Source organism: Geosporobacter subterraneus DSM 17957 (assembly GCF_900142145.1).
In the GTDB taxonomy this organism is placed as follows: domain Bacteria; phylum Bacillota; class Clostridia; order Peptostreptococcales; family Thermotaleaceae; genus Geosporobacter; species Geosporobacter subterraneus.
In genome coordinates this window covers 1-57,671 of record NZ_FQZV01000012.1, presented here as the reverse complement: position 1 = coordinate 57,671, position 57,671 = coordinate 1, and the positions used below count along the sequence as shown (strand labels likewise).

At 41.5% G+C, this 57,671-nt stretch carries 55 protein-coding genes, 1 tRNA gene, 2 pseudogenes, 1 riboswitch and 1 other annotated feature (1 of these 60 running past the window's edge); of the genes and pseudogenes, 48 read left to right on the top strand and 10 right to left on the bottom strand.

Annotated features, from left to right (window positions below):
• From BUB56_RS05410 to BUB56_RS05400, 3 genes are all read left to right on the top strand, one after another.
• Window positions 1-330 carry the end of a sensor histidine kinase gene (locus BUB56_RS05410; protein ID WP_110940351.1) on the top strand. Its footprint begins 942 nt before the window's first position, so only the last 330 of its 1,272 coding nucleotides appear in the window; its start codon lies off the left edge, out of view; the stop codon is at window positions 328-330.
• 1 nt (window position 331) lies between these two features.
• The gene (locus BUB56_RS05405) at window positions 332-1,228 is read left to right on the top strand and encodes a response regulator (RefSeq protein WP_110940350.1); all 897 of its coding nucleotides are present in this window, start codon (window positions 332-334) and stop codon (window positions 1,226-1,228) included.
• 136 nt (window positions 1,229-1,364) lie between these two features.
• The gene (locus BUB56_RS05400) at window positions 1,365-2,642 is read left to right on the top strand and encodes a dicarboxylate/amino acid:cation symporter (RefSeq protein ID WP_110940349.1); all 1,278 of its coding nucleotides are present in this window, start codon (window positions 1,365-1,367) and stop codon (window positions 2,640-2,642) included.
• A 46-nt stretch (window positions 2,643-2,688) separates the two neighbouring features.
• On the opposite strand, the gene BUB56_RS05395 is transcribed toward BUB56_RS05400, so the two are convergent.
• A complete protein-coding gene (locus BUB56_RS05395) occupies window positions 2,689-3,498 on the bottom strand; it encodes an NAD(+)/NADH kinase (protein WP_110940384.1) in 810 nt (269 codons plus the stop codon).
• A 174-nt stretch (window positions 3,499-3,672) separates the two neighbouring features.
• On the opposite strand from BUB56_RS05395, the gene BUB56_RS05390 reads away from it, so the two are divergent.
• The 3 genes from BUB56_RS05390 to BUB56_RS05380 all read left to right on the top strand — a co-directional run bounded on the left by BUB56_RS05390 (window position 3,673) and on the right by BUB56_RS05380 (window position 5,187).
• On the top strand, window positions 3,673-4,137 hold the full coding sequence (locus BUB56_RS05390; protein ID WP_110940383.1) for a (deoxy)nucleoside triphosphate pyrophosphohydrolase: 465 nt from the start codon (window positions 3,673-3,675) through the stop codon (window positions 4,135-4,137).
• Window positions 4,138-4,142: 5 nt separating this feature from the next.
• Complete coding sequence (locus BUB56_RS05385; RefSeq protein WP_242946226.1) at window positions 4,143-5,057, top strand: RluA family pseudouridine synthase; 915 nt, start codon at window positions 4,143-4,145, stop codon at window positions 5,055-5,057.
• Window positions 5,058-5,111: 54 nt separating this feature from the next.
• Window positions 5,112-5,187: transfer RNA gene (locus tag BUB56_RS05380), tRNA-Ala, on the top strand.
• A 255-nt stretch (window positions 5,188-5,442) separates the two neighbouring features.
• Here BUB56_RS05380 and BUB56_RS05375 read toward each other — a convergent pair.
• Window positions 5,443-5,811, bottom strand: a complete 369-nt coding sequence (locus BUB56_RS05375; RefSeq protein ID WP_110940348.1) for a hypothetical protein — start codon at window positions 5,809-5,811, stop codon at window positions 5,443-5,445.
• 138 nt (window positions 5,812-5,949) lie between these two features.
• Here BUB56_RS05375 and BUB56_RS05370 point away from each other — a divergent pair, with 138 nt between their 5' ends.
• The 10 genes from BUB56_RS05370 (at window position 5,950) to BUB56_RS05325 (ending at window position 14,898) form a co-directional block, all read left to right on the top strand.
• Complete coding sequence (locus BUB56_RS05370; protein ID WP_110940347.1) at window positions 5,950-6,567, top strand: hypothetical protein; 618 nt, start codon at window positions 5,950-5,952, stop codon at window positions 6,565-6,567.
• A 110-nt stretch (window positions 6,568-6,677) separates the two neighbouring features.
• Entirely contained in the window at window positions 6,678-6,980 is a 303-nt protein-coding gene (locus BUB56_RS05365) for a hypothetical protein (RefSeq protein WP_110940346.1), read from the top strand.
• Between the two features lie 190 nt (window positions 6,981-7,170).
• Window positions 7,171-7,494, top strand: coding sequence for a hypothetical protein (locus BUB56_RS19335; RefSeq protein ID WP_190014226.1), 324 nt, complete (start codon window positions 7,171-7,173; stop codon window positions 7,492-7,494).
• Between the two features lie 288 nt (window positions 7,495-7,782).
• Window positions 7,783-8,088 (top strand): DUF5658 family protein, encoded by a 306-nt coding sequence (locus BUB56_RS05355; RefSeq protein WP_110940345.1) that lies wholly within the window; start codon window positions 7,783-7,785, stop codon window positions 8,086-8,088.
• Between the two features lie 25 nt (window positions 8,089-8,113).
• Window positions 8,114-8,845 (top strand): N-acetylmuramoyl-L-alanine amidase family protein, encoded by a 732-nt coding sequence (locus BUB56_RS05350; RefSeq protein WP_110940344.1) that lies wholly within the window; start codon window positions 8,114-8,116, stop codon window positions 8,843-8,845.
• A gap of 111 nt (window positions 8,846-8,956) precedes the next feature.
• Window positions 8,957-9,231 (top strand) — a binding site (T-box leader).
• Window positions 9,232-9,298: 67 nt separating this feature from the next.
• A complete protein-coding gene (locus BUB56_RS05345; protein WP_110940343.1) occupies window positions 9,299-9,565 on the top strand; it encodes an ACT domain-containing protein in 267 nt (88 codons plus the stop codon).
• A 57-nt stretch (window positions 9,566-9,622) separates the two neighbouring features.
• Window positions 9,623-10,615 (top strand): ketol-acid reductoisomerase, encoded by a 993-nt coding sequence (gene ilvC / locus BUB56_RS05340; RefSeq protein ID WP_110940342.1) that lies wholly within the window; start codon window positions 9,623-9,625, stop codon window positions 10,613-10,615.
• An 11-nt stretch (window positions 10,616-10,626) separates the two neighbouring features.
• A complete protein-coding gene (gene ilvD, locus BUB56_RS05335; RefSeq protein WP_110940341.1) occupies window positions 10,627-12,285 on the top strand; it encodes a dihydroxy-acid dehydratase in 1,659 nt (552 codons plus the stop codon).
• Window positions 12,286-12,321: 36 nt separating this feature from the next.
• A complete protein-coding gene (ilvB, locus tag BUB56_RS05330) occupies window positions 12,322-13,974 on the top strand; it encodes a biosynthetic-type acetolactate synthase large subunit (RefSeq protein ID WP_110940340.1) in 1,653 nt (550 codons plus the stop codon).
• A gap of 12 nt (window positions 13,975-13,986) precedes the next feature.
• Window positions 13,987-14,898, top strand: a complete 912-nt coding sequence (locus BUB56_RS05325; protein WP_110940339.1) for a branched-chain amino acid transaminase — start codon at window positions 13,987-13,989, stop codon at window positions 14,896-14,898.
• Window positions 14,899-14,977: 79 nt separating this feature from the next.
• On the opposite strand, the gene BUB56_RS05320 is transcribed toward BUB56_RS05325, so the two are convergent.
• Window positions 14,978-15,727 carry a TSUP family transporter gene (locus tag BUB56_RS05320; protein ID WP_110940338.1) on the bottom strand — a complete coding sequence of 250 codons (750 nt, stop codon included), beginning with the start codon at window positions 15,725-15,727 and terminating at the stop codon, window positions 14,978-14,980.
• 284 nt (window positions 15,728-16,011) lie between these two features.
• The gene (locus BUB56_RS05315; protein WP_110940337.1) at window positions 16,012-16,602 is read right to left on the bottom strand and encodes a radical SAM protein; all 591 of its coding nucleotides are present in this window, start codon (window positions 16,600-16,602) and stop codon (window positions 16,012-16,014) included.
• A 140-nt stretch (window positions 16,603-16,742) separates the two neighbouring features.
• Here BUB56_RS05315 and BUB56_RS05310 point away from each other — a divergent pair, with 140 nt between their 5' ends.
• From BUB56_RS05310 to BUB56_RS05255, 12 genes are all read left to right on the top strand, one after another.
• Window positions 16,743-17,567: a motility protein A gene (locus tag BUB56_RS05310; protein ID WP_110940336.1), complete on the top strand. Its 825-nt coding sequence runs from the start codon at window positions 16,743-16,745 to the stop codon at window positions 17,565-17,567.
• Window positions 17,551-18,255 carry an OmpA/MotB family protein gene (locus tag BUB56_RS05305; RefSeq protein WP_110940335.1) on the top strand — a complete coding sequence of 235 codons (705 nt, stop codon included), beginning with the start codon at window positions 17,551-17,553 and terminating at the stop codon, window positions 18,253-18,255. Before BUB56_RS05310 ends, BUB56_RS05305 begins: the two co-directional genes overlap by 17 nt.
• 20 nt (window positions 18,256-18,275) lie before the next feature.
• Window positions 18,276-18,737: an NUDIX hydrolase gene (locus BUB56_RS05300; RefSeq protein ID WP_110940334.1), complete on the top strand. Its 462-nt coding sequence runs from the start codon at window positions 18,276-18,278 to the stop codon at window positions 18,735-18,737.
• Window positions 18,738-18,812: 75 nt separating this feature from the next.
• Window positions 18,813-20,858 (top strand): PAS domain-containing sensor histidine kinase, encoded by a 2,046-nt coding sequence (locus tag BUB56_RS05295; protein WP_110940333.1) that lies wholly within the window; start codon window positions 18,813-18,815, stop codon window positions 20,856-20,858.
• A 75-nt stretch (window positions 20,859-20,933) separates the two neighbouring features.
• A complete protein-coding gene (locus BUB56_RS05290; protein WP_110940332.1) occupies window positions 20,934-22,142 on the top strand; it encodes a PP2C family protein-serine/threonine phosphatase in 1,209 nt (402 codons plus the stop codon).
• Window positions 22,143-22,167: 25 nt separating this feature from the next.
• Window positions 22,168-22,713, top strand: a complete 546-nt coding sequence (locus BUB56_RS05285; RefSeq protein WP_110940331.1) for a gamma carbonic anhydrase family protein — start codon at window positions 22,168-22,170, stop codon at window positions 22,711-22,713.
• Window positions 22,714-23,075: 362 nt separating this feature from the next.
• On the top strand, window positions 23,076-24,911 hold the full coding sequence (locus BUB56_RS05280; protein ID WP_110940330.1) for an ABC transporter ATP-binding protein: 1,836 nt from the start codon (window positions 23,076-23,078) through the stop codon (window positions 24,909-24,911).
• A gap of 424 nt (window positions 24,912-25,335) precedes the next feature.
• Window positions 25,336-27,162 carry an ABC transporter ATP-binding protein gene (locus BUB56_RS05275; protein WP_110940329.1) on the top strand — a complete coding sequence of 609 codons (1,827 nt, stop codon included), beginning with the start codon at window positions 25,336-25,338 and terminating at the stop codon, window positions 27,160-27,162.
• A gap of 119 nt (window positions 27,163-27,281) precedes the next feature.
• Window positions 27,282-28,835: a spore germination protein gene (locus tag BUB56_RS05270; protein WP_110940328.1), complete on the top strand. Its 1,554-nt coding sequence runs from the start codon at window positions 27,282-27,284 to the stop codon at window positions 28,833-28,835.
• 5 nt (window positions 28,836-28,840) lie between these two features.
• Window positions 28,841-29,992 carry a Ger(x)C family spore germination protein gene (locus tag BUB56_RS05265; RefSeq protein ID WP_110940327.1) on the top strand — a complete coding sequence of 384 codons (1,152 nt, stop codon included), beginning with the start codon at window positions 28,841-28,843 and terminating at the stop codon, window positions 29,990-29,992.
• 3 nt (window positions 29,993-29,995) lie between these two features.
• Window positions 29,996-30,205 carry a hypothetical protein gene (locus tag BUB56_RS05260; protein ID WP_110940326.1) on the top strand — a complete coding sequence of 70 codons (210 nt, stop codon included), beginning with the start codon at window positions 29,996-29,998 and terminating at the stop codon, window positions 30,203-30,205.
• Window positions 30,206-30,221: 16 nt separating this feature from the next.
• Window positions 30,222-31,322: a GerAB/ArcD/ProY family transporter gene (locus tag BUB56_RS05255; protein WP_110940325.1), complete on the top strand. Its 1,101-nt coding sequence runs from the start codon at window positions 30,222-30,224 to the stop codon at window positions 31,320-31,322.
• 36 nt (window positions 31,323-31,358) lie between these two features.
• Here BUB56_RS05255 and trhA read toward each other — a convergent pair whose 3' ends face one another.
• On the bottom strand, window positions 31,359-32,012 hold the full coding sequence (trhA, locus tag BUB56_RS05250; RefSeq protein ID WP_110940324.1) for a PAQR family membrane homeostasis protein TrhA: 654 nt from the start codon (window positions 32,010-32,012) through the stop codon (window positions 31,359-31,361).
• 220 nt (window positions 32,013-32,232) lie between these two features.
• Here trhA and BUB56_RS05245 point away from each other — a divergent pair, with 220 nt between their 5' ends.
• Window positions 32,233-33,852, top strand: a complete 1,620-nt coding sequence (locus tag BUB56_RS05245; protein ID WP_110940323.1) for an S-layer homology domain-containing protein — start codon at window positions 32,233-32,235, stop codon at window positions 33,850-33,852.
• Between the two features lie 73 nt (window positions 33,853-33,925).
• On the opposite strand, the gene BUB56_RS05240 is transcribed toward BUB56_RS05245, so the two are convergent.
• Entirely contained in the window at window positions 33,926-34,465 is a 540-nt protein-coding gene (locus BUB56_RS05240) for an MATE family efflux transporter (RefSeq protein ID WP_190014224.1), read from the bottom strand.
• Between the two features lie 67 nt (window positions 34,466-34,532).
• Between BUB56_RS05240 and BUB56_RS05235 the strand changes: the two genes are divergently transcribed.
• From BUB56_RS05235 to ltrA, 11 genes and pseudogenes are all read left to right on the top strand, one after another.
• Window positions 34,533-36,410: a sigma 54-interacting transcriptional regulator gene (locus BUB56_RS05235; protein WP_110940321.1), complete on the top strand. Its 1,878-nt coding sequence runs from the start codon at window positions 34,533-34,535 to the stop codon at window positions 36,408-36,410.
• A gap of 199 nt (window positions 36,411-36,609) precedes the next feature.
• Window positions 36,610-37,988: pseudogene (lysA, locus tag BUB56_RS05230) on the top strand (diaminopimelate decarboxylase).
• Between the two features lie 197 nt (window positions 37,989-38,185).
• A complete protein-coding gene (locus tag BUB56_RS05225) occupies window positions 38,186-38,401 on the top strand; it encodes a hypothetical protein (protein WP_190014222.1) in 216 nt (71 codons plus the stop codon).
• Window positions 38,335-38,763 (top strand): spore maturation protein, encoded by a 429-nt coding sequence (locus BUB56_RS05220; protein ID WP_110940320.1) that lies wholly within the window; start codon window positions 38,335-38,337, stop codon window positions 38,761-38,763. The genes BUB56_RS05225 and BUB56_RS05220 overlap by 67 nt, the downstream gene beginning before the upstream one ends.
• 76 nt (window positions 38,764-38,839) lie before the next feature.
• Window positions 38,840-39,769 carry a S66 peptidase family protein gene (locus BUB56_RS05215; RefSeq protein ID WP_110940319.1) on the top strand — a complete coding sequence of 310 codons (930 nt, stop codon included), beginning with the start codon at window positions 38,840-38,842 and terminating at the stop codon, window positions 39,767-39,769.
• 166 nt (window positions 39,770-39,935) lie between these two features.
• Window positions 39,936-41,699, top strand: coding sequence for a M3 family oligoendopeptidase (locus tag BUB56_RS05210; protein WP_110940318.1), 1,764 nt, complete (start codon window positions 39,936-39,938; stop codon window positions 41,697-41,699).
• Between the two features lie 106 nt (window positions 41,700-41,805).
• A riboswitch (Fluoride riboswitch) is annotated at window positions 41,806-41,869 on the top strand.
• 318 nt (window positions 41,870-42,187) lie between these two features.
• Window positions 42,188-43,945, top strand: coding sequence for a dynamin family protein (locus BUB56_RS05205; protein ID WP_110940317.1), 1,758 nt, complete (start codon window positions 42,188-42,190; stop codon window positions 43,943-43,945).
• A gap of 16 nt (window positions 43,946-43,961) precedes the next feature.
• Window positions 43,962-44,351, top strand: coding sequence for a hypothetical protein (locus BUB56_RS05200; RefSeq protein WP_110940316.1), 390 nt, complete (start codon window positions 43,962-43,964; stop codon window positions 44,349-44,351).
• Window positions 44,352-44,395: 44 nt separating this feature from the next.
• Window positions 44,396-44,542: a hypothetical protein gene (locus BUB56_RS20355; protein ID WP_110940315.1), complete on the top strand. Its 147-nt coding sequence runs from the start codon at window positions 44,396-44,398 to the stop codon at window positions 44,540-44,542.
• A pseudogene (gene eno / locus BUB56_RS05190) lies at window positions 44,520-45,155 on the top strand (phosphopyruvate hydratase); the annotation flags it as partial. The gene BUB56_RS20355 and the pseudogene eno, both read left to right, overlap by 23 nt.
• Before the next feature lie 497 nt (window positions 45,156-45,652).
• The gene (gene ltrA / locus BUB56_RS05185) at window positions 45,653-47,071 is read left to right on the top strand and encodes a group II intron reverse transcriptase/maturase (protein WP_110940313.1); all 1,419 of its coding nucleotides are present in this window, start codon (window positions 45,653-45,655) and stop codon (window positions 47,069-47,071) included.
• Window positions 47,072-47,177: 106 nt separating this feature from the next.
• Here the strand turns inward: ltrA and BUB56_RS05180 are convergent, their stop codons facing one another.
• The gene (locus BUB56_RS05180) at window positions 47,178-47,942 is read right to left on the bottom strand and encodes a protein-glutamine gamma-glutamyltransferase (RefSeq protein ID WP_110940312.1); all 765 of its coding nucleotides are present in this window, start codon (window positions 47,940-47,942) and stop codon (window positions 47,178-47,180) included.
• Window positions 47,939-48,823, bottom strand: coding sequence for a hypothetical protein (locus tag BUB56_RS05175; protein WP_190014220.1), 885 nt, complete (start codon window positions 48,821-48,823; stop codon window positions 47,939-47,941). The genes BUB56_RS05180 and BUB56_RS05175 overlap by 4 nt, the downstream gene beginning before the upstream one ends.
• A gap of 484 nt (window positions 48,824-49,307) precedes the next feature.
• On the opposite strand from BUB56_RS05175, the gene BUB56_RS05170 reads away from it, so the two are divergent.
• A complete protein-coding gene (locus BUB56_RS05170; RefSeq protein WP_110940310.1) occupies window positions 49,308-50,222 on the top strand; it encodes a CAP domain-containing protein in 915 nt (304 codons plus the stop codon).
• Between the two features lie 336 nt (window positions 50,223-50,558).
• On the opposite strand, the gene BUB56_RS05165 is transcribed toward BUB56_RS05170, so the two are convergent.
• Window positions 50,559-50,726 carry a Spo0E family sporulation regulatory protein-aspartic acid phosphatase gene (locus BUB56_RS05165; RefSeq protein ID WP_190014217.1) on the bottom strand — a complete coding sequence of 56 codons (168 nt, stop codon included), beginning with the start codon at window positions 50,724-50,726 and terminating at the stop codon, window positions 50,559-50,561.
• A 114-nt stretch (window positions 50,727-50,840) separates the two neighbouring features.
• Between BUB56_RS05165 and BUB56_RS05160 the strand changes: the two genes are divergently transcribed.
• Both BUB56_RS05160 and BUB56_RS05155 read left to right on the top strand, forming a co-directional pair.
• On the top strand, window positions 50,841-51,449 hold the full coding sequence (locus tag BUB56_RS05160; RefSeq protein WP_110940308.1) for a DNA-3-methyladenine glycosylase family protein: 609 nt from the start codon (window positions 50,841-50,843) through the stop codon (window positions 51,447-51,449).
• 233 nt (window positions 51,450-51,682) lie between these two features.
• Window positions 51,683-53,029, top strand: a complete 1,347-nt coding sequence (locus BUB56_RS05155) for a B12-binding domain-containing radical SAM protein (protein WP_110940307.1) — start codon at window positions 51,683-51,685, stop codon at window positions 53,027-53,029.
• 103 nt (window positions 53,030-53,132) lie between these two features.
• On the opposite strand, the gene BUB56_RS05150 is transcribed toward BUB56_RS05155, so the two are convergent.
• Entirely contained in the window at window positions 53,133-53,345 is a 213-nt protein-coding gene (locus tag BUB56_RS05150; protein ID WP_110940306.1) for a hypothetical protein, read from the bottom strand.
• 215 nt (window positions 53,346-53,560) lie between these two features.
• On the opposite strand from BUB56_RS05150, the gene BUB56_RS05145 reads away from it, so the two are divergent.
• From BUB56_RS05145 to BUB56_RS05125, 5 genes are all read left to right on the top strand, one after another.
• Window positions 53,561-54,166, top strand: coding sequence for a flavodoxin domain-containing protein (locus BUB56_RS05145; RefSeq protein WP_110940381.1), 606 nt, complete (start codon window positions 53,561-53,563; stop codon window positions 54,164-54,166).
• Window positions 54,167-54,200: 34 nt separating this feature from the next.
• A complete protein-coding gene (locus BUB56_RS05140) occupies window positions 54,201-54,902 on the top strand; it encodes a Crp/Fnr family transcriptional regulator (RefSeq protein WP_110940305.1) in 702 nt (233 codons plus the stop codon).
• 440 nt (window positions 54,903-55,342) lie between these two features.
• Entirely contained in the window at window positions 55,343-55,549 is a 207-nt protein-coding gene (locus tag BUB56_RS05135) for a DUF1657 domain-containing protein (RefSeq protein WP_110940304.1), read from the top strand.
• 167 nt (window positions 55,550-55,716) lie between these two features.
• On the top strand, window positions 55,717-55,854 hold the full coding sequence (locus BUB56_RS20350) for an acyl-CoA dehydratase activase-related protein (protein ID WP_110940303.1): 138 nt from the start codon (window positions 55,717-55,719) through the stop codon (window positions 55,852-55,854).
• A gap of 474 nt (window positions 55,855-56,328) precedes the next feature.
• A complete protein-coding gene (locus tag BUB56_RS05125; protein ID WP_110940302.1) occupies window positions 56,329-57,126 on the top strand; it encodes a lipid II flippase Amj family protein in 798 nt (265 codons plus the stop codon).
• Window positions 57,127-57,671: the final 545 nt, after the last annotated feature.

Here is a 57,671-nt window from a genome sequence, read left to right as displayed (position 1 = left end):
AATTTAATCATCAATGCCATTGAGGCCATTGATGAAGTAGGCATTATTACGATTACAGAGGAAATAGATAAAACAGATTGTGTATTTCGGGTAATAGATAATGGAGGCGGTATCAACAAGGAGGAATTGGAGTACATTTTTGAGCCGGGTTTTTCTACTAAATTTAACCCTATGACAGGGGAAATGTCCACAGGAATTGGATTAACCCATGTAAGGCATATCGTAGAAAACCATTTTCAGGGAGAAATATCCGTGACCTCAAAAAAAGATGCTAAGACGGTTTTTATGGTTAGAATTCCTACAAGGAAAATTATGAACAGGAAGTGGTAAGATGCAGTATAATTTCTACATTGTAGATGATGACAGAAGTATCCGTCAAATACTTAAGAACATCATTTGCCAATATGATTTAGGGGACGTAGTTGGGGAGGCTGATCATGGGGTGAAGGCGGTTCAGGAGATCCCCATATTAAATCCTCATATCGTACTAGTGGATCTATTGCTGCCTGTAATGGATGGGATTTCTATCGTTGCTGAACTAAGAGCGAACAATAGCAAGGCCCATTTTATTATGATTTCTCAGGTGACAGCCAAGGAAATGATTTCAAAGGCCTATACCCATGGTATTGAATTTTTTATTAATAAGCCTATTAATGTGATTGAGGTTTTATCTGTCATTAATAAGGTGAAGGAAAAGATAAAGATGCAGGAAGTGATCCAATCCTTTGAAAAGGCCATGCAGGGAATCAACATGCTAAAGGGACTGACAGCTCATGGCGATGTGGCCTATAGTGATAAGGATAAAATCAAAAAAATACTGTCTCAGTTGGGTATTATTGGAGAGGCAGGAAGCAATGACATTGTAGAAATCCTGCTGATGTTAATGGAGACCGATGAGAAGGATAGGAACCGCATGCTCAACCAGAAAATGTCAGAACTGTATAACCGCCTCAATCTCCGTTATGTCCATCAATATGAGATTTCTTCAAATACAGCAGCCATCGAACAGCGGATCAGAAGAGCTATCAATAAGGCATTGAGCAACATTGCCAATCTGGGAATTGAAGATTATGGAAGTGAATTGTTCATTCGTTATAGCAATACGCTTTTTGACTTTGGAGAAGTAAGAAAACAGATGGATTTTATACGGGGAAAATCAACTTATGGCGGGAAAATCAGTGTGAAGAAGTTTTTGGAAGGTATTTTTGTGATTCTCAAAAATGAATAAAATTCTTGCATCACTTTCAAATTTTGAAATTTTAAAACTAAAACCTGTATGTTTTAGTTTTTTTTTGTAGTTTTCAGTAGGATACCGTTTACTGTTACATTATCTTAATAAAATAATAAATAAAAGGAGGATGACTATGAGCAACAAAAAAATGGGTTTAACCACCAAAATTTTCATCGGTCTCATCATCGGTCTTATTGTAGGTCTTATTCTTAATAAGATGGGCCCATCCTATTTCAGAGATACGATCTTAGTTAATGGTATCTTTGAACTAGTAGGAAGAATATTCTTAAATGGTATCAGGATGATGGTAGTGCCATTGGTATTTATTTCATTAGCAAATGGCGCGGCTTCTATGTCTGATATTAAGAAGCTTGGTAGAGTAGGTTCAAAAACGATGGCCTTCTACCTCATTACTACAGCAGTGGCAATCACAATCGCAATCATTCTAGCTTCTGTTGTAAATCCTGGTGTTGGATTAGATATGTCTTCATTGGTTAAGACTGAACCAACAATCGCTGAATCTAAGCCACTTGTAAAGGTTATCACAGATATGGTGCCTACAAACCCAGTTGCGGCTATGGCAGCAGGTGAAATGCTTCAAATCATCGTATTTGCATTATTGTTTGGTACAGGATTGGCTGCTATTGGAAAGAAAGTACAGCCAGTTATTGATATCCTAGACCAGTTAAACGATCTTATGATGAAAATGGTCAGTATCGTAATGTTACTTGCTCCATATGGGGTATTCTGCTTAATTGCTAAGACCTTCTCAGGATTAGGATTTGCAGCAATGGCGCCATTAGCAAAATACATGCTTTGCGTATTAGGCGCATTGGCAATCCACGCAGGGCTCACTTATACAGGAATGCTGGTAGCATTTACAAAGCTAAATCCAATTACTTTCTTCAAAAAATTCTCTCCAGCAATGAGCGTTGCATTCTCAACTGCCAGCTCTGGAGCGACACTTCCTGTAACATTAGAAGTAGTTGAAGAAAAACTAGGGGTAAACAAAGCGATTTCATCCTTTACAATCCCTCTTGGCGCTACCATCAACATGGACGGTACTGCCATCATGCAAGGTGCTGCAACGATCTTTATTGCTCAAGTTTATGGTATTGATTTAGGTTTGAACGCCATCCTTACAGTTATTTTAACAGCAACTTTAGCTTCAGTAGGTACAGCAGGGGTGCCAGGCGTTGGCCTAATCATGCTTTCCATGGTACTTCAAGCAGTAGGTTTACCAATCGAAGGTATTGCACTGATCATCGGTATCGATAGAATCCTTGACATGGCAAGAACAGCGATCAACATCACAGGTGATGCTGTATGTACACTGATCATTGCGAAGTCTGAAGGCGAATTAAACGAAGCTATCTACAATGCTGAGGTAGAAGAAAAATCAATCGCATAATTAATAAAATAAAAAAGGAGATGAGCAATCATCTCCTTTTTTACATTTATAAGAACTTCTCTTTAACCTTATTCCAGAAGTCATAATTTCTTAAGCGAAGTAATTTGGTCTTCATCTTTGACATTTTTAGGTAAATTTCTACAATCTCATTATATTTATGCTCCATGCCGTCGGTCACGATCAAAATGGAGTTTTCAAAGGTATACTCGGGATGAATCTTAATCGCCGTTTCCTTCGGCACGATAACACTGGAGGTAAAGGAGCGATAAGCAATGGTATTGATCGGCGCAATGGGTGTGATTTGCAGGAGATTTAACCTTGGGTCTACGATGCTGCCACCAAGGGAGTAGTTGTAGGCGGTACTGCCCGTGGGGGTAGCCACCAAAATGCCGTCTCCGCTGAATTTTTCCACAAAGCTTTCATCCAAGCTAATATTCAGATGGATGGTTCTGGATTTGTCACCCTTTATAGTAATTTCATTAATACCCATAATCTCAATACAGCTGGTGCGGGTACAAACAAGAGCCTCAACAGGATGCAGCTCTTGAATGACGTAGTCCCCCTTTTGATAGCGGAAGATAAACTCATCCAGCTGATAAGGGGAAAGCTCTTGAAAGAAGCCCAAATGACCGGTATTTATTCCTATAATCGGAATATCGGGAAATCTATATTCATGAAGGGTTCTTAAGAAGGAGCCGTCGCCGCCAATGCAAATCACTAAATCGGCTTTATAATCAAAGGTTTCTGCAATAGTAAAACCGTTTTTTTCCAGCTTTTCTCTTAAAATTCTACCGGTTTCTTTAGAAATTGGCCTGTCGTTTGATACAATATTGATAAGACAATTATTATTGTTCATCATGAATTACCCCATTTTCATATTCGGAAATTTTTAGTATATTGTAACATATTTAGTATGAATCTTAAAGAATTTTATATTCTTATTATCTTATTTATGCATTAATCATGTGAAAGGTTGTAAAGCAGTTATAAAATGGATATGCTAAAGTATATCAGTGAAGGAGAGGACAAGATGGACCCAATAATCGTCACCGCCGCAATTATAAGAAATAAGGAGAAAATATTGATCGCCCAGAGGCAGGAACTTGGAGAACATCATCTGCAGTGGGAATTCCCGGGGGGAAAGCTTGAGATCGGTGAAACGCCTGAAGAGTGCCTTAGAAGAGAAATCTTGGAGGAGCTAAATCTCAAAATCAAGGTGCTGGATATTTTTAAAGTCGTTTATCATGCATATCAGAATAAAACCATATTGCTTCTTTCCTATATCTGCGATTTGTTGGGAGGAGAAGGAGAGGCCTTGGCCTGTAATGACTTTCAGTGGATTGGACTGGAGGACTTCAAAAACTATACTTATGTAGAAGCAGATTTGCCGATCGTGGAGAAAATATTAAAATACGGTGACCAAATCTTTGAAATTGACGAATTGGGACGAACATCCTATAATAGGATAGGGCACAAAACTATAGACGGCAGGTGAAGGGCTTGAAAAATAATCAAGAGCAGCAGATTGCAGGCAGACTTGTTTTTCAAATAGATAAAGAACATGAGGGACTGGAACTGAAAGAAATATTGTATGACCAAATGAAACTCTCCAGTCGTCTGGTTAGAAAGCTAAAACGTACGAAGAATATTTTGGTTAATGGCAATAAGATCGCCTTCCATGCCAAGATGCGAAAAGGTGATCGGGTGGAAGTGATTATGGAGGAAGAGAGCAATCAGTTTGAACCCCAGGACATCCCTATCGATGTAGTTTACGAGGATATGGATCTGCTGATATTGAATAAACAGCCAGGTCTGGTAGTTCACCCGACGAAGGGACATCCGATCGGCACCTTGGCCAACGCGATTGTCTACTATATGCAGACACGAAAGGAATCCTTTAAAATACGCTTTGTCAACCGCCTGGACCGGGATACCTCCGGACTAATCATGATTGCTAAAAATCCATATATCCAACAGGAGCTTTCCAAGCAGATGATTGACCATCAAGTGGAAAAAAGATATCTGGCTGTGGTAAAAGGAGCTTTAGCAACAGAAAAAGGAACCATTGATGCGCCTATTGGAAGACCTGATCCTGAGGATATTACAAGGATGGTATTCGAGGGGGGACAGCCTTCGGTAACCCATTATGAGGTTGTTGAACAATTAAGGGATGCTGCTGTGGTAAGGCTGCTCTTAGAAACCGGGCGTACCCATCAGATCAGGGTACATATGAGCCATATCGGTCATCCCATTATTGGAGATGAATTATACGGAGGAAAAGTGGATACACTCATTGACAGACAGGCACTCCATGCAGAGATTCTACGCTTTACCCATCCTAGAACCGGTGTGCCTATGGAGGTAAAAGCCAACATCCCACAGGATATGCTGGATTTAATTTCTAAGCTGTCTTAGGAATTGTCTATTGACATTTTGTCTTGCAGTGATTAAAATAGTATTATCGGTATTGGGGCATTGGCGCAGTTGGGAGCGCGCTTGACTGGCAGTCAAGAGGTCAGGGGTTCGAATCCCCTATGCTCCACCATTTATTTTGAAAGCAAGGATCTGCTGTTTAAGGGCAGATTTTTTTATTGTCTAGGAAAGTATAAATTTGCTGGAGCCTCAATAAAAGTAATTTCAAAGTTTAAGGCATTTTATAACATTTTAAGACAATAAAAAAGCAGGGGTTGTAGGGGATGAAATCCCCTGCCGCAGTAAGAGGGGTGCTCAGACTGCCTTGCAGTCGTCGAAGGGGAACTAGGTTCCCTAGCGAAGCACATGCAGTGGCCTTTTTATTTTATTAGAAACTTGCAAGATACATCATAATTCCTACAACCGCAAGAATGAACATCATGATTAAAGAAAAGCTATACCGGTCGCTCTTTCTTTTATGGCGGAGTACATTGGCTATAAGTCCCAAAACGCAAAGAATGCTCAAGAGGATCATCAGGTAGAAGGCCCATTGAACAAGGCTATAATTCCAGGTTTCCCGAACCTGTACTTTAAAAAAGCGGTCAAAGAAAGTTACTGTCTGGGGCTTAGCCCGATCAGTAATGCCTAATATAAAAAACATAATAATCCAAGCGATGATTCCCAACCAATGAACCAAACGAACCAGGAGATCAGGTCCCTTTCTTCTCTCTACAAACTCCCTTTCCTTTTGTTCCATTCACAACATCCTCTCTTATGAAGAATCTTTGAAACATTTTACCATATTTATCGGTCAAATCGTATAGGGAATACAGTAAAATAGTAGATATGTGAAAGAAATTTAAGGTACAAAGCAGCTTGCAGGGGGGACTAGGGCTTGGATATCAATGTTATTTACGGAGGATTCATGTTAGCTATACTGATAGGGAATTTGATGGTTGACGGTATAAAAAAAATGAACGGGGAAGTATTCTTTCCAGATTCAACTTTCTTCACTTTTGTACTGGGGGCTTCAAGTATTTTATTTCAAATACGATTGATGAAGTTTGATTTTGATGATAGAATTTCCTGGGGTTTCGTGGTGATATTTTTACTGATTTCATTACCCTTCTTTTTTCTCTCTATTCGAAAGAGAACTATCAGCATCTATGATATAGATGACAGCAAACTTGAAAAAATAGTGGTGGATGTCTTTCAGCAATATAAGCTGCCATTGAAAAAGAAAAAGGATTCCTGGGAGTTTATACTGGTATTAGGCGAGAAGGAGCGATCTGTTAAATTGGAAAGAGGAGCTTTGCAGTCGAGCAAGTGCAGCTTAATCATTGAAGGGTATCGGGGCATACCCAATTTAGATTTGGTGCTAGAAGATATTCAGAGGGCTGTAACGAAAGAAAGTATTCCTAAGATAGGTTATAGAGGACTGCTAGATTTTGCAATTGCCATAGGAATTTGCATCGCTTCTCTATGGTTTTATAGATTTATATATTTGCCATGATCTGTAAAGCAGACCATGGCAATTTTTAAAGGGAACAATCCTATAATCTTTTCGTCAGATAAATAGGGGAGGGCTATTTAAGCTATACTATTGAGTAGGGAGATGATTGGATGAATAGATTGATACCCATATTATTAATGATTTTTATGGTTTTTGGCGTCGTAACCTATTTACTTCATCGATTTTTTCAAAAAAGGCTATGGATAAAATATACTCCTGCTTTGGCCGCCATTATTGCATGTTTCTATCAGGTTGTGATGATTCGAACCGGCCAGCATACCGGCTTTGAGGACCTGGCTAGAATTCTGATGGGAATCATGCTTTTTTCAGGGTTCCTAGGAAGTCTGACGGCAGGATTAATTTTAGATTTTTTGAAGAGAAAAGGGATGAATAAGAAGATTAACGGCATATAAAAACTGAGAGCGTGGCTCTCAGTTTTTTTTTAGAAAACAAATTCATTAACAAACAAAGGATCTGATAAGTCTTAAGTCTATTCCAAAGTATACCCAGCTAAACCCAGTCCATCGGAACCCTGCTACCGAGTTTGGACCTAGGAATACGAGATATGCCCAAAAAGCTTGCCCGGTTGTCAGCCAGATATAGGTGAACCTAAAGAGACAAGGTCGTATAGATCCTGGGTCCACGAAAAATAGAGTAGGGGGCTGTGGGGGTATAAAGCCCGGTGGCGGTGTTGTTGGGGGCCCCACTGGAGGCGTCGGTGGTATAAATGGTGGAGAAATAGGAGGCGTAACCGGTGGTGCAACCGGCGGTCTAAAAGGCGGTCTAAAAGGCGGCCTGAAGGGAGGACCAAAAGGTGGCCCAAAGGGAAATCTAGGCTGCTGCATAGATTCTACATCTCTATTATTTTCATCCATAAAATCACTCCTTTTTTATAGTAGGAAAGAGCAGCTGCATAAACTATTTTAGAGTAAAGCCGAGAATAGTGCGCTACACTTCCTTCTATTGCATCATATTCAGCAGCATGGTAAAGGGTGACAAGCAGTAGAAAACATGCTTTTTATTTCTACAAATGGAATTATTTTCTTAGAGAAATTATTCAGAATAGACAGATAATATATAAATAGCAGACAGATTACCCATATGAAAATAGCTCGTAAGGATTAGAAAAGTTATCCTTATGTACGGCTCAAAACTCGGCAAAACATCATACAATAATGTATAGGTTAATGAATTGCTGTATATGAGGTGCTATGGATGAAATCTTCCAATGTATTTAGCGTCATTATGTGGATTGTATATCTTACAATTTTAGATGTGATATTTACCCTGTATGGATTACAAATAGGAATCATTGAAGAAGCCAATCCAATCCTAAAATTTATGTTTCAGAAAACCCCATTTTGGGCTGGAGCCGGGATTGTATTTTTTGTGTGTTTCCTGCTATGGTTTTTATACAGCGTCCAGAATCAGGTTAGATGGCTAGCTCCTGCCCTATGGCTGATTTGCATCATTAAATTATCCGTTATAACCCTGCACCTTAACTGGCTATTTAATATGTAGATCAGTTAAGGAGGAAGAAAATACTATGGCATACCCAATACTTATTATTGATCCAGGTCACGGAGGCAAGGATTCTGGCGGCGGGAGCAACAACCATTGGAAGGAAAAAGATTTTGTACTGGATATTTCATTGTATCAATTTACCCGCTTTCAGGAACTAAACCTTCCTGTAACCATGACTAGAAGTGCGGATATTTATTTAGATGCGCGAACACGAACGAAAATCGTAAGAGAATCCGGTGCACCATACTGTATATCTAACCATATCAATGCCGGCGGCGGAGAAGGGGCGGAAACCATCTACAGCCTATATAGTGACGGCAATCTTGCACGAGGGATTCTGGAGGAACTCCGCAGAGCCGGACAGCCGGTTAGAAGAGCCTTTACGAGAGCCTCAGATGCTGTGTCTGGACAGGATTATTATTTTATGCATAGGCAAACAGGAAAGGTGAAAACCGTCATTATTGAGTACGGTTTTGCAGATCATCCAGAAGAGATTAAGAGACTGCAAAGGAACTGGATGCAGTATGGAGAGGCGGTTGTTAAAGCCTTTTGCTGCCACCTGGGGCATCCATATCAATCCAATCAAGAACAGAAATTAAGCCAAAGGAAGTATGAAGGTATAGAATATCTGTATCAAAAAGGTATTATCATAGATTATGAGCGTTGGCGGCAAAAAATTGATGAACCGATGCCTAGGTGGGAAGCGGCATTGTTGCTGCAAAAGCTGCATGAAAGTTTAGAATCAAATGGGTAAAGGATATTAAAAGCATAGAAAAAATAGTAAATTCAAAAAACTTTTTTAATATAGCTTGACATAACATAAATCAGGTAGTAAAATTAATCTTAATTATTTTAACTGAATATTTTAACAGTTATGAGGGAGAGAAAAATACCGGATCTTTGATTACAGAGAGCTGACGTGAGCTGAGAGTCAGTATCGAAGTGGTATAGAATAATCACTCCTGAACTGCCGAATCGAAAAGATTGCTTAGTAGATAAGGCCGGATTCTATCATGATAGAAGTGCCACCGTTATATGGCTAAGGTTAAAAGGAGTTTTCCTTCGACCTGATGAGGCGGTTTATGTGAGTAAATCGTAAACAAGGGTGGTACCACGGGTAATCAATCTCCCGTCCCTAGGATATAAATTTTTTTTATATCCTAGGGACGGGAGATTTTTAATTTTGGTGAATAGGAGGAATGTAAGCATGAACAAGACAATTTGTGCACTGGTAAACAATGAACCGGAGGTATTGATGCGTATTACAGGACTGATGAGAAGAAAAGGCTTCAGCATGAAAAAAATCGTCATGGAAGAAAGCACAGAACCGGATAAGGCGCTGCTGACCATTACACTGCCAGAGGAACATCAAAATATTACCATAGCTATCCACCAAATGGAAAAGCTGGTAGATGTATATAGTGTAAGAGAATTGGTATCATTAGGTATCACAGCAATGGAAGCAGGAAACTAACCAAAGGTTATTTCTTATACAAAATATAAATCATACAAATTTAAGGGGGAAAACAATATGGCAAAGATGTACTATGAACAGGATGGAAGCTTACAGTACTTTGAGGGAAAGCGCGTTGCAGTGATTGGCTATGGAAGTCAAGGCCATGCTCATGCACTCAACTTAAAAGAGAGCGGCGTAAATGTAGTTGTGGGCCTCTATGAGGGAAGTAAGTCGAAGGAAAAGGCAGAAAATGACGGCCTGCAGGTTTTACCTGTTGCAGAAGCCGTAAAAGGCAGTGATGTAGTGATGGTTTTAGTACCTGATGAAAAACAAGGAAAACTGTATAAAGAAGCCATTGAACCAAATCTGGAAGAAGGAAACGCTTTGGCTTTCGCCCACGGCTTTAACATACACTTCAGCCAAATCGTGCCTCCTGCTTATGTAGATGTATTCATGGTTGCGCCCAAGGGCCCAGGACATCTGGTAAGAAGACTGTATACAGAAGGTTGTGCGGTTCCGGCGCTCTTTGCTGTGTATCAGGACTATACAGGCAATGCCAGAGAACTGGCGCTGGCCTATGCAAAAGGAATCGGCTCTACAAGAGCAGGAGTTCTGGAGACCACCTTTAAGGAAGAAACGGAGACCGATTTATTTGGGGAGCAGGCAGTGCTTTGCGGAGGTGCAACAGAATTGATCAAGGCAGGTTTTGATACCCTCGTTGAGGCAGGATATCAGCCTGAGGTTGCATATTTTGAGTGCCTTCATGAATTAAAGCTGATCGTAGATCTTCTCTATGAAGGCGGACTAGAGAGAATGAGATACAGTGTAAGTGATACAGCAGAATATGGTGATTACATGGTAGGCAAGAGAATCATCACGGAAGAAACCCGTAAAGAAATGAAAAAGGTTCTTCAGGAAATTCAAAGAGGGCAATTTGCGAAAAACTGGATTCTGGAGAACATGTCTAACCGGGCAGAATTCAATGCCATTAAGAGACAAGAACTGGAGCATCCGATTGTAGAGGTAGGAAAGAAGCTTAGAAGCATGATGCCATGGTTAAAGAAATAGGAGGGATCAAGATGCGAAGCAATCGTGTGAAAGCTGGTGTTGAAAAGGCACCCCATCGATCCCTGTTTAAGGCATTGGGTTTGACCGATGAGGAGATCAAGAAGCCTTTCATAGGCATTGCAAATGCCTTTAGTGAAGTGGTTCCAGGCCATAGACATCTTAATGAGATCGTGCAGTCTGTTAAAAACGGTATCTTGATGGAGGGCGGCACACCCATGGAATTTCCGGTGATCGGCGTGTGTGACGGCATTGCTATGAATCACGAGGGTATGAAATACTCCTTGGCGAGCAGAGAGTTGATTGCCGATAGTATTGAGATCATGGTAAAGGCCCATGGCTTTGACGGCATCGTTTTGGTTCCCAACTGCGATAAAATTGTGCCAGGGATGCTCATGGCAGCCGCAAGATTGGATATTCCGGCTATCGTGGTTAGCGGCGGACCTATGCTGGCAGGAAAAGTAAATGGAAAAAAGGTAGATCTCAGTACCGTATTTGAGGCGGTAGGGGCAGTAAAAGCAGGCAGGATGACGGAAGAAGAACTGTATCGTCTGGAGGAACAGGCTTGTCCCGGCTGCGGTTCCTGTGCAGGAATGTTTACGGCCAACTCCATGAACTGTATGACAGAAGCTTTGGGGATGGCCCTGCCGGGAAATGGTACGATACCGGCAGTTTATGGGGAGAGAATCCGATTGGCCAAATATACAGGCATGAAGATCATGGAATTGGTAAGGGATCAGGTAACGGCTAGAGACATATTAACGACCCAATCCTTTGATAATGCACTGCGGGTAGATATGGCCCTAGGATGCTCTACCAATACGATTCTTCACCTGACAGCTGTTGCTCATGAAGCGGGTGTGCCCGTTGATTTAGATAAGATTCATGCCATTAGTGAGAGTACACCGAACCTTTGCAGACTCAGTCCGGCAGGAGTTCATCATATTGAGGATCTATACGAGGCCGGGGGGATCATGGCTGTTATGCATGAGCTAAGTAAGAAAGGGTTTCTGCAGGAAGATGTATGGACAGTTTCTAATAAAAAGCTCGGTGATTTATTGGGCTGCTTCCAGGCAGACAATCATGAGGTCATACGTTCAATAGATGAGCCCTACAGCCCTACAGGAGGCATAGCTGTTCTTAAGGGAAATTTGGCACCCGATGGGGCTGTGGTAAAAAAATCTGCAGTGGTTCCGGAAATGATGCAGCATAAGGGAAAAGCAAGAGTATTTGAAGGGGAAGAAGCAGTGGTAGAGGCGATTCTGGGAGGCAAAATCCAAGCAGGGGATGTAATAGTGATCCGCTATGAGGGACCTAAGGGCGGACCGGGGATGCGGGAGATGCTGACCCCTACCTCAGCCTTGGCAGGAATGGGATTAGATAAAAGTGTAGCCCTGATTACCGACGGTAGATTTTCCGGCGCTACAAGAGGCGCATCTATTGGCCATGTATCACCAGAGGCCCAGGCGGGTGGACCTATTGCCCTCGTAGAAGAGGGAGACTGGATCGAAATCGATATCTACGCCGGTAAGCTGGAACTCTTGGTAGATGAACAGGTTTTAGCAGAGAGAAGAGCGGCCTTCAAACCTAAAGATATAAAATATACAGGGTATTTAGGCAAATATGCCAGCATGGTGACTTCAGCAGCCACAGGGGCTGTTTGCAAATGGTGACAACATAGAAAAGACAAATAGAAAGCAGGTGAGTCAATGAAATGCAGTGGTGCAGAGGTTCTTCTGCAGTGTCTTAAAAAGCAGGGCGTAGATACAATCTTCGGATATCCGGGAGGGGCAGTCATTCCCTTATATGATGCCCTCTATGATTATAGAGATTCATTCTTCCATGTGCTCACCTGCCATGAACAGGGAGCGGTCCATGCTGCTGATGGCTATGCCCGAGCCAGCGGTAAAGTAGGTGTCTGCTTTGCCACCTCTGGTCCTGGGGCTACCAATACGGTGACGGGAATCGCAACGGCTTATGCGGATTCTGTTCCGTTGGTAGTCATCACCGGGCAGGTAGCTTCCAGCTTATTAGGCAGAGATTCTTTTCAGGAAGTGGATATCACAGGAATTACTTTACCGATTACCAAACACAGTTATATGGTCAGAAATGTGGAGAAGCTGCCGGAAATTGTGGCGGAGGCATTCGAAATTGCTGCTTCAGGAAGGCCGGGACCGGTACTGATTGATATACCAAAGGATGTTTTCATGACCCAGGTAGAATATCGGGATGAACCAGTGGCAGCCGAAGTGTTTCAGGGGGAAGACAAGGAGATCGATATTACAGAGGCAGCAGAATATATCAACCAAGCTCAAAGGCCTGTCATCTATGGCGGCGGCGGAATCATTTTATCAAAAGCATATGAAGAATTGTTGAGGCTTTCAGAGGATGGTTCTATTCCCGTTGTCAATACGCTGATGGGGCTGGGGAGCTTTCCCAGAAACCATCCCCTTTCCTTAGGCATGGTAGGGATGCATGGATTTCCTGAGGCAAATTTGGCGGTAACCCATAGTGATTTAGTGATTGCTATCGGTGCAAGATTTAGCGATCGAGTCATTGGTGCAGTAGATCAGTTTGCGCCAAAGGCAAAGGTCATCCATATTGACGCAGATAAAGTGGAAATCGGCAAAAACAAAGAAGTACATTTATCTCTGGTAGGAGATGTTAAAAATATCTTAAAGGCATTAGTTGGCAAAATAGAAAAGAAATCCAGAAGCCAATGGCTGGCAGAAGTAGAGGGATGGAAGAGGCCTATAGCCTATCCGAAGGATACCTTGACAGCGAAGGAAATTATCACGAAGGCAAATCAGATGACAGGCCCGGATACCATTGTAACTACAGAGGTAGGCCAGCATCAGATGTGGACAGCTCAGTATTGGCAGTTCCAAAAACCTAGAACCTTCTTATCCTCCGGAGGGTTAGGAACCATGGGTTATGGACTGGGGGCAGCCATTGGTGCACAAATTGCCTACCCTGATCAACGGGTACTGCATATGGCAGGAGACGGAAGCTTCCGAATGAATTGCAATGAACTGGCCACGGTAGCCAAATACAACCTGCCTATCATCACCATTCTCTTTAATAACGGAGTACTGGGAATGGTACGACAATGGCAGATGCATTTCTGCAATGAACGATATTCCGAAACATATTTGGCAAATACGGTAGATTATATTAAACTGGCTGATGCTTATGGCATTCGGGGCATACGTGTTGAGAATATAGGCGATTTTGAAAAGGCCCTTCAGGAAGCACTCAGTGAGCGGCGTCCTACGCTGATCGAATGTGTCATCAGCAAGGACGAACACGTATATCCGATTGTACCTCCTGGAAAGCCTATACATGATTATATTTTAGAATAGGGGGATGAAAAGATGGAGTCTTATGTTTTTTACCAAGGGGAGATCTTGGAGGAAAGCAAAGTAAATATTAGCATTCGTTCTAAGGCCTTTAATTATGGACTCGGGTGTTTCGAAGGCATTCGGGCCTATTGGGATGAGGAAGCGCAGCAGCTATACGCTTTTCGTCTGAAGGAGCATTATCAGAGGCTGCTGGAATCCTGTAAAGCCCTCTACATCCAGATCCCTTACACTGCTGAGGAGCTGTGTGAGTGGACGTTGGTATTACTTAGAAAAAATAACTTCAAAACCACAGTATATATTAGACCGGTTGCATTTAAGGGTTCTGATCACCTATTCCCAACCCTCTATGATGACGATAACCGCATCTTAATATACTGCCAACCCATGGGCAACTTTGCCGGCAAGGAGGCCTTTCGCGCTGCAGTGTCTACTTGGAGAAGAATCTCTGATACCATGTTGCCCCCAAGGACCAAGGCTACAGCTGCCTACTTGAACTCTGCACTGGCATCCTTGGAAGCGTTGCAAAATGGATATGATGAAGCAATTCTTCTGACAGATCAGGGTTATGTTTGTGAGGGGCCGGGAGAAAATATCTTTCTGGTGAAGAATGGAAAACTGATCACACCTTCTCCTGCAGATCATATTTTAGAAGGAATTACCCGCAACACGGTTATGGTACTGGCGAAGGAAGAGCTGGGGTTAGAGATTGTGGAAAGAAGTGTTGCACGCACAGAACTCTACTCAGCCCAAGAAGTATTCTTCAGTGGGACGGCCATGGAGGTCACCCCAGTGATCGAAGTAGACAATCGGAAGGTTGGAAACGGAGAACAGGGAGAGGTATGCAGAGAGATTAAAAAGCTGTTCTTTGGCTTAACAACAGGCAGAAATCTAAAATATGCCCATTTCTGCACTCCAGTTTATTAAAGAATACGAGATAGTTGCGCAATCGTAGATAATGAAACATCAAATACAAAACCCGCCTATTTGGCGGGTTTTTAATATACTACAGATTAAATGAAAGCTTAATAATAAAGGAAATAGAAATCAGGATAAAAATAGGCTTAATCAGCTTCGCTCCGTTGCGGATGGCCAGCCGGGTACCGACTAAAGCCCCTAATATCATAGAGATAGCCAGGGGAATTCCGATGCTGTAGATCACCTTGCCGTGCAGGGCAAAAACAATAAAGGAGGTAACTCCGCTGCAGGCATTGAGTATTTTTCCATTTCCACAGCTTTGCAAAAAGTTAAAGCCCAAGAAGGTAATAAAGGAAAAGATGAGAAAAGAACCGGCACCGGGTCCAAAGAACCCATCGTAAAAACCAAGGATTAAGGCTATAGCACATCCAATCAGTATATTTCTTCTAGTCATTCCTGTGAAACGATCCTCACTGCCCATGTCCTTTTTTAGTACCGTATAGGCACATACAACCAGCAGCAATACAAGTACGATGGCATTAAGAATTTTTTGATTGATCATCAATACGGTATTTACACCCAGCACAGCGCCTAAAATCGTGCAGGGAATCATATACATTAAAAGCTCCTTGTGGATATTCTTTGATCGGATAAAGGCAATAGAACTGGAAACTGTTCCAAACATGGCGCCGAATTTATTGGTGCCCAGAGCAAAGTGGGGGGGAACGCCAAAGGCGAAAAGAGCAGGAATGCTAATCAAACCGCCGCCTCCCGCAATAGAATCCACAAATTGGGCAAGAAAGCCAAAAAAGCAAAGATAGATAACTTTTAAGTCCATAAATAAAACCCTCCGCTGCAATGATGTCTTAAGATTATTGTAACGGATTCAAGGAAAAAAGTCACCAAAAAAGGACTTGCTAAAAAGAGCAAATCCTTTTGTTGATTATTTACTTCTTTCATATTGCTTAGGTCACGGAATATCCGTGTTCAGGGCCTTGGCTGCTTCTAGGGGCCAATAGGGATTTCGAAGGAGCTCTCTTCCGATATAGACTAAATCCGTTCCCTTGGCTCTACCGCTGCAGCCTACAGGATAATTAAGCTCGCATCTCCTTGGAAGGATGCTTATAATGAATGCACCAAGCCCTTTAGTCCCGCTGCTTTAGCCGCAGATACTGCCTGCTGGTATTCTTTCTTTGTGATGCTGCGGCTCAGCTCCGGATAGTTATAGGCCTGATGCGCAGGGTAATATTGGGGCATAATATTGACATAGGTATCAGGACCCAGCTCCTGTACAATAAAATCCATGATTTTATCCGTATCTGCCAGATTCTCAGGAAGTACCAGATGACGAATCATCAATCCCCGATAGGCAACATTGTTGTCATCGGTCCGGAGGCCTCCTACCTGATCGTGCATTTCCCGAAGGGCTTCCTTTGCTATGGTATAGTAATGCTTCACACCCATGTACCGGTAAGCTTTTTCATCGTCTGCAAACTTTAGATCAGGGAGATAGATATCTATAATATCTTTCAACAGTCTTAGAGAATCCGTCAAATCATAACCATTGCTGTTGTAAACGATGGGAATCTGCAATCCCCTGTTGGCGGCAATGTAGATAGCTTCGACAATCTGGGGGATGATATGCCCCGGTGAAACCAAATTGATATTATGGCAGCCTTTACGCTGTAGGGCCAACATCATATCCGTCAGCATTTAGGTTTTTCTATTCCAGAGAAATTTATGAGCAGGATACAGCAGATAATCCTGTAGTACTGTTTTTTTCTTTTACGACAATATCCTCAAAAATATGATACAATCATAATAGCGTATAATACATAGTTAGGAGGCAGTTCATGAAAATAGAGAGCCGGGATCAATATATCAAGCTTGCAGTCATCGGTGCTTTAGTGTTATTGATTATACATTCTTTGCTGGGCAGTATATCCTTAAGGGCGTTTTTTAATCTTACAGCCCTGGAAATTATTTTTGCAGGAATTATCTTATCGGTCATTATCAGTTTCTCCTTTGACACCTTAATCGCAACCGCTAAAATGATTCGGGCCAGCTTTACGGACAAAATTGATTATGCAGGGGATATCCACAAGCTCCACCAGCTTAGTGTAAAAGTGAAAAGGGAAGGGATTTTATCCATCCAATCAGAAATTGAAAGGGAAAACCAAACCTTTTTGAGGGATGCGATGATCCTGCTCAATGACTATAAAAAACCGGAAGTCATGCGGGATATTTTAGAAAAGGATATGGAATCCAGAAGAGCAAATCTATATCGGTCCTACAATGTATTGAAGATGATTTCCCATGTAGCACCCTCCTTTGGTTTAATAGGCACTCTGGTCGGAATGATCGGACTGCTTTCTAACATGGATAAAACTGATATGATCATGAACAACATGGCTTATGCACTGGTAAGTACCCTCTACGGCGGGCTTATCGCCAACTTTGCAGCAGTACCTCTGATGGGACGGCTGAAAGAATATATCGACAGAAATATGCTGCGGTTTGCCATGATTACGGAGGGAATATTGTTGATTGCTCAAAATGATTCGCCAAGAAACGTATTCGATAAAATGAATGTGATGCTAAAAGAAAGTCATCGCCTGGAGTATCCAAGAAACAGAATGGAAGAAAGGAATTTGACTGCCTATGAGTTGGAATCCTGAAGATAAAAAGCATGAAATAGAATTCTCCAGTACCTGGCTGATTACCTACAGCGATATGATTACGATTATCCTATGCTTCTTTATCATATTCTTTACTTTTTCCACCAAGGAGCTTTCTGCACTCTACCAGGTTCGAAACACCCTTACAGCGGAGGTAGAACAGCTCCATACAGAGAATACAAAGTTAAGGAGTGAAAAGGAATCTCTTGCGGCCCAACTTTTTGGACTGCAGGATATAAAAAATGATATAAAAACCTCAAAGGAGGATTTCATTAGCTTTTTGAGGGAAAAGAATTTAATGGATGCAGTGGATATCCTGGAAAACGAAAGAGGGCTGCTGATTCGTTTTAAAGACAGCATTCTTTTTGATAGTGGGAAAGCTGCAATTTCCGAAGAAGGTTATATGATCCTTCACAAGGTAGGGGACAAACTGAAAAGCATCAACAACCCTATTATCGTGGAAGGGTATACGGATAATATACCTATTTGTACACCGGAATTTCCTTCTAACTGGGAGCTGTCTGTAGCGCGATCGATTAATGTAGTGAAGTTTTTCACGGAGAAGAAAGGAATTCATAAGGAACGGGTGTCTGTCAGCGGCTTTGGGGAACATAATCCCATTGATACAAATGCTACGTCCAAGGGTAGAGCCAAAAATAGAAGAATTGAGATTACCATCGTTAATTAAAGCATAGAGGAGAAATCATGATGAAGCTTTCGACCATCTGCTATATTGAGAGGGAAAATCAATATCTCATGCTGCATCGAATTAAAAAAGCCAATGATGTACACCATGGAAAATGGATTGGATTAGGAGGAAAGATGGAGCCGGGAGAAACTCCGGAAGAATGTATTATCCGGGAAGTGAGGGAAGAAAGCGGCTTAAGCATTCATGCTCCAACCCTTAAGGGTATCTTAACCTTTCCAAGATTCAAGGATGAAGAGGATTGGTATGTTTTTTTATTTGTTGCCAGGAATTTTTCCGGAGAGATTACCGATTCTTCGGAAGGAGTGCTGCAGTGGGTTGATAAAGGGGAACTGGAAAACCTGAATTTGTGGGAAGGGGATCGGTTATTTCTACGGTGGATGGAGCAGGATCATTTCTTTTCAGGAAAAATTACCTATGAAAAAGGGAATTTAATAGACAGCAGTGTTATTTTCCATCTATAAAACTGCCAATCCATTGACTGCTCATAAACAGTCTTGTTTGTATTTAAATGAGCAAATAGTTATTGATTCTTGCCCATGGAGAAGATAGTATTAATAGTAGCAGTGAGAATAGAGCCAAGAATATTGTATAAGCTGGATATGGGAGAAAACACCTGTATGATGAGGAAAATAGAAGACAAAGAAAAGCTGTATAGGGATATCTTGAATAGTGTGAATGATGTTGTATTTTTATTAGACCGGAATCATAAACACATAGCTGTTTTCGGGAAATGGCTAGAAAGAGGATCAGCTGATCAAGAGGATTTTATTGGTAAAACCGCTGTTGAAATCATGGGGGAAGAAAAGGGAAGAGTTCATATAGCAGCAAATGAGCGGGCACTAAAAGGGGAAAATGTAATCTACCAGTGGTCAACTTATATAAATGGTGTTTTGAATTTCATACAGACATCGCTATCCCCCATCTATGATGATGCCGGTGAAGTGGTACAAGTAGCAGGTGTGGGCAGAAATATTACGGAGCTGGTGGATTTAAACAGAAAGCTTCAAGAGGCAAAGGATGCAGCAGAAGCGGCTTATTTGGAAAAAGGTGAATTGATTAGAAACATCAGTCATGAGATTAGAACCCCTATGAACAGCATCATGGGGATGGCAGAGCTCCTGCGGGAAACATCTCTGACGGAGGAACAGCGGGGGTATACGGATATTATTTTGGATTCTAGTTATTTGTTGCTGCATATTATAGAAGATATATTGGATTTGTCGAAGCTGGAGGCAAGAAAGATTTCTCTAAATAAACAGATATTTGAAGCCAGACAGGTGATAGACAGTTCTTTAAAGCTTGTAGAAGCGGAAGCTCGCAGGAAAAAGATCACTTTGTTGCATCAAACGGATTTAGACAAACCTCTATACCTAATAGGGGACGGAATCCGCCTAAGGCAGGTCATGCTGAATCTGTTGAATAATGCAGTTAAGTTTACAAATGAAGGCCGTATCATAGCGAAGAGTAGAATTTTGGAGGAAACGGAAAAAACTGCAAAAATAGTTTTAGAGGTTGAAGATACGGGCATCGGCATAGCAAAAGACAGTATAAAAGATATATTTAAACCTTTTGTACAAGAGCATCAACAGAGCGGGAAGCAGCACCATGGAACCGGATTGGGACTGGCAATCTGTGAGGAAATCATAAAACTCATGGGAGGAGAAATAAGGGTGGAAAGTGAAAAAGGAAAGGGGTCAACCTTTTCTGTAATCCTATCTTTGCCAAAGGCAGGACAGACGGATATTGGAGATGAACGCAAGATGATCGGAGATAAAAAAAGCATAAAAACAGAGGATAGAATCGCTGCAGGCAGCATTCTTGTGGTAGAAGATAATCCCGTGAATCAGAAAGTAATTCTGCATCAGTTAAATAAACTGGGATATAAGGCTCAAAGCGTTTCAAACGGTAGAGAAGCGGTCAAGACAGTCATGCAGCATTCCTTTGCTGCAATATTAATGGACTGTCAGCTGCCCGATATAGACGGCTATAAAACGGCGCAGTTAATTCGCAGTATAGAGGACTCCCAGACTGCAAAGGTGCCTATTATTGCTATGACAGGAAATGCCCTTCTAGAAGAGAAAGAGAAATGCATGGTTTCCGGGATGACCGATTATATTGCAAAACCCACAACCTTGCAGGGTTTAAGTTCCATACTTGAAAAATGGTGCGGCGGCATAGAAAAGAAAATGGACACGCCGGCAAAAAGCTCACCGGAATCAGAAGATGCAATCTGTGAAGAAGTATTAAAGGACTTGGAAGATATAGGGGAGCAGAATAACAGTGGCATATTTCTGGCCCGGTTGTTGGAGGGATATCTGAATACTACAGCCGAGCTGCTTCAATCTATGAATCTGCATTTAAAGAATAAGGATATGAAAAATCTTAGAGCAGGGGCCCATAACATCAAATCCAGCAGTGCCTATGTGGGAGCCCTGAATTTATCCGCCTTAGCCAAGGAACTTGAAGCAGCTGCTGCAGGAGAAAAACTATCTGTTGCAGCACAGCTGATGCCGCGGCTTCACAAGGAGTTTATATTGGTAAAAAGGACGCTGAGTGAGGTATTGGCAGATAGAAAGCAATGAAATGAGTCCAATGGGATTGAATATTTTCAGTGAACGGGGTGTTGTTGATCAGCAGGATTAATAGAGGTGAAGAATATGTATAAAATACTGATTGTAGACGATATGTGGATGAATCGGGAGATTATGAAAACAGTTTTGCAAAATCCCTCTGATCATTATATATTCTATGAAGCAGAAGATGGGATCGAAGCGGAGAAGTTGATTCAAGAGGAAAAGATGGATTTAGTGATTCTAGATTTAATGATGCCTTTGGAGGATGGCTTTTCTGTACTGGAGCACCTCAAAAATAATAACCATAAAAGAGATTTACCTGTAATCGTGTATACTGCGTTAGATGACACTGAGAGCATACAAAAAGCATTGGAGCTAGGGGCATACGATTACTTTACCAAGCCTTTATCTGTAAAACAAATGCAGGTAGTACTTCCCTTCAAGGTAAGAAATGCCATACGGAACTATGAACAACGGGAATCATTGGAGAATCTCTATAAGCAGGTTAAGCAGGAGCTTCAGCTGGCCAATATATTTCAAAATTCCCTGCTGCCGAAGTCAAAAAAACTAGAGACCGCAAATGTATTCGGCAGGTATGTGCCCTGTATCGAGGTTGGGGGAGATTTTTTCGACTGCATTGAGGTGGAGAACCGCCTGTGGTTCATCATTGCAGATATTGAGGGGCACGGTGTAGCCTCTGCCATGGCTTCTTCCATGATTAAGATTATCTTTCACGACTGCTGCAGTAAAATGAGCCGGCCCGATGAAATACTAAGCTACATGAATGAATTATTTATACGGATACTGCCGGAGCATATTATGCTGTCTTTTACAGCTTTTGTCGGTATGATACAGGAAGATTTGTTAACTTATGCCAATGGAGGGCATCCTTATCCCATCCTTTTCAAGAAGGAGGATGCGTGTTTCATCACCTTAGCACAGGACGGATATCCCCTGGGTATGTTTCGTGAGGCTGATTATGAGCAGCATATTTTAGAAATAGAAAAGGAGGATGCAGTCCTTTTATATACCGATGGTTTAATGGGAAAGCATATGACTGTTGATAAGATTCATGATTTTCTTGAAGCCAACAGGCTTAAGTTATTTCGCCTGCTTCAAGAGGACCCTGAAAGCTGTATGGATTATATTCTGAAAGAACACCAACAGGAACTGGGAAAGGCTTACCAAGACGATATCGCCCTTATGTTCATCCAAAAAACAAAGGGATGCACTGGAACATATGGGAAGACATATAGGATTGAAACCTGCGAAGAAAGGGAATATATAATATAGACCTCACTGAAAGGAGACTTTACATATGATACAGGAATTTGAAGGGATACAGCCTAAGCTGGATGAAAAAAGCTACAGAGCCGATGGATCTAAGGTAATCGGTGACGTTACCATGAAAGAATTCAGCAGCATATGGTATAATACAGTGGTTAGGGGCGACGTGAACCGCATAGAAATCGGGCGCTATACCAATATCCAGGATAACAGCGTAGTCCATGTAGCCGATGAACACCCTACGATTGTAGGCGATTTTGTAACCGTAGGACACAACGCCATACTGCATGGCTGCACCATTGAGGATCATTGTCTGATTGGTATGGGGGCAACGGTGTTAAACGGGGCTGTTGTTGGCAGAGGAAGTATCGTTGCTGCAGGAGCACTAGTAAGAGAAAATCAAATCATACCTCCAAATTCCCTGGTTGTCGGAATGCCGGGAAAGGTAGTAAAAGCAATAGAAAGCATGGACAGTATTCATGCACAAGCCCTAAAATATAAGACCCTGTGGACTGAGCGGTATGGTATACTTCCTGATGGGGGCGGAGAAAGATATGGGGGAGAAAAGATTATATAAAAAAATAATTGCATAAAACAGTTAAAAATACTATACTATAATAAGAAATCCAGAATTTTCTAAAAGGAGGTCGTGAATATGAAAAACTTTGATAGCCATTACAGCATTGCAGTAAATTTATTTTCTTTTCACACGACCTGCAGATGGATAGAAATATCTTAAGATATTTTTGCATGTAAGAAAATGGGGTATTTATACCATGGGTTGTGTGTGACTGCCTATGGTATTTTTTATTTCCATTTGATCAACCGCTGCAAGTGGATAATAGAGAATATTGAATGTGTGCCATAGGTATTATACCTGTGGTTTTTTTGTCGGTACAATCATTGCAACATGAAATATATGCATAAGGAAGTGAAGACATGTGGCATAAGCTCAAACTATTATGGAAGTACATGGAAGGGAATAAGCTGTTGTATATGGGTGCAGTAATAAGCATCGGAATATCAACAATTTTTACTTTGGTAAATCCGCTGGTGATTCGGGTCACCATCGATTCTATTATCGGTGAAGAGGCAATACAAGGCCCCTTGTGGGTGCATGGGCTGATAGAGAACTTAGGCGGAAGAAGCCTGTTGATGCACAATCTGTGGATTGCAGCCTTAGCTCTGGTTTTATTGAATATTATGAATGGCTTTTTTTTATATGCAAAGGGGAAGTGGTCCGCCCAGGCCTCCGAAGACATTGCCCGAAATCTCCGAGAGGCTTTGTTCAACCATTTGCAGCATTTATCCTATGATTATCACGTTAAAGTGGAAACAGGAGAGCTGATCCAACGATGTACCTCCGATGTAGAAACCATTCGCCGGTTTTTAGCGGTACAGTTGGTGGAAGTAGGGAGAACTGTATTTATGCTGGGTTTTGCCCTATTCATCATGCTGTCTTTGGATGTATCCCTCACCCTTGTTTCTATCATTGTGGTGCCCATTATTTTTATATCGGCTTTGATTTTTTTCATGAAGGTGCAGAAGGCATTTCAATTGTCTGATGAGGCAGAAGGCAGGCTTTCAACGGTATTGCAGGAAAATCTCACGGGAATTCGGGTAGTCAGGGCCTTTGGAAGGCAGGCCTTTGAAGCGGAAAAATTTGAGAAAAGTAATGCAGAATACAGAGATCTTACCTATGATTTGATACGATTATTAGCGGGATACTGGTCATTATCCGATTTGCTCACCATGCTTCAGATTGGAGCGGTGGTAGTCGTTGGAGCTTATTGGGCTTCAATCGGAAGGATCACCTTGGGGACCCTTGTGGTGTTTACCACATACGAAACCATGCTGCTTTGGCCTATACGGCAAATGGGAAGAATCTTGACCGATATGGGAAAGACTTTGGTATCGATAGGAAGGATTGAGGAAATATTCCAGCATCCCATGGAAGATATGGATACTGACGGTCAAAAACCAAAAATAGAAGGCGATATTGTTTTTGAAAATGTATCTTTCTCCTATGATGGAGAAAGCCCTGTATTGAAAAATATATCCTTCCACGCTGAGAAGGGGAAAACTGTGGCGATTTTAGGGGCTACCGGTTCAGGAAAATCCTCTTTGGTACACCTTCTGCTGAGATTATATGATTATCAAAGGGGGTCTATCACTATTGACGGGGTAGAACTGAAGCAGATTCATAAAAAGTGGCTTCGAAAAAATATAGGTATTGTACTGCAAGAGCCCTTCCTCTTCTCAAAAACCATTAAGGAAAATATTGGGCTGTCAAAGGCTGAAGCAAAGGAAAAAGAAATCATTCTGGCTGCCCGGGCAGCCGCTATCCATGAGGGAATTTTGGAGTTTGAAAAGGGATATGACACGGCTGTCGGTGAACGGGGCGTTACCCTGTCAGGAGGGCAGAAGCAGCGGATAGCTATTGCCAGAAGCCTGGTACAGGATAGTCCGGTATTAATTTTTGACGATTCCTTAAGTGCCGTAGATACGGAAACGGAGGAGATGATCCGTAAAGCTCTTAAAGAAAGAAATAAGAACAGAACAACCTTTATCATCTCCCATAGAATTACTACGGTTGCAGATGCAGATATGATTTTAGTACTTCAGCATGGTGAGATTGTTCAATCAGGCACCCACGAAGAACTCATCCAGAAGCCCGGACTGTATCAGCGGATATGGGCCATACAGAATCTGTTGGAGGAGGAAATATTGGAGGAGAAGGCAATTTCAGAAAGTGATATTATCGTATCCTCTTGAAAACATACCTTTAATATAGATGTGTGATTGAGAAATCTAACATTCAGCGGAACGGCACAGGGGCCGTTCCTTATGTAAACCCTGAAAGAATTGTAGGGAACGACCTATAAGCGTCAACTTAACCCATCATTTGTCATCCTGAGCGGAGTAAAACGAAGTCGAAGGATCTTTAAGCTAGATGATATACTCTGACAATCAAAAGTAATTTTGTGTATGTTCCATAAGATTCTTCGCTAACGCTCAGAATGACATGCTACTAAGGGTTATTTGGAAATACTTAGATTAAGTTGACGCCTATGGGGAACGACCTATGTCTCATCCCGAAAAAGCGGGCAGACACGCAGGTCTGCCTCTACTAGATAAAAATATTCTAAGAGTATTGCCTAGTATAGACGTAAAATAGAAATAGAGAGGATAGACAACCATGAGCGTATACAAGGAACAGGAATTTACAAAACAATTCGATGCCCAACTGTGGAAACGGCTGCTGACCTATGCAAAGCCCTATAAAAAGCACTTAATCCTCCTTGCCTTGATCATGATGGCGGTGGGAGGGATCGATGTCATATTTCCATTGATGACCCGATACGCCATTGATCATTTTGTCATTCCGGGGACGACGGAGGGACTCCAGGGTTTTGCGCTGGCCTATGCTGTACTGGTAGGCATTCAAACGGTAAATGTATGGATGCTGATTGCCGTCGCGGGAAAGATCGAAATGGGTGTCTGCTATGATATCCGGAAAATCGCTTTTCAAAGACTTCAGGAGCTTTCCTTCTCCTACTATGATAAAACCGCTGTAGGTTGGATTATGGCCCGCATGACCTCAGACATACAGCGACTCAGCGAGATACTTTCCTGGGGCTTGGTGGATCTGGTTTGGGGCGGCAGCTTGATGACGGCCATTATGGCGGTATTGCTTTACCTCAACTGGAAGCTTGCTCTGATTACTTTGGTAGTAGCGCCTTTTCTGGTAATGATTAGTCTTTACTTTCAGAGGAAAATACTAGCCTCCTACCGTCAGGTGAGAAAAGTCAACTCACGGATTACAGGTGCCTTCAATGAAGGAATTATGGGGGCAAAAACCTCTAAAACCCTTGTAAGAGAAGAAGAAAACCTAAAAGATTTTCAACTGTTGACCAAAGAGATGTTTCACTCCTCGGTGAGAGCCGCCATATTTTCTTCTGTTTTTCTCCCTGTGGTATTGACTTTGGGCAGTGTGGGTACCGGTTTAGCAATCTGGTTTGGGGGGCGAGGGGTCTTGCTGGAGGCCATCAGCTTCGGCACACTAGTAGCTTTCATATCTTATACCATTCAGTTTTTTGAACCGGTTAGGGAACTGGCAAGAATTATTGCGGAGCTGCAAGCTGCACAGGCCTCCGCTGAAAGAGTATTGTCTATGATCCACAGCAAACCGGAGATTGTAGATGAGGAGCATGTTGTCAAAGTCTACGGGGACTTATTTCACCCCAAAAAAGAAAATTGGCCGCAAATCCATGGGAATATTACCTTCCAAAATGTCAGCTTTACTTATGAAGAAGGGGAAAAAGTGCTGGAAAACTTCAATCTGGAGGTAAAAGCAGGAGAGAAAATAGCACTGGTGGGGGAAACAGGCTCGGGAAAAAGCACTATTGTTAATCTGCTGTGCCGATTTTATGAGCCTACGGAAGGGAAGATTCTAATCGATGGGATAGATTACCGTCAGCGGTCCCAGCTGTGGCTTCAGTCTAATCTGGGATATGTGCTGCAGACCCCCCATTTGTTTAGCGGCACCATCCGGGAGAATATTCAATATGGCAGGCTGGAGGCTTCGGAGGATGAGATCCTTGAGGCAGCAAAATTGGTCAATGCCCATCCCTTTATTATGCAGATGGAGAAGGGTTATGATACCCAGGTGGGCGAGGGCGGAAATCGCCTGTCAACGGGGGAAAAACAGTTGATTTCCTTTGCCAGGGCTATCCTCGCAAATCCAAAGATATTTGTATTGGATGAGGCTACCTCCTCAATTGATACGGAGACAGAGCAAAGGATAGAACAGGCCATCGAAAAAGTGCTTCAGGGAAGAACCAGCTTTATTATTGCCCACAGGCTCTCTACCATCCGTTCTGCTCATCGGATTTTAGTCCTTCGGAATGGAAAGGTTATTGAGGCAGGAAGTCACAGACAGCTTATTGGACAAAAAGGATATTATTATGAGCTTTATACCCATCAATTTAAAGAAGATAAGGAAATACAAATTATGCAGGCATAATAAGTATACAAAAGGCTCTATCGTAGAATAATTGCGGTAGGGCCTTCTTCTATAGGGTGCATGAAACATTAGTAACTGGAAATACTAGACTAACAAAAGTAGATAAGAGGAATCTAATAATGTTTAGGATACTGAAAGAAATATTATCCGGAAATACTAATGTTGGGGATAAAGAAACAGAAAAGCATGGGAAATTAGAAAAATCCTTGGGAAAAAATATTTTACGGTTGAAAAGGATTTTTGAGCATGACGAGACCATTGTTTATCGTGAGATTATAAATGAAAATCTATACCCTTCAAAATTTTATATCCTATTTACTGAGGGCATGGTCAATAAGGAAGTTATGAATGAACATCTTGTGGAGCCTTTAATGAAAGCTGCGGAGAAGGGTCATATTGCCCATAGGCACTTCCTGGATGAATTAACAAAAAAGGTATTGCAGTCAGGAGATATCAAAACTACTGATTCTTTGGATGAAATCATTGCTGCCATATTATATGGAGATACAGTTTTACTGGCAGAGGGAATTGCCGAGGGTCTAATCGTTAACACAAAGGGCTGGCAGTTTAGAGCTATTGAAGAGCCCCAATCGGAGAGTGGGGTAAGAGGTCCTCGTGAAGGCTTTATCGAGTCCATGATCATCAATATCAGTCTGGTGAAAAGAAAAATTAAAAACCCTGATTTAAAATTTCGTTTTAAAGAAATCGGAGAAAGAACCAAAACAAAGGTTTGTATCAGCTATTTAGAGGGAGTGGCCAATGATAAGATTGTTGAAGAGGCTATGAAACGCTTGGATCAAATCAAAATAGACGGAATATTAGATTCCGGCTATATAGAAGAGTTGATAAAGGATGCACCCCTATCACCCTGGAGAACTGTTGGAACGACCGAGCGGCCGGACATAGTAGCTGCAAAACTGCTGGAAGGAAGGGTGGCACTGTTTTGTGATGGAAGCCCCTTTGTTTTGACAATGCCTTTTCTCGTTTTGGAATATTTTCAAGCCAATGAAGACTATTATCACAATTACTATTTTGCAAGTCTTAATAGAATACTGAGATATACCGCTTGCTTTTTCTCCATAAGCATACCGGCTATATATGTAGCACTGGTTACTTATCACCAAGAGATGATTCCAACGCCCTTGCTCATTAGCATTGCCGCAGCTAAAAAAGGGGTCCCCTTTCCCACTATTTTTCAGGCTATTGCCATGGGATTAGCATTTGAGATTCTGAGAGAGGCTGGAATCCGGCTGCCGAGACCTATCGGGCAAGCAGTTAGTATTGTGGGGGCCTTGGTTTTAGGGGAGGCAGCAGTCCGTGCCCAATTGGTTGGAGCACCTATGGTGATTGTGACTGCCTTGACAGGAATCAGCAGCTTTCTATTGCCGCAAATGCTGGGAGAGCTGATTCTTACAAGACTCATCCTGCTTCTGCTGTCAGGTTTTCTGGGGCTGTATGGATTCATGTTTGGTGTGATGGGGCTTTTTATTCACCTCATGTCTATACGGTCTTTTGGGGTACCCTATATGCTTGATAGTATGCCTTTAAACAAACAGGATGTCAAAGATACGGCCATTCGGGCTCCCTGGTGGTATATGTATTATCGGCCTAAGCTGATCGGAGATAAAAATCCAGCCCGCAAGGAAGATGCAAAGAGGCAGAAAGGGGAATAGGGGCTATGAAGAGGTACAAAAAAATTATTAAGATAGGCTTAATTCCTATCACTTTGATCCTGCTTACCGGGTGCTGGGACTACAGGGAGCTGGATGAGATGGCTATTACTGCAGGTATGGCGGTAGACAAAATCGATGATAATTACCTGGTAACCACGGAAATCATCGACCCCAAAGCCGGGCCAGAAGGAGCGAAAATTGAATCGGCAGTTTTCGAGGGCATGGGAAGGGCTGTTTTCGACGCAGTGCGAAATATTATTAGAAAAAGCGGAAAAAAACTGTTTTGGAGTCATGCTAAAACCCTCATTTTCTCTGAAAGCCTGGCAAAAGACAATATCATACCTGTTTTAGACTGGATCAACAGAGATGCAGAGGTCAGAGGGGACATGTGGGTATTGATATCTAAAGAAAAAACTGCCAGGAAAATTTTTGGGGGAGAAAAGGGGCTATATGATGTTCTCATGTACCAAATACAGGATATTATGCGATCAGAAGAGCATCTGTCAAGGTTTCCCACTATGGAAATCTGGGAGTTTTTGAAAGATTTGCAAGAGGAAGGCAGTGGTGCTGTTGCAGCTGGGATTTATCTCGTTCCCTATCACGGAAAAAGCATACCGCAGGTGTCGGGAAGTGCTCTTTTTAAGGGAGAAAAAATGGTGGGATGGCTGGATGATATTGAGACCAGAGCCATGCTTTGGGTAAGAAATGAGGTGCATGGGGGACTTATTATAACAGAGGAGGTAGGAGAAGAAGATACAAAGGTGGTCATGGAGGTTTTTAGCAGCAAAACAAAGGTGAAACCTATCTATGAAAGAGAAAGGTTGAAGATGAAAATAGATGTTTCTTTAGATGTAGGCATAGGGGAACTGAGTACTACCAACGATTATTTTACAGAAGAGGGCATTAAATTTCTTGAGAAGGTAACGGAAGCTACAGTGGAAAGGCAGATAGACACTACTATCCGAAAGGTACAGCACCACTACAATACGGATGTGTTCAGATTTGCCCAAACCATTAAGCGGGAAATGCCTGATCTATGGAAAAGCATTAGGGGAGATTGGGATCACATATTTCCAAATTTAGATACAAAAATCAATATAAAGGTAAAAATTAGGAGTACAGCGTTAACGAGCAAACCCATAGGATTAGGTGATTAAAGGATGGTAATACTTATTATTGTATTATATTTTCTTATAGGCTTTTTCGAAATTCTTCCGTTACTGAAGCAGGGGCAGTATCAAAAGCTATGGCTGTATGGCACATTGTTTTTGACTGCCTTTGTGATCAGCATACTGCTGTCGCTGGATATAAAGCCTCCAAGTCCTGCGAAGCCTATTGAAAAGATTGTAGAAATGGTGATGAAAAAATGATGTAGGAGGATTGTCAATGGATCGAGAAGTGATTTCAGATAAGCAGGGAATTATGCTGCTGATTCTCTTTATAACGGGAAGTACCCTAGTGCTGCCCACAGCAGTGGAAGCCGGAAGGGATTTATGGCTGGCTATTCTTTTGGCTGTGACTGCTGCTGGGGTTGCTGTATTTATTTATGCCAGAATTCTCTATCTGTTTCCTACAAAGGATTTATTCGACATCACACAGGAGCTGTTTGGGAGGTTTTTAGGTAAGCTATTGGTACTAATCTATACGTGGTTTGCCTTTCATTTGTGTGTGCTGGTTTTACGAAATTTTGGGGATTTTATATCAATTGTCGGATTAGAAGGGACACCCATGATTGTCCCTATGGCTGTTACAGGCACTTTGTGCATCTGGGGTGTAAAGGAAGGGATAGAAGTGCTGGGCAGATGGGCAGAATTTTTTCTTCCCATTACGGCACTGCTCATGCTGACAGCGATTCTTTTACTGATTCCCAATATGAAAATCGACTATCTTTTGCCTATTTTATACGATGGCATCAAGCCAGTCCTAAAGGGTGGCTATGCTGTCTTCACTTTTCCCTTTGCAGAGACGGTATTGTTTTTGGCGGCCTTTGATGTATTAAAACGAAAAGAATCAGCCTATAAGGTATACTTTACGGGTTTGGCCCTGGGAGGATTCGCTATATTGATTAGCTCTTTGACGGAGGTTGCTGTACTGGGGATTCAAACTTATAAGGCAGTTTATTTTCCCGCATATATAGCCGTAGCACGCCTCAACATTGGTGAGTTTATTCAAAGAATGGAAATTATTGTGGCCATCGTTTTTTTAATTGGAGGGTTTATAAAAGTCAGCATATGTCTTCTGGCTGCCTGTAAAGGAATTACAAAGCTCTTTGGTATTGCTGATTACCGGTTTGTTGTAACTCCGGTAGGCGCATTGGTAATCAATACGGCTTTTTTTATCTATGGCAGTGTCATGGAGACCGTGGAGTGGGCATCGCAGGTATGGCCCTATTATGCTTTTCCATTTCAGGTAGCTTTACCCATATTGATCTGGATTGCAGCGGAGCTTAAGAGCAGAAAAAGAGAAAAACAGGAAAAAGCAAAATAGAAAGCCTGCATCAAATCAATGGATGCAGGCTTATTTCTATCCTAAATATAGAACGTATCTGTACATCAGCCAGAAGTGACAGAAGCTGCCGGCTAATACAAATAGATGAAACACCTCGTGAAAACTAAAAATCTTTGAGGGAATCGGCGGCCATTTGGTTCCATAGATCACAGCGCCAATGGTATAAAACAATCCTCCTGCTACCATCCAGACCATGCCCCCTATGGGGATCGTTCGAACCAGGGGAATAAATGCTATCACCACAATCCAGCCCATGAGGGTATAGATGGAGGTGGACAGCCAGCGGGGAGCGCCCATCCATAGGGCTTTCATGATAATGCCGGAAAGGGCAATGGCCCAAACGCTGGTCAGCAGGCTCCAACCCCAAACACCTCTTAACACAACTAAACAAATAGGGGTATAGGTGCCGGCGATCAGTACATAAATCATCATGTGATCAATTTTACGCAGGATTCGGATGCCTTTTTCTGAGATATTTAACAAATGATATAGGGAGCTGGCGGTATAGAGCAGGATCAGGCTGGCTCCAAAAATAGAAAAGGCTACGATATGCCAAACCGTTGCATAAACTACTGCATAATAGACCAGCAGAATCAAAGCAATGATAGATAATATGGCCCCAGCCAAATGGGTTAATCCACTAACGGGCTCCCTCAGTTTTACAGTCATAATCATCACTCCTGTCTATGGGATTAAGGTAGTTACTTATTATTATATACAAATTTACTGAAGTATCATACTAAAAATTGTTAATTTTATTAGGATACTGCCAGAAGGGCAGGGGCAGGCAGCAGTACTAGTCAATAGAAGGATTTAGCAGATATTTCCCGTTGCTTTCTCCCAGAGCGCCCCTTATGATTTTTGTAGGACAAACTAAAGGGGGCAATGGATGGGAAAGATTTTTACTAAAAAATTGGTAAAAACTATAGGGCTATTGATTCTGATTCTGGCTTTTTTACCCTATGGACAGGTGCGTGCGTCAAAGACAAAATTTAATATGAGCTATTTATATTTCGGAAATACCAATCAATTTACAGGCTATGTGGATAAGACAAAGGGGTCTTTGAATGTGGTATCTCCCAGCTACTTTGATCTGAATGAGGATGGAAGCCTGAAGCTGACTACAAGAATTGACCCCAGTTTTATTAAAGAAATGCAAAGACGAAACATTCGGGTTGTACCGTTCTTAAGCAACCACTGGAGCCGTGAGGTTGCACGGGCTGCTTTAAAAAACCGGGAAGCATTGGCTCAGGAGATTGTCGATGCAATCGCGAAGTATAATCTGGACGGCGTGAATGCGGATCTGGAGAATATTACGGAAGAGGATCGAGAAGCCTATGTGGATTTTATCAGACTGTTAAGACAAAAGCTGCCAAAAGGAAAAGAGCTGTCTGTAGCGGTTATTGCGAATCCCAGCGGCAGGGTTACGGGAATTAACGGAGGACATGATTATAAGGGCTTGGCCCAGTATAGCGACCACCTGATGGTCATGACCTATGACGAAAGCTATCGAGGAGGGCCTGCAGGTCCGGTTGCAAGTATTAGCTTTGTAGAAAAATCCATACAGTATGCATTAAAGCAGATCCCAGCAGAGAAGGTTCTATTGGGGATTCCTTTCTATGGACGTTATTGGAATGCAGCTGAGCCTTCAGGAGGATATGGTATTCATTTAACACAAATCGATGCTTTGATCAGCAAATACAAGGGTACCGTTACCTTCGATGAGAAAAGCAAATCTCCAAAAGCAGTATTTACAGTGAAACCACAGGATGAAAAGTTTTCAGTATTTGGAAGAGAGCTTGGGCCGGGCAACTATACCATATGGTATGAAAACGAGGAATCTATAAAACAAAAGCTGCGTTTGGTACAGAAATACAACCTCAAGGGAACGGGCAGCTGGAGCTTGGGACAGGAAACGCCACAGGTTTGGAACTATTACCATCTTTGGTTGAACGGACGGTATTATACAGATATAGACAAGCATTGGGCTCATGATGCCATATTAGAAATGGAGATTCGGGGTTGGATGAAGGGAACCTCCAGCACTCAGTTTTCACCAAATCGTACATTGAATAGAGCTGAGACCGTAGGGATTATGGTGAAGGCTTTGGGACTCCAGGATAAGCCTGTAACCAGCCAATCCTTTAAGGATGTGCCCAAAAACCACTGGGCCTGGAAGGAAATTGAGATTGCAAGAGAACATGGTATTATTCAAGGGAAAGGGAACGGCATCTTTGCCCCTGGTGAAATACTGACAAGGGAGCAGGTTGCCGCCATGCTGGATAATGTTTTGCCGAAGGAGGCAGAAGCTGCCTTTGAGAATCCTTTTAGGGATATGACAAGCAAAAACTGGTCCTATAATGCAGTAGCGGCAATGAACTACAGGGGAATTATCACTGGTTTTGAGGACGGAACCTTTAGACCCAAGGAAAAAATTACCCGAGCACAGATGGCTACTATGATGCAGAAAATGATCCCATTGCTAGAAACCGTCAATATTAATCAATAAAATGAACCGCAGGCTTTATAAAGCTTGCGGTTCATTTTATTGTCTGGATAATTATGGATGAATGAAAGGTGCTTTATGCCCTACTTTTTTTCGAAAAAATCTGCTGCTGCCAACCGCCTTTTAAATATAACAGATAGCCTAAAATACAGATGATGACGTTGCTCAGAACCATTGCATACCATATGGCATTAGAACCCCAGTGGGTAAAATGCTTGAATAATAATATCATGGGAATGGGAAGTCCCCAAAGCCTTCCCATATCCATAAACCTGGCATAGACCGTATGTCCTGATCCTTGAAAGGTACCCACCAGTACCTGAAAGACGGCCATAGCGGGAATGCAAATACAGATAAGCTGCAGATAGTAGGTTCCCTGTGACAATACGTCCGGATCATTGGTAAACCATTCAATGACCCTCTGGGTGAAAATCACCAGGCTCAGTCCTCCTGCTGACATCAGCACAATGGACAAGATCAAGCTGGATCTGAAAGCAGCCTTTACCCGCTGTATTTGCCCTGCACCAAGATTCTGCCCGATCACCGCATGCCAATACCCATGACCGGCATCATTGCCAAGGTAGTGTAGATATATATATGCTATAATAATACACAAAGAAAGATGCTTGTTAAAAAAAGAAATCCTAAGGCAAAAAAGTATTGGGGGGAAGGGGTGAAAAGAAATGTTTGCACAGGATTCCTACATCCAGCAGTTTACAGATATGATGTCAGAAGGTTTTATTTTTATAGATCATCAGGGAAATATTCAAGTATATAACCGTAAGGCCAAAGAAATATTCGGGATCATATATAATGAAGGGATTGGACATGAGGCTGGCAAGCTGGAGTCCGGAGATATTGTCATCATAGCAGACAATTGCCTTGGAAAAGACGATGGAGACTTAAAAGCTGAGGACCTGGCTGTATTAGGCTTCGATGATAATGGCCTGGAGGAAGGGGACAGCGTGATACTTGCAGGAGTCTATCAGGAGAAGAAGTATCCCCCTATATATAAATATAAAAAAACCTTTGAGGGCAGAGATGATTTGCGCTTAACAGAGCGCTATAACGGCCTGGACATAGATGCCAGAATCGAAGGATACAATGGTGAGATACACATTCGTGTCAATCAGGAGGATTTTCCTATCGAATTTGTCAACGCCATTGGACATATAGTTATCATAGATGGAAAAACAGGAAGGATAAAGTTTTACCAGTCCAGAGGGTATACCGCAAGAGGCGAAAGCATAGGAGATATACTGAAGGGAAAGACTTACCGTGCGAAGGGAAAGGGCGCCGAAGAGCTAAATGTAATCGGCAAGAACATCTTTGAAATCCATATGGGGGGGCCTACCATCAATGAATTCTATGATGCCGCCACTGGGAAAAATCTATGCTATCAAGATAAATTTCGGGAGATCAACGGCAGATCAACCCTTTGTACATTGCTGCCGGTAGATCGAAAAGGAAAGCGAATCGGAGCAGCCTTAAAGGTGGAGGATATCTCTGAACTGCGAAAGGTTATTCGAGAACGGGATGAGGCACTAAAAAGCGTGGACGAAATGGAGCAAAGACTACGGGCTCATGAAAGGGAGGAACATCTATTCCCCGAGATTGTTGGAGATAGTCAGGAGCTGCTTTATGCGAAAAAACTTGCCTATAAAGCTTCAAAAACAAACTCTACTGTTTTGCTGTTGGGGGAAAGCGGCACAGGAAAGACCTTATTTGCCAGAGCCATTCATGAGGGAGAGAGGTTCCGTGAGAGACCCTTTATTCATGTGAATTGTGCCTCTATCCCTGAAAATTTGCTGGAAAGTGAACTTTTTGGATACGAAAGGGGTGCTTTTACCGGTGCCAAGCATGAAGGGAAGATGGGATTGTTCGAGGCTGCCAACGGAGGGACGATTTTTCTGGATGAAATTGGGGAGCTTACACCCTATCTTCAGGGGAAGCTGCTGCAGGTGCTGCAGAATAAGACTTTTATTGCTGTAGGCGGTACAAAAATGATCACTGTTGACGTGAGAATCATTGCGGCAACCAATAAAAACCTGGAGCATGAAATGCTCCAGGGTAGATTCCGGGAGGATTTATATTATCGCATCAATGTATTTCCTATCATGATACCTCCCCTGCGTCAAAGAAAACAGGATATCTATCCTCTGGTATATGCGCTCCTGCCGGAGATTTGCCGGCGGATCGGCAGCGAGGAGAAGACAATCTCCGGAGAAGCTCTTCAGGTGCTGGCGGCCTATAACTGGCCTGGAAATATCCGAGAACTGGAAAATGTATTGGAGCGGGCTGCTAACCTGGCAGAGGGAAATACGATCCTATCTACCCATTTGAACATTCTAAGGAATGAAAACAAAGCAGCTGGAATGCTAAATCGGATCAGGCCTATCAAAGAGGTTTTGGAGGAAACAGAAAAAAGCGCTATTGAAAATGCCCTTAGACTATCAGGAGGACAAAAGCAGACTGCCATGGAAGCTTTGGGGATTGGAAAAACCCAATTCTATGAAAAACTAAAAAAATATAAGCTGAGCAGTTCGGAAAAAAGGAATTAAGTTCGGAATTGCGGAAAGAATGTTCGCATGGGTTTTTTCCTAGGGAATCCAGGGAAAAGGGAGATTCCTTCAGATCTGCTTGTATTCCGGAAAGCCGAAAGTTCAAACTGAGCGAATTATAAAAAGCAAGTATTTATGCCATTTATATTTGTTGTGATCGGTTGGCATAATACTTGCTTTTTTAGATACCATAAGGCTAATGGGAAATATAGCAGAGGGAGATGAAAAGATGAAAGAGATTAACGTGGATGGAGGCACCTTTGTTTTTGATGGATGCAATACGGTTAAATTGGCAGAAAAGTATGGAACTCCTCTGTATGTAATGTCTGAGAATATGATTAGAAGCAAATGCAGAGAGGTACGCAGGGATTTCATAGATAAATATGATCATGTAAGGGCAGTGTATGCAGGTAAAGCCTTTTTGACAATGACCATGTGTAAGATTGTTGAGAGTGAAGGTTTGGGGTTAGACGTGGTATCCGGAGGGGAATTATATACTGCTGCAAAGGCTGGATTTCCTATGGAGAATGTCATTTTTCACGGAAACAACAAAACTCCTGGGAGATTCAATTAGGAGTTGATCACAATGTTGGTAGATTTGTTGTAGACAATCTCTATGAGTTAGACCTGCTGCAAGCAATCGCTAAGGAATCGGATAAAAAGGTTAAAATCCTTTTTAGAGTTTCCCCAGGGATACAGGGAAATACGCATAAATACATTATTACGGGTCAAAAAGACTCTAAGTTTGGTATCTCTTTGGATCTGGATATCATCACCGATGCTGTTAAGAGAGCCATGGAATACAGTCACATTGAAATGATGGGTTTTCACTTCCATTTAGGATCTCAGCTTTTTGAAAATGATATTTATGTGCTGGGAATACAAAATATTGTAAAGATCATGAAGGAAATGAAGGATAGGTTAGGCTTTGCTACAAAGGAATTTAATGTTGGCGGGGGTTTTGGTATCTATTATACAGAGCCAGACCAGCCTAAGCCGCTGAAATTCTTTTTAGATGCCATAATGACTACAGCAAAGGATGAATGCAGCAAGTCAGGCCTGGAAATGCCGAAGATCATTATAGAACCGGGACGATGGATTGTGGGAGAAGCAGGCATTACACTTTATACGGTTGGGACAGTTAAAGAGATACCTGGAATCAGAACCTATGTGAGTGTGGATGGAGGCTTGCCGGACAATCCCAGACCTGCACTATACAGTGCAAAATATGAAGCGGTAGTAGCCAACAAAGCGGATCAGCCGTTGGAGCAGACTGTGACCATAGCGGGCAAGTGCTGTGAGACAGGGGATATACTCATATGGGATTTAAAAGTGCCTAAGGTTGAGCCGGGAGACATACTGGCAGTACTTCATACAGGGGCCTATAATTATTCGATGGCCAGCAACTATAACCGTATTCCAAAGCCGGCTGTGGTATTGGTATCTGATGGAAAGGCCGGAGTAATCGTGGAAAGAGAAAGCTATGAGGACCTATTAAGAAAAGAAAGAATTCCACAGTATTTAATGAAGGGAGAAATGGAGAGCAGCATCGAAAAATGTGCCATTACAATATTATAGACATAGATTTTAGTTTTATAGGTGGATCTTTGCAGCAGTGGTAAAGTCATTGCTGTAGGAAATAAGATAACGATTTCCGAAAAAGAGAGGAAGCCTTAAAATATAATTTCATATATTTTGAAAGCTGCAGGGGGTGGTTTTTCAAAAAAGCTTACGTTCAAATTCACTAAGAATAACAAAAGGGGGAAGAATTTGCAATGATTAATGTTATTTGGTTTTTGTTGCTAGCTGCTGGGATTATTGTTGGTGCTGTCAATGGGAACATGGACGCAGTGACAGAAGCTGCCATCAACAGTGCTAAAACAGGTGTAGACTTATCTTTAGGACTTATTGGTGTTATGGCTTTATGGTTAGGAATCATGAAAATGAAACAGCCGTTAGAATTATCCCTTATCTGGTGGCCATGCTGGTAGCCATTGGGGTTTTTAGAGCATCCGGTGCAATGGACGTTGTGACTAAGATTTTAAGTCCTATCACAAGCTTGATTGGTATGCCTGCTGAAGTTTTACCAATGGCATTGATGAGACCATTATCCGGCGGCGGCGCAACTGGAATCATGAGTGATTTAATCACCAATTATGGTCCGGATTCTCTAATCGGACGTATGGCCTCCGTAATGATGGGTTCTACGGAAACAACCTTCTATGTATTAGCGGTTTATTTCGGTTCTGTTGCCATTAAGAAAACAAGGCATGCACTTCCTGCCGGTTTAGTAGCCGATGCGGTAGGACTGATCACAGCGGTAATCGTTACAAGAGCAATGTTTGGCGCATAATGCAATTGAATAGTATAAAATATAATTGGGGGCTATGGTGTAGCCCTCAATTATTTCAAATAGGGGGAAGGTATAGATGTTAAAAGGGAAAGCACTGAAATTTGGAGATACCATTGGGGTAGTTGCCCCTGCCAGCCCTACCACAGAAGAAAAAGTAAGGCTGGCACAAGAACAGTTGGAGGCTTTGGGCTTCAAAGTAAAAATGGGTAAGAGCTGTTATGGCAGACACGGATATTTATCTGGGAAGGATGCATATAGGGCAGAGGATATGAATCAAATGTTTCAGGATCCCTCTGTGGATGGCATTATGTGCCTGAGAGGAGGTTATGGAACCCCCAAAATACTGAATCTATTAGACTATGATCTGATTCACAGCAATCCAAAGGTATTTATCGGCTACAGTGATATTACTGCAATTCATACTGCAATCAATCAAAAAAGCGGGCTGATTACCATCCATGGCCCTATGGCCGCTTCAGATTTAGCCGGGGGAATAGATTCTTTTTCAAAAGAATCTCTGCTAAAGGCGATCATGGAATCGGTGCCCATGGGCGATATTGAGAATCCTAAAGGCGTAGAGGTGCAATGCTTCTTTGAGGGTAAAGCCCAGGGACAGATGATCGGAGGCAATCTTGCATTGATCGCGGCAACCATGGGAACCCCTTATGAGATTGATACAAAAGGAAAAATATTATTCCTCGAGGATATCGGCGAAGAACCCTACCGGGTAGATAGGATGTTAACACAATTAGCCCTGGCTGGAAAGCTGGAGGATGCTGCGGGGATCGTCCTTGGAGACTGGAATGATTGTGAACCGGAAAATCCGGAAGAGAGCCTTAGCCTGATGGAAGTATTTGAGGAGATCATACTGCCTTATCAAAAGCCCACAGTACTGAATTATAAAATAGGACACTGTACGCCTAAAATAACTGTACCAATTGGTGCTGCTGCGGTTTTAGATGCAGATCAGAAGAAATTAATCATTACAGAAGCTGCTGTTTGCTAAATAAATCCTGTTGTCCCGTGACAACAGGATTTATTTGTATTAGAGTCAAAATGCCATAGAAATATTTGGTATTTTGGGTATCATAATATATAATAAAGGTTAATTCAAAAATTAAGCTGTCTTTAGAGCTGTATCCTAAAGATTGGGCATAGGAGGTAGAACAATCATGAGATGGAATCTAGATTCTTTATACACGGGCTTTGATGCGGAGTCCTTTGAAGAGGACATTAAAAGTTGCAGGGCAATGATCCATAAAATGAAGGAGTGGGCAGAGCAGGAGCTTTGCAGTCAAGATAATGGATTGAAAAAGATTGAGGCTTTTCTATCTATGGAGAATGCATTTTTGCAGCTGTTTACCAAAATTCACAGCTTTGCAGAATTAACCCTGAGCGTAGATGCCAAGAATGAAAGAGCCCTGCAGATAGTAGAGCAGCTGGAAGATGAATTGACAGAACTGACAACGCCTCAGGTGCTCTTTCAAAAATGGATAGGGAACTTAGAAAGCTTTGAAGAGCTGATGGCTTCTTCAGAATTGCTGAAGGGACATCAGTTTTATCTTCAACAACTGCGAAAACAAAATCAGTACCTGCTGAGTGAAGCAGAAGAACTGTTAATTGCAAAGATGAAGAATACAGGATCTAATGCCTGGACGAAACTACAGGAATTGCTCACTTCTACTCTGATGGTAGACATTGAAGAGACAGGAGAGATGAAACAGCTGCCCCTGCCAGTGGTGAGAAACTTGGCTTACGAATCAGATCCTGTTATAAGAAAAAAAGCCTACGAGGCAGAATTAAAGGCCTACGAAAAGATAGAAGCCTCCTCGGCTGCTTGTCTAAACGGCATAAAAGGTGAAGTGATTACCTTAAGTAAGGCCCGGGGATACAGCTCCCCCTTAGAAAAGACCCTTTTGGATTCCAGAATGGACCAGGAGACTTTGGAAGCCATGATATCAGCTATGGGGGATAAATTGCCGGCCTTCCATCGGTACTACCGGAAGAAGGCAGCATTGCTAGGACATGAAGGGGGGCTGCCTTTCTACGATTTATTTGCCCCTTTGGGTAAAGCAGATATGCGTTTTACCTATGAGGAAGCACGTGGGTTTATCGTAAACAATTTTAAAAGCTTTAGCAATAAGCTGGCTGACTATGCTGACAAGGCTTTTGAGAAACAGTGGATTGACGCAGAACCCAGGGAAGGCAAACGAGGCGGTGCTTTTTGTGCCAACCTCCACAGCATAAAGGAGAGCAGAATACTGGCGAACTTTACCGGAACCTTTAATGATGTGATGACTTTGGCCCACGAGCTGGGTCATGGATACCATGGAGAGTGTCTAAAAGAAGAAAGCCACTTGAACAGTGATTATCCCATGCCCATTGCAGAGACGGCATCTATTTTCTGTGAGACCATCATTAAAGATGCAGCCTTAAAGCAAGCATCTGAGGATGAAGCCTTTACCATACTGGAGAGCGGGATATCAGGAGCAGGTCAGGTGATCGTAGACATTTACAGCCGATACCTGTTTGAAAGTGAGCTTTTCAGAAAAAGAGAAACAGGATCTCCTTCCGTGCGGGAGCTGAAAGAGATGATGCTGTGGGCACAAAAGGAAGCTTATGGGCCGGGGCTGGATCATCAATGGCTGCATCCTTATATGTGGGTGGTAAAGCCTCACTACTATAGTGCAGATTACAACTTCTATAACTTTCCTTATGCCTTTGGACTGCTCTTTGCCAAAGGACTCTATGCAAAATATCTTAAGACAGGCAGTGATTTTGTAGAAACCTATGATCATCTGCTGGCAGCTACCGGTAAGAACAGCATTGCAGACATTGCCCGTCTGGTGAATGAAGACCTCCGGCAAAAAGATTTCTGGTTGGCATCTTTGCAGTTGATCGAAGAAGATATAGAGCAGTTTATAGCATTGAAGTAAATGTTAAAAACTTATACAGGGAAGATTCACTTATTATATGATTGAAAATAACCGAAGAATAAGCTATAATATATTTATTGAATCGCTTGAATTGAGAAACAATATAAACCATTAAGGTGATGGAGCTCACCGTAAACATTGCTGCAGCAATTAATGGCTCCTACTAAGGATATCTTTAGTAGGAGCTTTTTTGTGTTTTTTTTAAAAAGCTCTGTTAAACTATAATGTTGATTTTGTAGGGTGCGGACCCTGTGTCTGCCTGCTTGTTTTAATAAGGCATCTGCAGGTGGACAGAGTCGTCCACCCCTACCTGCGTCACAATCTATGGCTAAAACATATAAGATCCACCCTAAACTTTAATAAAGGCTTTTTAAAGAATATTGTTTTTTTCAAATATTATAGTATTTTCCTATAAATAATTGTATGCATTCATTGAATACTATCTATGAGGCAGTAAGCAGATAATAACGGTGTTGGGAGTGGTACTATTGCTTAAACAGTTTAATGTGTTGGTTAAGGAATACGCAGATATGGCCGATGAGCTTACAGCTTTGGCGGAAAAAGTTGAGAATCCTGCACTGTTTCACAGCTTCAGAAGACAGCGGGAAAAAATAAAACACACAGAATTTCATGTAGTCGTCATTGGACAGTTCAAAAGGGGCAAGTCTACCCTGATCAACTATTTTCTTGGGAATGATATTCTGCCTACCGGCGTAATACCTATTACATCTATCATTACCCGAATCAGATATGCTGCATCTCCAAAGGCAGCTATACACTACAAGGATCATAGGAGCACGGAGACAGACATAAGACAAATCCATGAATATATCTCAGAGCAAAAGAATCCTGAGAATAGTAAAAATGTGGACATTATTGAGCTGTATTACCCTTCAGATATCTTAAAAAATGGGGTTGTACTGATAGACACACCGGGTATTGGTTCCGTTCATAAGCATAACACGGAAGAAGCCTATCGGTATCTGCCGGAAGCCGATGCTGCCATCTTTCTTACCTCCTCTGATGCACCGGTAGGTGAGTTGGAAATGGAGTTTCTAGAAGATGCAAAGGAATATTTTCATAAGATATTTTTTCTTCAAAACAAAATCGATTATTTAAATCCGGAAGAAAAGGATGAGAGTATAGCCTTTTCAAGGGAAATGATTTCAAAGGTTCTGGCATCCGATGTAAAGTTATACCCGATTTCTGCAAAACAAGCCTATGAAGGTAAACAAACGGGAAATACGAATCTTTTGGAACAAAGTGGTATGAAAGCATTTGAAGAGGATTTGGAAATCTTTCTCCTAAAAGACAAGGGAAAATATCTTCTGGCAAGCTATGAAGAAAAGCTATACGGAATGACTAAGGAACTGGAGGAAAATATAGATTTTAAAAGAGCTGTGCTCAATAGTCCTGTGGAAACCCTGGAGCAGCAGTTAAATCTTTTTAAAGATAAGGTAAAGGATACCGCAAGACTAAAGAAGGAAGCATTAGCTTTAGTGGAAGCAGATTTAAATGAAATTATTGGAGATTTGGAAGTGCAGATAAAGGACTTTCGGGCAGTACAAGCTTTGCAAATCAAAGGGAGACTCGAGGACATATTTGAAAGAAATAAAGAAATGAGCGGAAAGGACTTGCCTAAGCTGCTCAACCAGGAGCTTGAAAATCTTGTGGAAGAGGCTTATACCCACTGGGATAAGCGGCAGATAGAAAATTTAAAGCAAGCCTATCGGGGAATCATTCTACGGTTTACCGACAAGCTGAACCAGGGAATCAACCTGATAAATGAAATAACCTATGCAGTGTTTAAGCTTCGGCTGGCACAACCTATCGGTGAGTTTGATCTGATTGATAAGGATACCTTCTACTTTAAGTTTGGCAGCTCCAGTCCTGCCTTTCTAGGTCCAAGGCTTCGGGATTTTCTTTTCCTGATGCCGAAGAAATGGAGAAATAAAATCATTTTTTCCGATATGATGAGAAGGGTCGACGAAGAACTGGAGAAGAACGGAAATAACTTAAAATGGGATTATGCCAGCAAAATAAGAGACAGCAAGTATATCTTTGAACGGGCTTATCAAGGGCATATAGACGATACGGTGGCGAACATACAGGGAATTATCCAAAAGACAATGGAGCTTAGAAATCAGAAGAAGGAGAATATACAAGCACAACTGCTTTATTATGAACAGTTAAGGGATGGTTTGGCATCCATCAGGACAAGAATGGAAAACCTAAAAGAGGCTTAGCAGACGGAGGTTAGCTATGAACAATATTATGGAGCAGTTTGATGAAACGTATAAAGAAATGATCAAGGCGTATATGGAGGAACAGGGCTTTTCTGAAGAGCAAGCCATTAGAAATCTGATGCTCCTAGGGTTGAGCTTTTATTATAGTCAATCTCAGATCCATGAGATCGCGCAAGGGGAAGAACCGGATATCCGCCTGCGCAGGGCACTGATGGAAGCCAATGCGAAATATGGGGCTTTGAAATTCAATTATTATGAAATGAAAAAAGACTATGATCGTATGAAACTTCAGGTTTCTGGCTTAGTTCATGAAAACAGGCAATATCAGGCAAGCTACCAACACGTAGTAGATATTGTTGAAGACTACCGCAAGGAGCTGGAGATCTATAAAAATGAGAATGCCTAGATTGACAAGAAAAGCCTTGTCTCAAAAATAAAGGGGGTAATAAAATGAAAATTCAAGAGGTTTTAGCTAGAGAAATACTGGATTCAAGAGGAAACCCTACGATTGAGGTAGATGTAATGCTGGAAGGAGGATTTTTTGGCAGAGCCGCGATTCCTTCTGGGGCTTCTACAGGCACTTCAATTGATTGTTGAGGCAATCGGCAGAGCAAAATATACACCCGGTGAAGATGTTATGATTGCTTTAGATCCTGCGGCATCAGAGTTTTTCGTGGATGGGCAATATAACCTTGCTGGCCAAGGGGTTAAAATGAACTCTAAGGAGCTTCTGGCTTACTATGAATATCTGATTAGCAATTATCCGATCATATCTATTGAGGATGGCTTCCATGAAGAAGATTGGGAAGCCTTTGCAGAAATGACTAAAAAGTTAGGAAATAAGATTCAGGTAATGGGTGATGATATTTATGTTACGAATCCTGTAAGACTCCAAAGAGGAATACAAGAAAATACTACAAACTCTATTTTGATCAAGTTAAATCAGATCGGTACGCTGTCAGAAACCCTTGATACCATCCAAATGGCCCACCGGGCAGGCTATACTACGGTGGTATCTCATAGATCTGGAGAGACAGAAGATACAACCATATCAGAGCTGGTTGTGGCAATTAATGCGGGACAGATAAAGACAGGAGCCCCTGCACGATCAGAAAGGGTAGCAAAATACAATCAACTTTTAAGAATAGAAGAACAGTTAGGAATGGCTTCAATCTATCCGGGAGTCAAGTGCTTATATAATCTAAAATAAGCTGCATATAGATAAGCGGTTTCAATAGTTAGTAGCAGTACAACCTAAACAAATAGCTTCCAGCTTGATGTATCAAGCTGGAAGCTATTTTGGTTGTGCGCCCAGCATGGGCGCAGTCTAACGGGTGAAAGTCCCGAACACGGGTTGATAGTGCCAAGTGTATAGCTTAAGGCAAGGGTGTCCTTGGCGACGAGGAATCTGAAGGAAGCCGGCGGCAAACTTCTGGTCTGACGAATAGAAATCACATCAGGCATACGTATGCTGGGTAAGGTTACAACTCAAACTGAAGCCCTAAACTATCCGGAAGTATACGGTGTAAATGTGGCAGATAGATGGAAGGAAAGACTGCGTTCTTACCTGGGGAGGTCTCACGGACATATGGAACGCCTTTGTGAAATATGGTTGAAACAAGATTCATCGTGAGAAGTCAGCAGATACCATAGTAGTGACTTAGACGACGAAGTCATGAAGGGTTGAACCTTAGGAGGTGAAAGTAAATGAATGTTACCAAAATCGGGACAAAAGAAAGCAGAACACGTTGCTGTAGCAACGGCTACTGTCAAAGAGATAGTGCGGAACACAAAGGGTATGACAGAGCGCTTACCGAAAAGAGGATAACTGAAAGCAACATCACCAATGCCGACAGTGAAGTAAATGGGATTTTAGAACAAATTCTAGACCGAGACAATCTTAACCGAGCATTTAAGCAGGTTAAGAAGAATAAAGGGTCACACGGAGTTGATGGGATGGAAGTAGAGCATCTTCTACAATATCCTAAAGACAACGGGAATGAGTTAAGAGAGACCATTTTGGAGGGAAAATACCATCCAAATCCAGTTCGACGGGTAGAAATACCAAAGGACAATGGAAAAAAGAGAAATCTTGGAATACCAACAGCAGTTGACAGAGTCATTCAACAAGCAATACTGCAAGTATTATCACCGATATTTGAACCCCAGTTTAGTGAAACTAGCTATGGATTCAGACCCAAACGAAGTACGCACGACGCAATAAAGAAATGCAAGGAATATGCGAATGAAGGATATACCTATGTTGTAGATATGGATCTTGAGAAATTCTTTGACGTAGTCAATCAATCAAAGATGGTAGAAATACTATCAAGGACGATTAAAGACGGAAGGGTTATTTCTCTGATTCATAAATACCTTAGAGCAGGTGCAATAGTAGGAAGACGGTTTGAAGAAACGAATATCGGACTCGCCCAAGGGGGGAATATCAGCCCATTATGTAGCAACATAATGCTAAATGAACTTGATAAAGAACTTGAAAAACGCGGGATAAAATTTGTGCGTTATGCTGATGATATACTTTTATTTGCGAGATGCAAAAGAAGTGCTAAGAGAATACTCTCCAACATCCTGCCATTCATAGAGAATAAACTCAAACTTAGAGTGAATAGGGAAAAGACAACTGTAGCGTATATTGGGAAAATCAAATTTCTTGGATATGGATTCTATCCATCAAAAGCAGGAATAAAACTGCGAGTACATTCAAAGAGTGTAGCTAAAATGAAGGACAAAATAAGAGAAGTAACATCAAGAAGTAATGGAATTGGCTATGAAGTGCTTAAATTAAAATTAAAGCAATTTGTAGTTGGTTGGGTGAATTACTTCAAACTTGCTGATATGAAGAATCTCTTATTGAATACAGACCAGTGGTTACGCAGAAGACTTCGGATGTTTATATGGAAAAGATGGAAGAAAATCAAAACTAGATACAGAATGCTGAGAAAACTTGGCTACAACCACAGTAATGCGAAAAAGTATTCCAACACAAGAAAAGGCTACTGGCATATAGCCGGCAGCCAAATACTGTCCTGTTCAATAACCGATAATCGGCTTAGAGAAGCAGGATATCAATTTTTCACGGATTATTACAAAACTGTTAGTGCATAAACTAAGGAACCGCCGTATACCGAACGGTACGTACGGTGGTGTGAGAGGTCGGTAGGTAAAATAATTATCTACCTCCTACTCGATTATAGCCAAACGCTGGCATAAGTTATGTTCTAACAAGCCGTTGATATAAGGATGCCAAACGTGAAAAACCCAAACGATTGACAGAATCCATAAGATAGGCTGATTCGGTGGCACCGGGTCTTCTGTTTCTATTTAAGGCTGCGATAATTTCATTCACGGTTTTGATACCAATCCCATGGCCATAATAGAGGCCGTTGCCTAAGTCAATTGCATTTTCTCCCTGCCATTCTGGAGTTAGGGGGTTAACATCGGGATTTTTAACATATCTGCAATCCCCAGGCAGATAATCTGTTGGATTTCGGAAATATGCAATGGCAAGATTGCTGTCTAATTGCTGCCAGTTCATCAGATGTATTTTAGAAAACAATTGGTTGAAAACGTCATGGGGAAATACATTTAGAACCGCTTTAAAGTAAAGGATGATAATGGCTGTAGCACATTCTGTGCCGTATCTGCGACCGTTTTTATAGATATCTTCAATCGCTTCAGAGGGAGGAACGTCATCTCTGGAAGTAAAGCCTCCATCCTCATTGCGAATCCAATAAGACGGATTACACACGGAATTTCGAAAAGTACGAAAGCCAATGCCGCTGTAGAAGAGTTCTCTGGATGCTTTTACAATATTTGCTCGCAGATCCAGTTCCACCTTCAGGTGATTGACCGATTCGTATCGGTAAGTATGATTACTGGAGGATAAAATCTCAATTACTCTTCTTTCCGTGCTGTTAGGTGGATACTGATCTATAAAAGCACTTGGAAGAATCCTATTGCCTATAAATACAGTCATAGTCTCCCTCCTGTTCTAGCTTTAGCGATCTTGATCTGCTCAGCAATAGGATACTGAAGCCAGGATTGCCACCAGGTCGGATTTTGCCGGTAGAGGGAGAGGGAGTAGTTAGAGAGCAGGATTTTGTGATGCAGATCTAATTTGCTATAGGCATCCAAAAGCTGAAAATCTTTGCTGGATAAGGGGGCTGCAACCTCAGCCTTGTTAGCGTAAAGAGGCTTGCATAAGTATTTAGCCTCTAGGATGATAACATAGGGAGAGGGTTTATGAAGCTGCTGCAGACTCTCTCCTGTATAGTGCAAAAATGGGCCATTATCCTGGAGCCAGTGGATGACATAGGAATATTGTTGATCTGCACTAACCATATTGCCGGTACCGATGCCTGGAATAAAGTTTAGCAATTGATGGGCAAATTCAACATCTTTTTGGTTTTCAGACTTTAAACGGTTTGCTATAAGAATCAAGCTTTGAGGCTCCTTGGCTTCGAAGAAAGCCCAGACTAAATCATGATTGAAGCGACCTTTTCGATTTCTTTCGAATATCATATCTGCCATAATGGGAAGTACAGATTTTTCGTGAAACAACTTTACCAAGAATGCTGCTGCAATATCTAAAACGGCATCGTGATCACTGCTAAGACCATCATGAGCTGACCCTGTTTCTAAAATCCACTTTAATATAGTATGGGCTGATTGAATATAGTCACAGAAGGAGAGGTCGATGGTGTGCTTTTCTGTTCCGTGAGATAATATATCATCGGTTAGGAGGAGTGCTGTTTTGTTGCGCTGATTCAAACCCTCAAATAAATTATTTTCACGAATCACGTCACGAAGCTGGAATAGAGATGAAAAGGATATCTGCTCATCATTTATCTGGTTCATAGCCTCCTGAATGTCGGATTCAACGAGAGTATGGAAGGCATTTTTTTGTAGGTTGTTGTTTTGCTGTGTGCTAAGCCTATGGGTAGAATATGCGGTTTTCAGCTGGCCTATGGACAGATAATGTTCTGAAGGATCTGTAGTGTCCCTAAAGGGATAGAAAGGGGGTGTGGTAGTATTGTGGTAATGGTTTGAATCAAATGGGGAGATGGCTAAAGGCCTGTAGAAATGGGCTGGAGGATACATATAGGGATAATGAGAAATATTGCTGCTGCTATAGGGGAAAGGCCTAGGTGTATGATAAGGAAGCATGTTTTTATCACCTCGCACATTTTTAATATCAATTCATAATATGAGAAAATCAAAAATATGTTCATTTGATCTATTTTTTTATTTATCAGCACTTTACTGATTTGCTAAATCTTACATTAAGATTAGAATTATTAATTTTTATCGACCGGAAATAATACTATTGAGGTGATAAAAAATGAGAAAAATCTTAATGATATTTGTTGCTGTAATGCTGATATTTACAGCATGTGCACCGCAACAAAGGCCATTGCCAAGACCAATGGATCAAGGCCAACAAAGACAGCAGCAGGAACAACAAAGGGCGGCTACGCCTAAGCAGGATCTTGAAACCAACGAATCATCCATCACTCAAATGGAAAGAGTAAGAAACTGTAGAGTCACAGCCAACACAGTAGATGTAAAGGCTGGTACAGGAGAAGCCTTCCCAACCATCGGAACACTGAACCGAAATCAGGAAGTAAGAGTACTGGACCAGGTGGGTAATTGGTACGTTATTCAAATGAATAATAACCGGGTTGGGGTTATAGATGCTGCGAAGGCAAAGCCGATCATTAAAGACGGAGATAACCTGCAAAACCAGCCTGTACAACAACCACAGGTTGCACAACAGCCCCAGGAAGCTCAGCAGCCGACAGTACCGCAGCAGACGCCTCAAAGAACACCACAAGCTCAACAACCGCAGACACAAGCACCTGCAAGATTGGGAGCTCAGGAACAGCAAATGGTAGACCTGGTAAATCGTGAAAGAACTAAAAATGGACTCCAGCCCCTGACTGTGGACCTAGAGCTTGCACGAGTAGCTGGAATCAAGTCCCAGGATATGGTAGACAACAATTATTTTAGCCACAACTCTCCTACCTATGGGAGCCCATTTGATATGATGAAAAAATTCGGAATCAGCTACCTTCATGCGGGGGAAAACTTAGCGGGCAATCAGAATGTTGATAGAGCACACACTGCTTTGATGAATTCCAGTGGGCATAGACAAAATATCTTAAGTCCGAATTTTACCCATATCGGAATAGGCGTTCGTCCCAGCCAAAAATATGGCTATATCTACACTCAAATGTTTATCAGTAAGCCGAGATAAATCGTAATAAAATAAGAATCCAAAAGAGGTACTAAGCTCTTTGGATTCTTATTTTATTAAGGATAGAATTTAAAAGGATGATGATTAGTCAAATTTTCTTCATAACTTGTCACCCTTGTACTTTTTCAACATAGTGTGTACTGAGCAAAGTGAAAGGGGGCCAAGAATTTCAACAAACGCTGGTTGTAAACCACCAATCCCAGTAGATGAGTGTCCCCAGTTTCTAGGGACCATACTGAGGGTCAATATTAGATAACTAAATAACACATAATTCATATAAAAGTGCTTAAAACTAAGTGCTTTTATATTTTTTTTGATTTTATCTTGCTATGAACATTATATGTTGTAAAAGGATTTTGTATAGGAGTAGATTACAGAGTTTATTAAACGACTGATGGACTGCACATTTGGATCTTGAAGATTCCAATGCGCTTCTTCAATTAAGATGTACATTGCATTTCTAAGAATACTTATTTCACTGAGCAAATCAAATGATCTTAGCAAATCAACACCCCCTAATGTCATATGTATGATACTATTGTTAAAATATTTCATAAAAATTATAATATTGGTATACAGAAACACACCAATATATCAAAAAACAAAGGGGGGAAGCGTATGCAGATATTTGAATATGGACAAAAAGAGATAGATTATTTAAAAAAGAAGGATAAAAAACTTGGTGCAGCTATTGATAAGATCGGCATGATAAAACGTGAGATTACTCCTGATCCATTTACAGCACTTGTTTCAAGCGTAGTAGGACAGCAGATTTCCAGCAAAGCCGCTGATACCGTATGGAACAGGCTGTGTGTTTTGCTGGGGGAAATAACACCTGAGAGAATCAGTCAAGCTGAACAATCTGAAATCAAGGGCTGCGGTATGTCTGAGAGAAAAGCCGGATATATAAAAGGAATCGCAGAGGCCGCCATATCTGGTAAAGTAGATTTTAGTATACTTCATACAATGACAGACGAGCAGATCATAGAAAAGCTGTCTTCCCTCCATGGAGTAGGTGTTTGGACTGCTGAAATGATACTGATTTTTTCCCTTTGCCGCCCTGATGTAGTGAGTTATAGGGATCTGGCTATATGCAGAGGAATGATGAACCTGTACAATCTCAAGGAGCTGCCTAAGGATAAATTTGAGCGGTATAGAAAACGATATTCTCCCTACGGGTCTGTGGCATCACTGTATTTATGGGAGCTTTCTGTAATGAAAGAATAGATTTTCCTATATGAAGAGATATAAAAAGGCTCACTGTGTGTGCTTCGCTAGGGGAACCTAGTTCCCCTTCGACGGCTGCAAGGCAGCCTGAGCACCTTCCTGAATGGGGGGATTTCATCCACTAGAATCCCTGCTTTTTTATTGTGTTATTCAATGACAGGTTAGTGAAGCGATTGATCGCAGCTATGGTATAATAAGACATAGATTAGGATGAATAAAGAGGGGAGCAGTACATGAAAATAAAGCTTATACAGCCGAGAATGAGCCTAAGGCCTGTAGACTCGGAATTTAAAAGACTTATGGCACCTCCCTTGGCGCTATTGACATTGGCTGCGTTAACGCCGCTAGGAGATGAGGTGATCATAGAAGACGAAAATGTAGCAGATATAAATTATGATGATTTACCGGATCTGGTGGGCATCAGTGTCAATATTGACACTTCTCAAAGAGCCTATACTATCGGCGAAAACTACCGGAAAAGAGGAGTGCCCGTAGTGGTAGGAGGAATTCATGTAAGTGCCAATCCGGATGAGGCGCTGAATTATGTGGATTCTGTATGTATTGGTGAGGCTGAGAGCTTATGGCAGCAAATTGTTGAAGATGCCAGAAAAGGACAGCTAAAAACGAAATACTATAGTGAACAGCCTACGGATTTAGAAAAAATACCGATTATGAACTGGAACCGTATTCCTGTGAAAAATTATTTGTATAATAATGTGGTGATTACCAGCAGGGGATGTCCCTTTCAATGTGACTTCTGCTACAATAGCTGTGAGTATGTGCATAATGTCTATAGGAATAGACCTATAGAAGATGTAATACAGGAGATCAATATGCTGGGAACAAAGCATATTATGTTTATCGATGATAACTTTATAGGCAATATACAGTGGACAAGAGAGTTTGTTAGAAGGATAAAACCTCTAAAGTTGAAGTGGAATGCGGCTGTTTCAATAAATATTGGAGAATACCTGGATTTACTGGATGAAATGAAAGAGAGCGGATGTCAGAGCCTTTTCATAGGTTTTGAATCAATCAATGAACAATCCATAAGCAGTGTACACAAGATGCAAAATAAAAGGACTAATTATGAAAACGTTGTGAGGGAAATCCATAAAAGAGGGATTATGATCAATGCAAGCTTGGTTTTCGGGTTAGACCATGATGATAAAAGTGTATTTCAGAGCACCCTAGACTGGCTTGTAAAAAATAAAATAGAAACGATGACCGCCCACATCTTAACGCCTTATCCAGGAACAAAATTATATAAGAGAATGGAACAAGAGGGTAGAATCATTGATTTTAACCTTAAACACTATAATACAGCCCATGTTGTATTCGCCCCCCTAAATATGACAAAGCAGGAGTTGTATGATGGGTATCTATGGATGTATCAGGAATTTTATTCTTTTAGGAACATTTTGAGAAGAATGCCTGAGCGAAGAGATCAGCAAATACCTTATCTGTTGTTTAATCTGCTTTATAGAAAGTTTGGAAAAGCGCTCTCCTTTATTGGAAAGAGAGGATTTATGAATAGATTTGGAAAACTGGCCAGAAGACTGGCTTATGGAGTATCCTAAAAAGAGATAGTATATGCTGAAAGCCCTCGCCAATTGAAATAATCGGCTGGGGCTTTTTAATTAGAAGAAGCTATAATTTGCTGTAAAGAAAAAGATAAGACTATCAAGTGTTTTGCCAGGAACCATCTTCCGTACAAACAGTTTTGGAGCCATCTTCATTGATGATTACAGAACCTACAGCATGTCTCATGCCGGCGTAAACACAGAAGGGGTCTTTTCCTGCATTGCCTGCGGGCTGATCGGTAGTGGCTTTTACACCATCAGGGGGTGTAATAATATTTACAAAGATATCCTCATGTTTTTTATGGAATTTCACAATATCACTCCTTTTTTATTCATAGAGTTTGATAGATTGGTCTAATATAAATATGTGTAATAAACATTTAAAAGATACACGACGAGACGATATTTTACATATTTTATTCGCTTAACAAGGAATTGGTGTATATATGTCAAATATTTAAATGTGCTTTAAAAAGTTTAGTTTACTACCAGCTGATCATACATTCCCATAGGCCCTATGTACAGGATATGATCAATAAGATAAGGGCTTTAGACATTCAGATGATTGCCCCTTCTCACGGATATATTCTAAGAGCCAATGTACAGCGCTATATCAACGTCTACGATGAAATGAGCAGTCCAAGGAAAAATAAAAAAGCGGCTATCCTGTTTAGTACGATGACTGGCAATACTACGAAAATCGCTAAAGGGATCGCGGCGGTGCTAGAAAAGAAGGCTATCGAAACGAGAATTATCAATGTAGATAATGCAGATCTGAAAGCTGTGCTGGGTGTAATCAGAGAATCGGATATGGTGTTCTTCGGAAGCTCCACCAGATATGCAGATATGGTAGGAAAGATGGAATTGGTACTCAAGGAATTAAAGCATATGGATCTGGAAGAAAAATTTGCCGTTGCTTTTGGCTCTTATGGATGGAGTGGAGAAGCAGTGGAAGTTATTCAGGACTATTTAAGGGGTACAAATATAAAAGTAGTGGACAGTTCCTATATTATAAAAACAACGGGTATGAGCCATCTGCAAATTCCTATCCGAATTAAGTTTACTCCCGATGGGCAGGAAGAGAATGTATTATACCCTGAGGTTGAGGCTATAGGGGATTTATTGTTAGGGTAATACCCAAAAAATGATCTATTAAGGGGTACGGGATATGAAAGCATGTTGTGATAGATGTAAAACTCAATTATGTGCAAGCAAGGTTTCCATTTTTGCGAACTTAAATCATGAGGAATTGATTGAAATAGTAAAGATGACTGGTCACAGGGACTATCATAAAGGGGAAACCATATTTTTGGAGGATGCAGATGCCAAAACCTTGTACCTTGTCAATGAAGGCAAGATAAAAATATATAAATACACCAAAGACGGAAAAGAGCAGATCCTGCACATATTATCAGAAGGGGACTTTTTCGGGGAACTCAATCTGTTTAAGACCGGAAAATACAGCTTTAATGCTGAGGCTATCACACCTACAAAGCTTTGTACCCTAACCAAAGATAAAATGAGGGAACTGATCATCGCCAAACCTGAAATCGGCCTAAAGATTTTGGAAGTCATCGGAGAAAGACTGGCTAAGGTAGAAACCCTGGTACAAAATTTGGCTACCAATGATGTAGAGGCGAGAATTGCGTACCTCTTGATGGATTTGAAAGATCGTTATGGCAGGAAAGGATCTCAGGGAATAGAAATCAAGCTTCCCCTTACAAGGGAGGAAATGTCCAACTTTACTGGCGTAGCCAGAGAGACCATGAGCAGGAAGCTGAAGAAGTTTGAGGATGAGGGGATTATTAAATTAGTCGGCATAAAGAAAATCCTCATCATCGATGAAGGGCGATTAGAGGAGTATATTTAAAATACACAAATCTCCATATGATTTTTGGATATATCTAAAAAGCTGCTTATGCAGTCTTTTTTTATGAACTATTTAACTTGGGAGAATATCAGGCAAATATCGCTATGAATATTGAAGTAGCAGATTTGATCGATGTTTTTTCAGGTTATACAGCTCAGTTTCCATCCCAGCAGTAAGTGAAAATGTTGGCACATTGTGCTGACAAAATATAAAAATAAGGGATAAAGCTTCTTACTGATAAGGCATCATTATATCAGCAGGAGGCCTTATCGGTTATTGTCAAAGGATGTAAAGAGCTATAACAGATTAGGATAAATATACTGTCAAATATTTTAAGTTTTATTTACAATAAATATTACATAAGACCGGCGGAGATGACAAAAAATATATATGCTGGTTTTAATAAACCAAGTAAACTTAAAGGAAAGGGATGACTAAGAATGACCGTTGGAACACAGATGCAGCAAGTGATCGCAGGTATAGAAAGTGCAGCAGCTTCAATGAAAACTTTTGCACTACAAACAGAGGATCAACAGGCAAAGCAGGAATTTCAGCAGTTAGCACAGACCTTGGATAATGCACTGCAAACCTTAGAAAAAAGAAGACAATATATAGAACAACAAGAGCCTCAATATAAGCAGCAATAGTATGAAGATAAGGAATGGATAAATGCCTGGGCGCATGTCACAAGGTATTTGCCATTTCTTTTTTAAGTGGTTCCTAGAACCACATCAAAATGATGAGAAAGGATCTGAATGGTGATGGCAAAATTTTGTTCATTTGGTAAACATATACATACTCATCAAAAAATAATATGGAAAAAACGCCTGTAGTAGGATTGCCAAAGGGTTTGTTTTATTATGATCATGGGAGCACATGGGAAAGGTTTTTAACAGATATAGGATGTAAAGTAATTCCTTCAAAGGATACCAATAAAGACATATTAGACTAAGAATCTTAGAAATACTCCTAGTTTAAAAAGTTCTACAGCTGTAGACCAACAAGAAATACAGAATGCAAAACAGAACATGACTAACGGTGCAACTGCAGGAGAAGGAACTACGGGTACCTTAACAGCCGGCGTTGCAGGTGCAACAGGTACAAATCTTAGCAGTTCAACCGCCATTGGACAGCAATAAGTTCAAAATGTACGAAAAAAGGTACAGCAAAGCGGCAGCCAAAATCCTAATGCTACAGGATTGCAGTAGGTAGAGAATCCCCTAGACGAATAAAAGTCTAGGGGATTTTATCATGCAGTCCCTTAGCCGGATAGCTTCAATCATTAAAAAACAAATGTAGTGTCTGAGGCAGTTAACTTTGAAAGCAATGGAATATACTGGTATAATTAGACTATAATAAAAACATGGAAGGACTGCATAAATAGATACTAATTATTCTCCTGATGAGATAGGAAAGGTGCAAAATTATGGTTTTTGGAGACGGACTGCTATGGAAGCTAACACTGCTTACGATTATCATTCATCTGGTAGATACATTATCTTACTCTGTGCGGTTAAATTCTGTAAAGAGCGGACAGTTTGCCCTCTCTCTTTCACTATTTAATCTAATCGTATTGGTATCCAGAACAGCCAATACTTTTCAAGGTCCATTGATTGGAAAGATGATTGACAGCAGTATCCAGCTTCACTATGATCCCTTACTGGAAATTCGTACCGTTATTGGTGGAGCAACTGTCGGAACGGTATTGGGAATATTGATGGTACCTACCTTTTTAAAGATATTTTCCAGAGCGGTAGCAAAATTAGAGGCAGCCGGATCAATACCAGCTATCGTGGTGCAAGCCTTGAGTATTGGCAATATCCGGCGAATTGCAGGCAGCGCTGTTAAGCCTTCAAGGAGTATGCTGCAGGGATTACGCTTTAAAAATATACCTAAGAGATTATTGTTGCTCAATGCCTTTATCACAGGTGTATATGCCATCGGTGTTTTAGCTGCCTATTATGCGGCGGTTTATGTTCCCGAAAATCGTCTGGCTGCTGCAGGGTCCTCAGGGATGATCAATGGGATTGCCAGCATTCTATTAACGATTTTTGTAGATCCAAAAGCAGCAATTATTACCGATGAAGCCTATCGTGGAAAGCGCCAGTATGGTGATGTGAAGGCACTGGTAATTATATTGATCGGTACAAAGCTCTTAGGAACACTTCTGGGTCAGGTGCTGTTGGTGCCGGCAGCAAAGCTCATCGCTGCTTTTTATTTATAGAACATTTGTATAAAGGGAGTTCAGTATATTTTCCAAGAGGTAATTGTAAGTCCTACGCCTAATTTTGCTTCTCTTGCCTTTAAGCATAAACAGGATTTTACCCTTGCAGGAGTTCGGTATGAAGACCATAATAGGCAGGTTTATACCGATTTGATTTATTATAAATCTGTTTAGTATAGCCTATATGGATATTTTATATATTGTAGATTATTGCGACATAGTACGGTTCTATATGGTTGTCATCCTGAGTAAAACGAAGGATCTTTAAAACAGAAACCAAAGATCCTTCACTGCGTTCAGGATGACATCTCTATGATAGTGACGGATGTAGGGGCGCACAGTGTGCGCCCGTCCAAATATGTATTGGAATTAGGTTGTAGGGGTGGAGGACCCTGTCCACCCGGGCAGCAAGATTCCTGCAACCCGCTTTATGATTTGTCATCCTGAACGGAGTGAAGGATCTGACCTTTAAAATTCTAGACCCGTTCGCTCCGCTCAGGGTGACAGCTTTATGAGGATGATAAAGTAGGGTTGGGTCTCAGGCC

Coding starts and splice junctions, on each gene's coding strand:
- BUB56_RS05325 (WP_110940339.1), top strand. CDS start 13,987: ATGGAGTCTTATGTTTTTTACCAAGGGGAGATCTTGGAGGAAAGCAAA.
- BUB56_RS05135 (WP_110940304.1), top strand. CDS start 55,343: ATGACCGTTGGAACACAGATGCAGCAAGTGATCGCAGGTATAGAAAGT.
- BUB56_RS05270 (WP_110940328.1), top strand. CDS start 27,282: ATGTTTAGGATACTGAAAGAAATATTATCCGGAAATACTAATGTTGGG.
- BUB56_RS05125 (WP_110940302.1), top strand. CDS start 56,329: ATGGTTTTTGGAGACGGACTGCTATGGAAGCTAACACTGCTTACGATT.
- BUB56_RS05285 (WP_110940331.1), top strand. CDS start 22,168: ATGATACAGGAATTTGAAGGGATACAGCCTAAGCTGGATGAAAAAAGC.
- BUB56_RS05310 (WP_110940336.1), top strand. CDS start 16,743: ATGAAAATAGAGAGCCGGGATCAATATATCAAGCTTGCAGTCATCGGT.
- BUB56_RS05215 (WP_110940319.1), top strand. CDS start 38,840: ATGTTAAAAGGGAAAGCACTGAAATTTGGAGATACCATTGGGGTAGTT.
- BUB56_RS05365 (WP_110940346.1), top strand. CDS start 6,678: ATGAATAGATTGATACCCATATTATTAATGATTTTTATGGTTTTTGGC.
- ilvD (WP_110940341.1), top strand. CDS start 10,627: ATGCGAAGCAATCGTGTGAAAGCTGGTGTTGAAAAGGCACCCCATCGA.
- BUB56_RS05320 (WP_110940338.1), bottom strand. CDS start 15,727: ATGGACTTAAAAGTTATCTATCTTTGCTTTTTTGGCTTTCTTGCCCAA.
- BUB56_RS05315 (WP_110940337.1), bottom strand. CDS start 16,602: ATGCTGACGGATATGATGTTGGCCCTACAGCGTAAAGGCTGCCATAAT.
- ltrA (WP_110940313.1), top strand. CDS start 45,653: ATGAATGTTACCAAAATCGGGACAAAAGAAAGCAGAACACGTTGCTGT.
- BUB56_RS05210 (WP_110940318.1), top strand. CDS start 39,936: ATGAGATGGAATCTAGATTCTTTATACACGGGCTTTGATGCGGAGTCC.
- trhA (WP_110940324.1), bottom strand. CDS start 32,012: ATGACTGTAAAACTGAGGGAGCCCGTTAGTGGATTAACCCATTTGGCT.
- BUB56_RS05175 (WP_190014220.1), bottom strand. CDS start 48,823: ATGAACCAGATAAATGATGAGCAGATATCCTTTTCATCTCTATTCCAG.
- BUB56_RS05300 (WP_110940334.1), top strand. CDS start 18,276: ATGAAGCTTTCGACCATCTGCTATATTGAGAGGGAAAATCAATATCTC.
- BUB56_RS05255 (WP_110940325.1), top strand. CDS start 30,222: ATGGATCGAGAAGTGATTTCAGATAAGCAGGGAATTATGCTGCTGATT.
- BUB56_RS05350 (WP_110940344.1), top strand. CDS start 8,114: ATGGCATACCCAATACTTATTATTGATCCAGGTCACGGAGGCAAGGAT.
- BUB56_RS05160 (WP_110940308.1), top strand. CDS start 50,841: ATGCAGATATTTGAATATGGACAAAAAGAGATAGATTATTTAAAAAAG.
- ilvC (WP_110940342.1), top strand. CDS start 9,623: ATGGCAAAGATGTACTATGAACAGGATGGAAGCTTACAGTACTTTGAG.
- BUB56_RS05280 (WP_110940330.1), top strand. CDS start 23,076: ATGTGGCATAAGCTCAAACTATTATGGAAGTACATGGAAGGGAATAAG.
- BUB56_RS05295 (WP_110940333.1), top strand. CDS start 18,813: ATGGAGAAGATAGTATTAATAGTAGCAGTGAGAATAGAGCCAAGAATA.
- BUB56_RS20350 (WP_110940303.1), top strand. CDS start 55,717: ATGGAAAAAACGCCTGTAGTAGGATTGCCAAAGGGTTTGTTTTATTAT.
- BUB56_RS05305 (WP_110940335.1), top strand. CDS start 17,551: ATGAGTTGGAATCCTGAAGATAAAAAGCATGAAATAGAATTCTCCAGT.
- BUB56_RS05345 (WP_110940343.1), top strand. CDS start 9,299: ATGAACAAGACAATTTGTGCACTGGTAAACAATGAACCGGAGGTATTG.
- BUB56_RS05375 (WP_110940348.1), bottom strand. CDS start 5,811: ATGGAACAAAAGGAAAGGGAGTTTGTAGAGAGAAGAAAGGGACCTGAT.
- BUB56_RS05220 (WP_110940320.1), top strand. CDS start 38,335: ATGGTTAGGAATCATGAAAATGAAACAGCCGTTAGAATTATCCCTTAT.
- BUB56_RS05200 (WP_110940316.1), top strand. CDS start 43,962: ATGAACAATATTATGGAGCAGTTTGATGAAACGTATAAAGAAATGATC.
- BUB56_RS05290 (WP_110940332.1), top strand. CDS start 20,934: ATGTATAAAATACTGATTGTAGACGATATGTGGATGAATCGGGAGATT.
- BUB56_RS05395 (WP_110940384.1), bottom strand. CDS start 3,498: ATGAACAATAATAATTGTCTTATCAATATTGTATCAAACGACAGGCCA.
- BUB56_RS05225 (WP_190014222.1), top strand. CDS start 38,186: ATGATTAATGTTATTTGGTTTTTGTTGCTAGCTGCTGGGATTATTGTT.
- BUB56_RS05180 (WP_110940312.1), bottom strand. CDS start 47,942: ATGACTGTATTTATAGGCAATAGGATTCTTCCAAGTGCTTTTATAGAT.
- BUB56_RS05145 (WP_110940381.1), top strand. CDS start 53,561: ATGATCAATAAGATAAGGGCTTTAGACATTCAGATGATTGCCCCTTCT.
- BUB56_RS05260 (WP_110940326.1), top strand. CDS start 29,996: ATGGTAATACTTATTATTGTATTATATTTTCTTATAGGCTTTTTCGAA.
- BUB56_RS20355 (WP_110940315.1), top strand. CDS start 44,396: ATGAAAATTCAAGAGGTTTTAGCTAGAGAAATACTGGATTCAAGAGGA.
- BUB56_RS05405 (WP_110940350.1), top strand. CDS start 332: ATGCAGTATAATTTCTACATTGTAGATGATGACAGAAGTATCCGTCAA.
- BUB56_RS05140 (WP_110940305.1), top strand. CDS start 54,201: ATGAAAGCATGTTGTGATAGATGTAAAACTCAATTATGTGCAAGCAAG.
- BUB56_RS05400 (WP_110940349.1), top strand. CDS start 1,365: ATGAGCAACAAAAAAATGGGTTTAACCACCAAAATTTTCATCGGTCTC.
- BUB56_RS05155 (WP_110940307.1), top strand. CDS start 51,683: ATGAAAATAAAGCTTATACAGCCGAGAATGAGCCTAAGGCCTGTAGAC.
- BUB56_RS05245 (WP_110940323.1), top strand. CDS start 32,233: ATGGGAAAGATTTTTACTAAAAAATTGGTAAAAACTATAGGGCTATTG.
- BUB56_RS05390 (WP_110940383.1), top strand. CDS start 3,673: ATGGACCCAATAATCGTCACCGCCGCAATTATAAGAAATAAGGAGAAA.
- BUB56_RS05170 (WP_110940310.1), top strand. CDS start 49,308: ATGAGAAAAATCTTAATGATATTTGTTGCTGTAATGCTGATATTTACA.
- BUB56_RS05265 (WP_110940327.1), top strand. CDS start 28,841: ATGAAGAGGTACAAAAAAATTATTAAGATAGGCTTAATTCCTATCACT.
- BUB56_RS05235 (WP_110940321.1), top strand. CDS start 34,533: ATGTTTGCACAGGATTCCTACATCCAGCAGTTTACAGATATGATGTCA.
- ilvB (WP_110940340.1), top strand. CDS start 12,322: ATGAAATGCAGTGGTGCAGAGGTTCTTCTGCAGTGTCTTAAAAAGCAG.
- BUB56_RS05275 (WP_110940329.1), top strand. CDS start 25,336: ATGAGCGTATACAAGGAACAGGAATTTACAAAACAATTCGATGCCCAA.
- BUB56_RS05355 (WP_110940345.1), top strand. CDS start 7,783: ATGAAATCTTCCAATGTATTTAGCGTCATTATGTGGATTGTATATCTT.